We start from the raw sequence: 57,181 nt of genomic DNA, 5'->3' as shown, positions 1-57,181 counted from the left end.
GCAGATCCACCCACCCGGGCACCAGCGACAAAATCCCGGCCCTTGAGCCGAAGCACACGGCGCAGCCCCGGCGCAGCGGACCCCCCGGACACCACCACCAAACCCCGGCCCTTGATCCGAAGCACACGGCGCAGCGGACCACCCGAGCACCACCAAACCCCGGCTCTTGAGCCGAAGCACGGAGCGATCCCGAAGCGGACCCCACCCGAGCATCAACAAACCCCCGGGCTCGAACCACCGCTCAGCGCAGCACCTTTCGATGCTCATGCGTGTAAGCCACGATCTCGTCACTCCGCCCACCCAGCAGCTTGACCACCCACTCCGGGTCTGCCAGCAACGCCCGCCCCACAGCCACCAGGTCGAACTCCCCGGCCTCGAACTGCTCCACCAACCGCTCCACCCCGGCGAAGGACGCCGCACCGTCCCCCTTGCTCAGGAACGCCGTGTCCAGCCCCACCGAGCCGACCGTGATCACCGGCAGCCCGGTGACCTTCTTGGTCCACCCCGCGAGCCCGAGTTCCCCGTCCCGCCCCGGCAGGTCCGGGAAGGCGGGCAGGTAGTGCCGCCGGGTCGACGGGTGCAATGCGTCCACGCCCGCGGCGACCAGCGGCGTGAGGACTTCCTCCAGTTCGGCCGGTGACCCGGCGATGCGGGCGTCGAAGTCGCTGTCCTTCCACTGCGAGTAGCGGAAGACGATGGGGAAGTCGGGGCCGACCTCGGCGCGCACGGCGGCGACCACCTCGGCGGGGAAGCGGGCGCGGGCGGCGCGGGAGCCGCCGTGGGCGTCGGTGCGGTGGTTGGTGCGGTCCCAGAGGAAGCCGTCGAGCAGGTAGCCGTGGGCGCCGTGCAGTTCCAGGCCGTCGAAGCCGACGGACTTGGCGTTGCGGGCCGCTTCGGCGTAGGCGCGCAGGGCCGTGTCCAGGTCCGCCGTGGTCATCGCGCGGCCGACCTGGTCGCCGTTGGTGGCGATGCCGGAGGCGCTGACCGTTTCTGCATCGGGGTGGTACGCCGGTTCGGCGCCGCGCTGCGAGCCCAGGTGCCACAGTTGCGGGATGATCCGGCCGCCTTCGGCGTGCACGCGCCGCACCACGTGCGCCCACCCGGTCAGGCTCTCCTCGCCGTACAGGTGCGGCACGTCCGGGTCGGGGCCGGTGGCCGGGTCGGGGATGTAGGTGCCCTCGGTGATGATGAGGCCCACCCCACCCGCCGCCCGGCGCGCGTAGTACTCGGCCACGTCGGTGCCCGGGACGCCGCCGGGGGAGTGCCTGCGGGTCATCGGCGCCATGGCGAACCGGTTGGCGGTGCGCAGCGAGCCGAGGGAGAACGGGGTGTCCAGTTCCTTGCCGACCACCGGATCGCGAGATCCGTCCGCACTCGACGATGTCGTGCTCCGCAGGGGTTCGCTCATGATTCGCACTGTAATCGCCGTCGGGCGAGGCGTTCCGTGAGCATTCTGACAGCTCAGGTGGGAATGCGGGACGTGTCCCGCAGCGGTGCCGCACCACCCGGCCCGCGGACCAGGCCGTTCACCCATTCCGCGCGAGGTCTCACCGATTTCGTCGGTACTCGACGATGGCATCGCGAGTGCGATCCGGCCGTCATCGCACCCGGGCCGCGACTTTCCGGGCCACCGGGTGTGTGGCAGGCGGTCGCGGCGTCGAACGGTCCGGTCGATGGGACTGATCGAAACTCCTCGTTGGACTCCCCGCCCGGGCGCGGGCACCGTGGGGGCATGCCCCGGACAGCCCTGCCGCAGACCGACCGCCGCCGCCACGCCGTCGGGTTCCACCTGGTCGCGGTCGTGTTCGCCATCGCGCTGGTGTTCTCCACGCTGCCCACCCCCCTCTACGGGCTCTACCAGTTGCGCGACCACTTCGCCGCCCCGGTCATCACCGTGGTCTTCGCCGCGTACGCCGTCGGGGTCATGGCGGGGCTGTACTTCGCGGGCCACATCAGCGACTGGGTCGGCAGGCGGCGGGTGGTGCTGGCCGGGACGGTCACCGAACTGGTGTCCGCGGTGGTCTTCCTGGTGTGGCCGGAGGTGCCGGGGCTGATCGTGGCCCGGCTGCTCTGCGGGGCGGGCATCGGGGTGCTCACCGCCACCGTCACCGCGCACATGGGCGAACTGCGCGCCGTCGCCCGCCCGGCCGAGCACCCGTCCCGGGCGGCGCTGGCGGCCACGGCGGTGACCATGGGCGGGCTGGCGCTCGGACCGGTCGTCGGCGGGGTGCTCGCCGAGGTCCTCGACGCGCCGCTGACCGGGGCGTTCGTGCCGTTCGTGGTGCTGTTCGCGCTGTCATTGCCGCTGCTGCCGCTCATCCCGGAGACCGTGGACCGGCCCGCGCGGCCGCCCGCCTACCGGCCGCAGCGGGTGTCGGTGCCCGCGCGGTCGCGGGCGGCGTTCCTCTCGGCGGCGGCCGGGGTGTTCGTGGCGTTCGCGGTGCTGGGGCTGTTCACCTCGCTGGCACCGACGCTGATGGCGGGGGTGTTCGACGAGCCGTCGCGGGTCGTCGGGGGGTTGGTGGCGTTCGCCGTGCTCGGGGCCGGGGCGGTCGCGCAGGTGGGGTTGGCCGGGCTGGACGCTGCGGTGCGGTCGCGGTGGGGGGTCGCGGCGATGCTGGCGGGGCTGGTGCTGACGCCGGTGTCGGCGCTGCTGGGGGTGGAGTTGCTGTTCTGGGTCGGTGGGGTGCTGGGTGGGGCCGGGTCGGGGTTGCTGTTCCGGTCCTCGGTTGAGACCGTGAGCGGGCTCGCGGCGCCGGGGGCGAAGGCTGAGGTGTTGGCGGCGCTGTTCCTGGCGGCTTATGTGGGGATCGCGCTGCCGGTGTTGGGTGTGGGGTTGGTGTTGGTGTGGTTGCCCGCGGCGGTGGCGTTGGTGGTGTTCGCTGTGCCGATGTCGGGGTTGGTGGTGTGGGCGGCTCGTGCCGGGCGTCGTTCCTGAGCCGTGTCCTGCGAAGCCCGGTCTTTCGGGTGGGGGTGCCCGGCTGGGTGGTTGGCCGTCAGGTCAGCGGTGTCGTGGGTGGGGCTGGTCTGTTGGTGGGTGGGGTGAAGAGCTCCAAGAGGGCGCGGGTGGCGCGGCTGGGGGTGGTCGCGGCGGCTGTGGCGACGGAGAACTGCCAGGTCAGGTCGCTGTTGCGGAGGGGGAGGACGGTCAGGCCGGGGGAGCGGGGCAGGGCAACGTCTGGGACGACGGCCACGCCGAGGTCGGCGCGGACGTAGTCGGGCACCGTGGTCAGGTCGGCGACCTCGATCGCCACCCGGCGGGGGGTGCCCAGGGTGGCGTAGGCGCGGTCGACCGCCAGGCGGTTGCCGAAGCCGGGGAGCGTGTCGATGAACGCCTCGCCCGCCAGTTCCGCCAGGCCGATCGCCGACGCGGTGGCCAGGGGGTGGTCGGTGGGCAGGAGGGCCACGTAGGGTCTGCTCGCCAGTTCGCGCGCCGACAGGCCGACCAGGTCGGTTCGGGGGAGGCCCAGCACGGCGATGTCCAACCTGCCCTGGCGGACGTCGTCGGCCAGGCCGGTCGAGCCGGTGGGGGAGGCGGTGACGTGCAGGTCGACCAGGGGGTAGCGGGCGCGGAAGGCGCGGAAGAGGGCGGGCAGGTCGACGACCGGGATGCGGGTGAGGGTGCCGATCCGCACGCTGCCGCGCAGCCCGCCCTCGGCCTCCCGCACCGATTCCCTGGCCCGTTGCAGTGCGGCGAGGGCGGCGCGCGCCTCGGGCAGGAACGCCCGGCCCGCCGCCGTCAGCGAGACCTGCCGGGTGGAGCGGTCGAACAGGGTCGCCTTCAACTCGGTCTCCAGGGAGCGGATGCCCGAGGACACAGTGGACTGCACCGCGTACAGGCGCTCGGCGGCCCGGGTGAAGTTCAGTTCCTCGGCGACCGCCACGAAGTACTCAAGCTGCTTGAGGTCCACGGGGGCGATCCTGCCACCCGCTATGCTCGTCGGGAAGTCGAGGAGGGGTCGATGAGTCCACAGTGGTCGGTTGAGCGGGTGGTGCTGCGGGTCGGGGGGCGGGATCGCTCGCTCACCGTGGTCCGCCCGGCGGTGGCCGGTGGCGGTCTGCTGATCGCCTTCCACGGTTCCGACCAGAGCGGCGAGCGGTTCCGCGAGTTCTCCGGCGGGGTGTTCGACGCCTTCGCCGCCGACGGGGTGACCGTGGCCTACCCCGACGGGCACCAGGGCCACTTCAACGACGCCCGGCTCGGCGTCGACTTCCCCGCCCGCCGCGACGACGTGGACGACGTGGGCTTCACCGAGGCGGTCATCGACCACGTCGGGGCCACGCGGGTGCACGTGGTGGGCTACTCCAACGGTGGGTCCATGGTCATCCGCCTGGTCCACCAGCTCGGCTCCCGCCTCGCGGGCGCGACCACCATCGCCGCGACCCAGCCCGCGCCGGAGAACCTGCTGCCGATGGACAGCCCGGTCGTGCCGGTGCCGGTGCTGCTGTTCCACGGCACCGAGGACCGGTTGGTGCCGTACGCGGGCGGCGTGAACAGCCTGTGGGGCTCCGAGTCGCGCGGTCTCGGGCGGTCGGCGCGGGAGACCGCCGCCTACTTCGCCGAGCGCAACGGCATCACCGCCGAGCCCACGACCACGCTGGTGGCGGAGGTGGGCGCGGACCGGACCGGTGTCGAGCGGCTGGACCACCGCCAACCCGGCCACGAGCCGGTCACCCTGTTCACCGTGCACGGCGGCGGTCACGTGATCCCGGGCCCGGTGAAGGCCCCCCTCTTCCTCGGCCGCACGACGCGGCGGGTGTCGGTGGTCGAGGAGATGCGAGACTTCTTCCGGCTCGGGTAGTGCGCGTCCACCGCCGAACGGACCCGTGCGGCTCCGGGTGGTGATCGAACGAGAGCCGCGCTGACGATTCCCGAGCGGACCCCGGCCGGTTGCTCCCCGCCGATGCCGGAACACCCCGCCCGCTGCGCGGGCGACCGTCGTCATCGGCGGTCGGGGAGGTGCGGGACTTCTTCGGGTCAGGTGGTCGGTGGCCATCCTCACCTGCGCACTCGGGGTGCGAGGGTCCGCAGGTCTTGACAAGAAAGAGCGGTATCTTCCCGACATCCGGGCATCGCCTGGACGGGCCGCGCCCGGTGCGGGAGGGTGTGGGCGTCGACCACCGTCCACGTCCACAGTGGACCAGGAAGGAACGGGTGCCCACGTTGGCTGTTCTCCCCTCTCGCGGTGCGGCGCGGGCCGGTGTCCTGGCGGCGGCCACGGCGCTGTTCGCGGTCGCCCCGGCCGTGCCCGCCTCGGCCCACGTCACCGTGTCGCCCACGGCGGTCAGCAAGGAGGGGGTGTCCCGGCTCACCTTCCAGGTGCCGAACGAGTCCCCGACGGCGGGGACGGTCTCGGTTCGGCTGACCCTGCCGCTGGACACCCCGGTCACCTTCGCCATGCCCGCGGCCAAGCCCGGCTGGACCACGGCCATCGGGGAGGAGGACCTGGACAAGCCGTTGGACATCGACGGGTACGAGGTCACCAAGACCGTGCACACGGTGACCTGGACCGCCACCCCCGGCACCCGGCTGGAACCGTCGACCTTCACCCTCTTCGAGGTCCTGCTCGGCGAGCTGCCGCAGAACACCGACAAGATCCTGCTCCCGGTCACCCAGACCTACGACGACGGCAAGGTCGTCGACTGGGCCGACCCGCCCCTGCCCAATGGCGATGAGCCCAACTCCCCGGCCCCCGTGCTCACCCTGACCGACGGTGGCGCGGAGCACGACGCGCACGCCGCTCCGGCCGCTCAGCAGACCACGGCCGGGACACCGTGGCTGGCGGTCTCCGCGCTGGTCGTGGGGGCGCTCGCGCTCGGCCTGTCGATCGGCAACCTGCTGGCCCGCAGGCGCAAGTCCGCTTGAGCGTTCGGCCGGGGCCGTGTGGCCCCGGCCGGACGGGCCGTCAGCCGCCGGGCCACCAGCGCGACAGCGGCGAGGTGCCGTCCTCGCGCCTGCGCGACGTGGCGGCCAGGACACCACCGCCGACCAGGAGCAGGGCCACGCCGATGCCCAGGGGCAGGGCGATGTCCGCACCGGTACTGGCCAAGCCGCCGTCGGACTTACGCCCCGCCGCGTCCGAGGTGGAGCCGCCCGTCGAGCCGCCCCCGGCGGTCCCCGGGGTCGGGCCGCCCGCCGTGCCGCCGCTGATCCCGTCGCCGCCCACCGGGTCGGGGCCGGGGGTGGGCGGTGGGGGCGCGTCACCCGCCAGCAGGGTGATCGTGGCGTCGTCGGCGCCGGTCAGGGGTTCGCCGGTGTCGCCGACGGCGGGGGTGGGGCTCGCGGTGTAGGTGGCGGTGTTCTTCAGTTCCGTCGTGGCGTCGTCGGTCGGGGTGGTCGTCGTGCAGCGGATGCCGTTGGCCGCCCCGGCGCGCAGGCCCTCGCCGGTCAGGGTGAAGTCGCAGTCGGGTGCGCGGTCGTTGTCGACCTCGACCACCACGGGCACGTCGCCGATGTTGCGGACGGTGACGGTGAAGTCGACGTCCTCGCCGTGCTTGGCCTGCTCGCGGTCGGCCGTGGTGCTGATGGTCAGCGCCGGGTTGATCACCGTGACCCGCAGCGGGGTCGCCTGGGTGCGCATCAGCCGGTTCCCGCCGTCCACCGCTGAGGCCAGCGCCTGGTTGTCGAAGCTGCGGTCCGGGACCGCGGTGCAGGTCCTGGTCGCGGTCTCACCGGGGGCCAGGGTCGGGATCGGCTCGGGCAGGCAGTCGGGGGGCAGGGTCGGGCTGGTGATCCGCACGTCGGTCACCGGGCCCTCGGCCGCGGTGGCGGTGCTCGTCACCGCGAAGGTCAGGGTGACCCCCTCGGTCACCCGCACCGGGGTGCGGTCGACCTGCTGGGTCAGGGTGATCAGCGGGTCCAGGACGGTGACGGCGACCGGTTCGGCGGTGGCGGTCACCCCGGCCCCGCCCACGTCCACCGCGGTGAGCGCGGCGACCACCTCCAGGGACTCGCTCGGGGTGGTGGTGCAGGTGGTCTCGGCGGTGGCGCCGGGGGCCAGCGACGGGATCGGGTCGGGGGCGCAGTCAGGCAGGTCGGCGACGGCCACCCGCAGGTCGCTCAGGGCCTCGTCGGCCTCGTCGCCGGTGTTGGTCACGGTGAAGGTCAGCTCGACGGAGTCGCCCCGGTAGACGGTGTCCTCGTCGACCGCGGTCACGATGGTCGCCGCCGGGGCGATGACGGTCACCAGGACCTGCTGGCTGGTGATGGTCACCGTGGCGCCGGTGGCGTCCAGGCCGGTCAGCCTGCCCGCGCTCTCGAAGCTCTCGGCGGGCGCGGTCGCGGTGCAGGTGAACCTGGTCGAGGTGCCCGCCGCCAGGGTGGTGCCCGTCGGGCCCGCGCAGTCCGGGGCCGCGCCGTCGGCGTAGGCGATGCCGGTCAGCGGGGCGGTGGTGTTGTTCGTCAGGGTCACCGCGAACACCACCGGGTCGCCCTCGCGCACCACCAGCCGGTCCGGGACGCGGGTGACGGCGTAGTCGGGCAGCTCGACCTGGACCTCGGCGCTCGCCGACGCGCTCACCGTGCGCCGCTCGCCGCCGGGGCCGACCAGGTAGGTGCCGGTGGCCGTGGCGGTGTTGGTGAACCGCGGGCCCGCGCCCGCCGGTTGCAGGCAGGTGACCCGGGTCGTCGCCCCGGGCGCCAGCGGCGGCAGGGCGGTCGGGGTGCAGCGGATCTCCTCGGACGCCGGATCGCTGGTGTCGGTGAGGGTGACCCCGGTGAGCGGGAGGGCGCCGTCGTTGCGGACGTCCACGGTGAAGGTGGCCAGCTCGCCCTGGGTGACCGGCTCGGTCGGGCCGGTGTTGACCACCGAGATCGACGGGGCCACGGTCTCGGCCAGCACGACGTTGTGCACCATCACGAAGTCGCCGATGCCCGCCACGCCGATCTCGACCTCGCCGGAGTCGTTGTCGGCGAGGGTGGGGCGGATCGTCTTGGCGTCGACGCTGAGGTTGTTCACCGGCCGCTTCGCCGGGTCGACCGGGTCGACGGCCCCGACCGCGCAGGAGCGGAAGAAGTCCTCGGTCTTGCGCCCGCCGCAGGGTTCGACCGCGGCGGCGCCGTCCACTGTGAACGTCTCCCCGCCCTGGCGCCAGTCGCCGTCGTAGGCGGTGAGGCCGATGGCCACGTCGGCGGTGGAGCGGTTGCGGGCGACCCCGGGGAGGACGACGCTCGTGCCGGTCAGGCCGGGGACCAGACCGGGCAGCAGGCCGTCGACCAGCGTGGGGAAGCCGGGCACCAGGGGCTCGATCAGACCGGGCAGCAGGGCGCCGCTCTTGGGCAGGTCGTCGGTGTAGAGGTCGATCACCCTGGGCTGGGTGTAGGGGGCCCGGGGCTCGTCGTAGCCGAACACCACGACGACCGACCAGCCGCCGGAGCAGCCGGGGCCGGTGGGCGCCCAGACGTTGCTGACCGACAGCGGGATCGGCGTCCCGGTGGGTGCGCCCGCGAACGCCCGCGTGACGTCGGCCCAGTCGCTGTAGAGCTGGCTGGGCTCGGTCAGCCCGTCGGTGGTGCGGAAGTGGGCGGGGTCGCGCCGCACCGGCACCGGGGTGCCGCCCGCCACCGCGATCCGCACCTGCTGCTGCGCCGGGGACGCGGCGGCCGGGGGCGGCGGCGGCTCGCCCTGCAACAGCAGCGGGCGCACGCAGTTGACCCCGGAGAAGCCGATGAACGTGCCGGTGTGCCCGCCCCAGTTGAGCTGCGCGTGCCGCACGGTCGCCCCGGCCGGGATGGTGATCTCCGCCCGGCTGGAGGTGAACGAGTCCGGGCGGCCGTCGTCGTCGGCCAGGTGCATGTAGTACCCGTTGTTGTTGCCGCTGTTGTCCAGCAGCGCGCTGTCGGACGGCCCGGCGGCCGCCGTGGCCGCGGCGCACTCGGCGGGGGAGTGGTCCCCGGACACCTCCTCGCCCACCGGGCAGCGCAGCACGCTGTTGCCCGCCTGGAGGAAGTCCCCGTACACCGCGTCCCGGTACCCGGGCGCCACGGTCGGGCCCGGCGGCGCGGGCAGCAGACCCGGCTGCGCCACGTCCGTCGACGGCGCCACCCCGCCGGGCGCGGCCACCTCGGAACCGGGCACGACGGCGAAGACGAGCAGCAGCAGGCCGATGGCGGCCCAGATGCGGTACACGGGGACTCCCTCAGGGCCAGCGGATCAGGGGGCGGGCGGGTTCGTCGGCGATCGGTGCTCGGTGATGGTGGTGCGCTCCCAGCGCCGCCGCGGCGCCTGGGACGGGCTCGCCCCGGCATCGGAGCGGGTGGTGTCGTGCACGTCCAGCTCGATCGTCCGCACCGGCGGCGCCGCCTGGCGCAACCGCGACGGCAGCGCCGGGGCGGTCACGGTCAGCTCCAGCGCGGTGCGCATCGGCACCCCCAGCGCACCCCACAGGTCCGGCCCCCGCGCCACCGGCGACCAGCCCAGCCGCAGCGGCAGCGCCGTGGTCAGGGCGTGCAGCGACCCGCGCAGGTGGTCCACGCCCAGCGCGTCCTGCTCGGCGTGCGCGCCGATGACCGCGCCGAGCAGCTCGTTCTCCTCGACCGTGTCCGCCGCCCAGGCCGTGACCAGGTACGACAGGTGGTAGCTGCGCAGCGGGGCGACCGTGCCGGTGACCCGGCCGTCGGCGTTGCGCACGCGCACCCGCGCCGCGGGCACCCCGTCGAGGTCCTCCGCCACCCCGAACAGGAAGACGTTGAGGATGCCCGCGCGCCGGGGTCTGCGCTGGATGCCCGCGAGCAGTCCGGGCGGGTCGAAGCCGATCTCCGTGCCGGGCGCCAGCTCGGAGTCGAGCCACGCCCGGATCGAGGAAGCCATGTCTGCCAGCACGCTGAGCAGTCTCCGGCGCCGCGGGTCCCCCGGGCAGCCGTGCGGCGGCCCGCCCCGCGGCCACCGCCGGTTGCCCTCGAGGGCAACCGCGGGTGGCCGTGCCGTTGCGCGCGCGACGGGCCGGACGGGGGCCGCGCGGTGCCAGCCTGGTCGTCGTCCGATCCGGTTGACAACGGGGAGAGTCGATGCCCAACTATCTGGCTCCAGGTGTGTACGTCGAAGAGGTGTCGTCCGGCTCCAAACCCATCGAGGGCGTCGGCACGGCGGTCGCGGGATTCGTCGGCTTCGCCGAGAAGGGCCCCGTCTCCGAGCCCACCCTGGTCACCAACTGGACCCACTTCACCCGCACCTTCGGCGGTTTCGTCGAGGGCGCCTACCTGCCGCAGTCCATCTACGGCTACTTCCTCAACGGCGGCGGCGCCGCGTACGTGATCCGGCTGCCCCAGCCCGCCGTGGACAGCGAGCAGCCCGCGGCCAACCACGCGGTCGTGCCCGCCGCGTCGGGCGACGACCAGCCCGCGTTCACCGTGCGGGCGCTGACCAAGGGCGACGACCTGAGCGTGTCGGTCGGCGAGGCCGGCCAGCCCGGCGAGGACACCTTCAAGCTCGACGTGCTGCGCGCGGGCAAGGTGGTGGAGTCCTTCGACAACGTCACCGCCAAGCGCGGCCCGCACCACGTGGCCACCGTCGTGGCCAAGCAGTCCAAGCTGATCGCCCTGGACGACAGCAAGTCCACCGCGGTCGCGCTGCCGAAGAAGGACGCCGCCGTCGCGCTGGTGCCCAGCTCGCCGCCGCCCGCCAAGGTCAGCGCCGCCTCCTACGTCGGCGACCCGATCGACCGCACCGGCCTGGGCGGGTTCGAGGCCATCGACGAGATCACCATGGTCCTCGCCCCGGACCTGATGTCGGCCTACCAGCACGGCCTGATCGACGCCGAAGGCGTCAAGGCGGTGCAGTTGGCCATGGTCGCGCACTGCGAGCTGATGTCGGACCGGGTGGCCGTCCTGGACCCGCCGCCCGGGCTCAACTCCCAGCAGGTCAAGGAGTGGCGCACCGAGTTCGCCGGGTACGACACCAAGTACGGCGCCCTCTACTGGCCGTGGGTGCAGGTCATGGACCAGAGCAGCGGCAACCGGATCTCCGTGCCGCCCAGCGGCCACGTCGCCGGGGTCTGGGCCCGCAGCGACGAGACCCGCGGCGTGCACAAGGCCCCCGCCAACGAGGTGCTGCGCGGCGTGGTCTCCCTGCACACGGTCATCAGCCGCGCCGAGCAGGAGCAGCTCAACCCGCTCGGCATCAACTGCATGCGCGCCTTCCCCGGCCAGGGCATCCGCGTCTGGGGCGCCCGCACCCTCTCCAGCGACCCGGAGTGGCGCTACGTCAACGTGCGGCGGCTGTTCAACTTCATCGAGGAGTCCATCCTCAACGGGACCAACTGGGTCGTGTTCGAACCAAACGACGCCTACCTGTGGGAATCCGTGCGCCGGGTCGTCGGCGCGTTCCTCCAGCGCATCTGGCGCAGCGGCGCCCTGGTCGGCCGATCCGCCTCCGAGGCCTACTACGTCAAGTGCGACGAGGAGAACAACCCCCCGGAGAGCCGCGACGCGGGCAACCTGTTCATCGAGATCGGCGTCGCGCCGGTCAAGCCCGCGGAGTTCGTGGTGTTCCGCATCTCGCAGATGCCGCAGGGCGCCGCGCTCGAAGAGTGACCTGTCCACCCCCGTTCCTCAAGGAGTGACCCATGACCATGCCCCGCGTGTCCATGGCCAGCAGCAACACCTCCACGCTGGTCAGCGCCGCCCGCTTCGTCGTCCAGTTCGACGGCGGTTCCGAGATCACCTTCTCCGAGATGTCCGGCATCACCTCCGAGGTCGAGGTCACCGAGTACCTGGCCAGCGGCAAGGTCGGCGTGTCGATGTCCAAGCAGTTCGGCAAGACCAAGCCCGCCACCGTCGTCCTCAAGCGCGGTGTCGACCAGGACTACGCGCTGTGGACCTGGCACCAGGAAGTCCTCGCCGGGCAGTCCACCGCCCGCCGCACCTGCTCGCTGATCCTGCTCGACATGGCCAACGTGCCCAAGCAGACCTACCAGCTCCTCAACGCCTGGCCGTCCAAGCTGGAGATCGGCGGCCTCAAAGCGGGCGGCAGCGAGGCCGTCATCGCCACCGTCACCCTCACCTGCGAGCAGATCGACCTCACGAAGGGCTGATGATGACCGCCACCGCCGAAGCCGCGGGGCCCGGCCTGCGCACCGAGTACCCGTTCGTCCTGCCCCGCGGCTTCGCCGACGAACACGGCACCGTCCACCGCGACGGCGTGCTGCGGCTGGCCACCGCCAAGGACGAACTGACCGCCCACGCCGAACCCCTGGTGCGGCAGAACCCGGCGTACCTGTCGATCTACCTGCTGATGCGCACGGTGGGCAGGCTGGGCACCCTCCCGGTGGTCGACCGGTTCGTGGTGGAGCACCTGTTCGCCTCGGACCTGGCGTTCCTGCAGGACCTCTACCGCCGGGTCAACCAACAGGGCCACACCGAGGCCGAGGTCGCCTGCCCCGAGTGCGCCCACCGCTTCCTGGTGGACGTGGCCGGTGAGGTCACCGGGTGAGCGCCCCACCCGACCGGCTGTGGGAGGAGATCGTCTACATCGCCTACTACCTGCACTGGTCGTTCGACTCGATCCTGGAACTCGACCACCGCACCCGGGCCAGGGTCATCCAGGAAATCGGCAACATCAACGCCCGCATCGACGGCGCTGACCAGGACGAGTACTGACGGGAGGACCGACCCATGCCACTGTGGCCCCTGCGCCGCCCCCGCCGCACCACCGCCCCCGGCGCGACCACCGCCCCGACGGCTGCCCCGAGCCCTGCTGACCCGACCGCCGCCACCGACCCGACCGCCGCGGAACTGACCACCGCCACTGAGCCGATCACCGCCGGCGACTTGACCGCCGCAGAGCTGGCCACCGCCACTGAGCCGATCACCGCCACCGACTCGACCGCCGTCGAGCCGATCACCGCCACTGAGCCGATCACTGCCGTCGAGCCGATCACTGCCGTCGAGCCGATCACCGCCGCCGAGCCGATCACCGTCACCGGGGCCACAGCGCCCGCCAGTGGGTCCGGTGTGGACTCGCGGCCGCCGTTGCCGGGTGCGCGGTCTGCGGCGGGAGCAGCGCCGTCGCCCCTCGTCGGGGGCGACGGTGGTGCGGGTGCCGCTCGGGTCGCGGCGGAGCAGGCAGCGGAACGAGTCGCGGCGCCCCGGGTGGCGGAACAGGTGCCGGGGCGGCGGCGGGCGGCGTGGCGGTCGCTGCCCGCGATGCCCGGCACGGTGCCGGTCGACCCGCCGCTGACGGTGGTCACCGAGGCGTTCGGGGTGCTGTCGGGGTTCGCGGTGGCACCCGCGGTCGAGCGGTCCGCCGGGCTGCCCGGCCGGGTGGCCGGGATCGTGACGCCGGTTCCCGTCGCCGAACCCGTGGACGCGGCGGGGGAGTACGCGCCGCCGGTGGTGGTCGCGGCGCGGCCCCGGGCGCTGCCGGTGCGAGTGCGGGCGGGAGCGGCCCCGGTGCCGCTCACGGTGGCCGACGACCGGTGGGTGTCGGAGCCGGTGGTGCCGCAGAAGCCGGTGCGGCCGTCGGCGTTCATGCACAAGGCCTACCAGGAGAAGGACCGGGTGCTGGCGGAGCTGTACCTGGAGGCGGAAGGGGAGCGCTCGCCCGCGCCGGTCCGGCTGCCGCCCCCGCCGGTGGCCGAACCACCGCGCCCGGAGACCCCGCGCCCGGAACTCCCGACCTCGGTGGAGGCGCGACCGACCGCCGCGCAGGCACCGGTGGTGCGCCCGCCCGGCAGGCGCGCGTCGCTGGCCGAGAGCCGCAGACTCGGCCTGGGCCGCACCCCGACCACGGCGACCCCGCCCCCCGCCGCCGCAGAACCCACCGAGGCGCAGCCGCCGGACGAGCCCGCCAGAACCGCACCGGAGCAGGCTGCCACCACCGGGTCAGCTTCCAGCCCCGAGCCGGGGCAGGCTGCCACCGCTGCGTTGGCTTCCGGTGTTGAGTCGGGGCAGGTGGCTGCCGCTGGGATGGTTTCCGGTGCCGGGTTGGGGCAGGCTGCCACCGCCGGGTCGGCTTCCGGTGTTGAGTCGGGGCAGGTGGCCACCGCTGCGTTGGTTTCCGGTGTTGAGTTGGGGCAGGTGGCTGCCGCCGGGGCGGCTTCCGGCTCTGAGCTGGGGCAGGCTGCCACCGCTGCGTTGGTTTCCGGTGTTGAGTCGGGGCAGGTGGCTGCCGCTGGGTTGGTTTTCGGTGTCGAGCGGGAGCAGGCTGCCTCCGCCGCGTCGACCTCCGGCACCGAGTCGGGATCGACCCCGCCCACCTCGTTCCCCGCCGTGGCCGGGAGCTTGCACGCGCCGTCGGGCACACCCGCGCACCTCGCCGGGGAACTGAACCTGATATCCGAAGTGGACAATGCGTTTCCTGGTCCCGCGCCGGAATCCCCGCTCATCCACGCCACGCGCCCGCCCTCAGCCGCCGCAGGCACCACGGCCGAGTGGGACGACGCCACCGCCGAACCGCAGTGGACCCACGCTGCGAACCGGCCGGTCGAACCCGACCACGCTGCCACCGAGCACGACGAACAGCCCCCGACCGGCATCCCACTGCCCGAGTCCCAGACACCGCCGGGCCCCCCAGCGCCATCCGATCCCGCTGCGCTGTCCGAGTCTCCCGCACCTGCCACTCCGTTGCCGGAGGTCGATCCGGTCGACCCTCGCGCGGCCAACACCGAGGGATCTCTCGAGGTTTCCCTCCCGTTAGCCGACCCATCAGTGAAAACCGGGGGCGGCGCGGCCTCCCCGCTGATCGGCACCGCCCCTCAGCGCACGGACGCGGCACCGCTCGGGACAGTGTTCCCGGTGGCGTCCCGGACACCCGCCACCGCGACTGGGGAAGCCGCGTTGCCGGTTGTCCACCGGGATGCGAGCGCACTGCCCGGATGCCCCGGGCCGCACATCACCCCGGAGACCGGGCCCAGCACGCCCACTTCGCCGGATGCGCCCGCCACCCCGCCCATGACACCGGCTCGCAACGACCCGCCCTCCACCCAGCGAGCAGACAGGCGAGGGGATACGGGCGTCCCAGCGACCCCACTCACCGGAACCGCCGTGCCTGCCGACTCGCGGGACGGCGCTCCCGCACGCGTCGTTCCCGTCGAAGCCCCCGCACCGACCACACCCGGAACCCCGCTGCCCGTGCTCCGGCGCGACGAAGCCACGGCGTGGGACACCCCGCCGACCAGGCCCGCCGACCCCCTCTCCGGGAGTGCTGCGTCCGACGGTGGACTGATCGGGAGCCCCGTCCCCGGTGATCCGCTTGCCACGGGCGCGGTCCCCCTCAACGCACCGGCCAATGCCACCGCCCCGCAGCCTGGCAGCATCCCATTGACCCCGGGTTCGGCACCGGCTACCCGCGACGCGGCGCCCGCCTCCCCACAGGACGAGGACCCTCCGCAGGCCAAAGACGCCCTGCCTGTCATCCGCCGGGTCCGAGGTGCGGCCACCGAGAGTACGGCGGCTGGTGAGCATGGTGCGGTAGCCCCGGTGACCGGTGGTTTCCACCCCGCCGCCATGGCTGCCGAAGCCGCTGCCCCGCCGAGCGGGAACAGCTCCACCACGCCGGGGTTGGCCGCCGACCTGGGTTCCGCCATACCGGGTTCGACCACCGGACTGGGGTCCGTCACACCCGGTTCGACTGCCGAACCGGCCTCCACCACGCCGGGTTCCACCGCCGAACTGGGGTCCGCCGCACCTGGTTCCGCCACTGAGTGGGGTTCTGCCGCCGAACCGGGTTCGCTGTTCGCCGGAACCGGCCGCACGGCTGTGCCCGTGACTCCGCCGTCCGGCGGTCTCCCGCCGGACGGCCCGCAGCCCACCAGGTCGCCGGAAGGGAACCCGTCGGTCGGCGCGCTCCGGGCCGAGTCCGTCCCTCAGGCCCCAGGAGCCAGCGGCCTCCCGGCCGGAACCGCTCCCGCCACCCGGCCGTCGCGGAACCCCCACCTCGGCCACCCGCGCCCCCGCCCGGCCGACCCCGTCACCCGGACGCCTGAGCCCGCAGCCCGGTCTGGGGAATCCGCCGCCACGCCGGGGTCGTTCAGCGCCTCGTCCGTCCCCCTCACCGGCCCGGTCTCATCAGTCCCCTCGGCTCCCGCGACCCCGCTCGCCACCGCGAGCCCGGCGGCGACCCCCGTGCCGGAACCCGCTCCGTTGATCGACGCGCCCCGCCCGGCACCCCTGCCGCCGAGCACCGACACCCCTGCCGTTGCGGTGGTCGACGCAACCCCCTCGGCGACTCCGCCGCCGGGCCCCACTGCTTTCGTGGTTTCCCCCATCGAAACAGAAACCGCACTGACGAACCCCGCCGAGTCGCCCCCGCAGGCCACCCCGGCGCCGGACGTCAGCACGGGCGCACCTGCCGGAGTGGACCAAACGCCGCCGGACTCCGCCGTATTGTCCGGCCCGGTCTCGATGGACCCCTCGGCTCCCGGCTCCACCGCCCCGGCACCGCTGACCGGTGCGGCATACGCGCACACCGACCAAGCGCCCCTGGTTCCCGGCCCGCACACCCCACCCAGCGGTCCCGAAGGCATTGTGGTTCCCGCCGCCCCGCCCCTGCGGTACCTCGAAACCCGAGCCCACCCCGCCGACGCACGCCATCCCGCCGAGGTGGTCCACCCGACCGGGGCGGTGTACGCCGACGTCCAGCGGGCTCCGGGGGTGGCGGCCGTGAGCACCATCGTCCAGTCCGCCGTGGAGAGCTTCGTCCCCGCCGTCCTGGTGGCACCGCTGCGGCGGGTGCTGGCGGTCGACCTGGCCGACGTGGCCGTGCGGCGCGGGGACGACGTGTCCCGGGTGGCGTACCGGATGGGGGCGCGCGGGTTTGCCAGGGACGGTGTGGCGCACGTGCCGGAATCGGCCGGTGACCTCGCCGGTGCCGCCGCCCCGCTGCTGGCCCACGAGCTGACCCACGTCGCCCAGCAGCGGCGGTTCGGGGCGGCGCTGCCGGGGCCGGACACCGTCGTGGGCAGGCAGTTGGAGGACGAGGCCGTGGCCGTGGAGCACTGGGTGGCCGGTGGGGTGCAGGCGGCTCCGCCCCTGGTGCACGGGCACCTGCCGCAGGTGTCGCGGCCCGGGAGTTCCGACGAGGACGGGTCCGAGGAGGACGAGGAGCGCAAGCGGGAGTTCCTGGCCCGGCTCCGCGCCGCCGTCGCGGCGAAGGGTGCGACCGACCTGGGTGTGGGCCCGCAGGCCCTGCCGTCCGGGATCACCCCCGAGGACATCCGCGCCATCCCGTCGGCCACCGAACTCCCCGGGGGTGACCAGCAGTGGTCCCTGGACCAGTTCTTCCGGGACGACGCGGGTTCCACCACAGACGACGGCCCGCCCCGGGTGGGCTCCAGCCCGCCAGGGGACGGCGACGACAGCGACGGGTCCGACCCCGGGTTGTCCCTCGACGACATCGACGACCACCTGGTCGAGGACCCGCCGCTGCGGTGGATGGACCTCGACGACCAGGACCACTTCGAGGAGTTGGCCGATCGGCTCTACACCACGCTGATCGGGCGGTTGCGCTTCGACGTCCTGGTCGAGCGCGAGCGGACCGGCACGCTACTGGACTTCGGCTGAGGAGCAGCAGATGGTGAATCCACCCACCCTGGCGCACGGGATGGCGCACCGGTTCGTGGTGTCCGCGGGGTCGCGGGACCTCGGTGCCTGGTCCAAGGTGGCCGGTCTGTCGGTCAAGTGGGACCTGGCCGAGTACCGGGTTGGGCACTCCGACCAGTACTTCAAGTTCGCCGGGGTGCCCAAGTTCGCCACGCTCAAGCTCAGCCGGGCCGCCGACACCACCGGCACCAAGGCGGTGCAGGCCTGGCTGGGCGAGGTGCAGGCCGGTGGCGGCACCCCGGAGGAGGGGGCCGTCGAGATGCTGACCTCGGCGGGTGACTCGGTGATCGTGTGGACGCTGCGGGAGATGTTCCCGATCGCCTGGCAGATCAGCGAGTTCGACGCGACCGCGGGGAAGGTGGCCGTGGAGACGCTGGAGATCGTCTACTCCGGGTTCCTGCTCTCCGCGCAGCAGAACGGCGCGTGAGCGGCGTGCCGGGGAGGGGAGAACGGTGAGCGGGACCAATCTCGCGCTCGGGATGGCGATGCGGTTCAACGTCGTCATCGACGGGGTGAACCTGGGGAACTGGACCTCGTGCAAGGGCCTGGACCTCAAGTGCAAGATCCACAAGTTCTACGACAACGGGGAGTTCGGGTACCAGAAGATCCTCTTCGCCGACGTCGAGTACCCGACCGTCAAGCTGGAGCGGGCGATGGAGAAGGCGTCCTCGCAGGTGCTGCGCGAGTGGCTGGCCGACAAGCTCAGCGCCTGGAAGCAGCCGGGGTTCATGCCCGACGTCCTCAACGCGGTCCTCGGTGGCAGCACCGCGCGGATCACCCTGCTCGACTCCGCCTGGGAGGAGGTGTCGTCCTGGGAGCTGCGCAACGTCTACCCCTCCGGCTGGTACGGCCCCTCCCTCGTCGCCAAGGACAGCGCGGTCGCCATCGAGCGGCTGGAGCTGGATCACGAAGGGTTCCTGTGACATGTTCATCCCCAAGGTCATGCCGCTGAGCGGTGGCAACAAGCTCAGCCAGGCCCTCAACCTCGGCCTCGCGCTCACCGGCAACGCCAAGGCGATGCTGGTGCCCGCGGAGGGCGGGATGCCGCTGGTGTTCACGCTGAACCCGAAGTCGGTCTCGCTGGAGAAGACCAACAAGGGCGAGAGCGAGCGCGGTGTGATCACCAGCTCGTTCAAGGACGCGATCAAGGCCACCGGCAACATCCGGCTCAAGCTCAAGGAAGCCCACCTGACCGGCGCCCTGGTCACCCAGGCGGCGATCGACATGCTCACCGCCTGGGCCACCCCGGTCCCGATGACCGGGGCCGACGCCAGCCTGGTCAACGCCGCCTTCGACCTGGCCAGGAACACCCTGACCGAGCGGATGAGCCTCAAGCCCAACAGCACCACCCCCGGCGGCGACTCCTCGCCGCTGACCAAGGACCCGGACCCGTCCTCGGTCGCCCCCAGCCCACCGGTCTACTTCAGACTGCCGGTGTTGCAGTTCATGTGGGGCGTCGGCGGTCCCGCGGGCGGCGGCATGATGGTCAACCTGGAGAAGTTCGAGATCGAGTACCAGCGCTTCGACGGGAGCGGGGTGCCGGTGTGGGCCAAGGTCGGCCTGACCCTGGTCAAGTTCACCGAGTACCTGCCGGGCACCAACCCCACCTCCGGCGGCCTCCCCGGCCGCACCAGGCACGTGGTGACCCAGGGGGAGGGCGTGGTGCAGATCGCCACCCGCGCCTACGGCTCCCCGCAGGCGTGGCGCGCGGTGGCCGAGGCCAACGACCTCGACGACCCGCTGCGCGTCAAACCCGGCCGCGCGCTGCGGCTGCCCGCACCCGGGGAGCGGTCGTGAGCCAGCCGGTCGAGCGCATCGCCGACAGCGAGGCCACCGGCCGGGCCGGGGTGGCGGTGGGCGGTGTGCCGCTCAGCCCGGTCGTCAACTCGCGGCTGCTGCGGGTGGTGGTGGACAACGACGTCGCCCTGCCCGGCATGTTCGAGCTCACGTTCCTGGACCTCGACGGCTCCACGCTGCCGCTGGCGGGGCTGTCCATCGGGTCGGAGGTGACGGTGAGCGGCCCCGGCGCCCTGGGCACGAGCGTGCCGCTGATCGTCGGGGAGGTGACCGCGATCGAGGGCCTGTTGCAGGGCCTGACCGCCCGCACGGTCGTGCGCGGCTACACCGGGGCGCACCGGCTCCAGCGGGCCAAGCGCAGCCGCAGCTTCCTCAACGTCACCGACGCCGACGTGGCCCGCCGGGTGGCCTCGGAGGCGGGCCTGGGCGTGGGGCAGGTGGTGGCGACCAGCACCACGCACGCCTACCTGGCGCAGGTCAACCAGACCGACTGGGACTTCCTGCGCGCCAGGGCCACCGAGATCGGGTTCGAGATGGGGGTGGCGGGCGGGCTGTTCCACTTCCGCCCGGCGGGCGACAGCCTCTCCTCGGCGGGCCGTGGCCTGGCCGGGTTCGGCCGCAGCGTGCTGGCCGGTCTGGCGGGCATCGGGTCGACGGTCGAGGTGGCGTTCCCGGACAACCTGATCAGCTTCCGGCCGCGGGTCACCGCGGGCAACCTGACCCCGGACGTCGAGGTCCGGGTGTGGGACCCGATGCTGCGCCAGACCCTGGCCCAGGCGACCTCCACCCCGGTCGGGGCGGACCCGTCGCCCAACGCCCTGGGCAGGCAGTTCACCGGGGGCGCGTTCGGCGCGGTCACCGGTTCGCTGGAGTCCGCCGCCGACTCGCTGACCTCGTTCAGCCTGACCGGCGCGGTCAACGGCGTCGACGGCGCCCTCGACGCCGCGGGCGACGAGGTGGCCCAGGCGACCGGCGGGCTGGTCGGCTCCCCGGTGGGCTTCCTCGGCCCGCCGCCGAGCAACACCGCGCACGTGGTGGTCGACCGCCCGTTCGCCGACGGCACCACCATGGCCACCTCCGGCCCGATGGTCGCCGGTGCGCTCGGCAGCGACGTCGGCAGCACCTTCGCCGAGGCGGAGGGCGAGGCCAAGGGCAACGCGGGCATCCAGCCGGGCGGGAAGGTCTCGGTGTCCGGTGTGCCGTCGGTCTTCGCGGGCACCTGGCACGTCTCCCGCGCCCGGCACGTCTTCGACGACTCCGAGTTCGGCTACCGGGTGGTGTTCTCCGCGCACGGCAGGCAGGACCGCACCATGCTCGGCCTGACCTCCAAGGGCGCCAAGCGCTCCTCGGGCAACCCGGTGCTCGACGGGGTGGTGTGCGGGGTGGTCAGCAACTGCGGCGACCCGCTGGGCAAGGGCAGGGTGAAGGTGACCCTGCCGTGGCTGTCCCCGGACTTCGAGACCGACTGGGCGCCGAACGTGCAGTTCTGCTCCGGGCAGCGCAGCGGCGCGATGTTCATGCCGGAGATCGGCGACGAGGTGCTGGTGGCCTTCGAGTTCGGCGACGCCCGCAGGCCCTACGTGCTCGGCGCGATGATGAACAACCTGACCGAGTGGAGCATCGCCTCGGGTGGGCCGATCTTCGCGGGCGGGCTGCTCGGCCTGGGCAGCGCCGTGGCGGGCATGGCCGGGCAGGCGGCGGGCGCCGCCCTGGCCGGGCCCATGGCCGGGCCGCTGGGCGGCGCGGTGGGCGGGGCGATCGGCAACCAGGTCGCGGGGGAGATCGCCAACGAGGCCACCGAGTCCATCGCCGGGTCGGCGCTGACCCCGGGCATGATCACCGAGATCCACCACCGCGGGTTCGTCTCCAGCACCGGCAACGCCCTGCTGTTCTACGACGTCCCGGCCCCGCTCGACGCGCCGTCGGCGGCCGAGGCCGGGCAGGCGGTGGGGGTGGACCTGGACGCGGGCGGCGGCACCGGCGGCGGCGCGGGCCCGATCGTCCCACCCGGGGCGGGCGCGCTCGGCTCCGCGGTGCGGGTGGGTTCGCAGAACGGGGAGATCGGGGTGACCGTCGACCAGGTCAACGGCGGGGTCAACATCACCGCCGCCCCGGTGCCCGGGGTGACCACCACACCGCTGACCAACATCAACATCAGCACCGCGAACGGTTTCGTCAACATCGGCGCCGGACCCACCGGGACCATGCTCATCGACGGCGGCGCCAACCTGGTCATCAAGTCCTCCACCGCGATCACGCTCAACGCGCCGACGGTCAACATCGTCGGCCTGCCGCTGGTCAACGGTGTCCCCATCCCGATCTAGGAGCCCCCGGTGACAGAAGACGAGTTCATCGGCCGCGGCTGGGCGTTCCCCTTCGACGTCACCAGCAACGGCACCATCGCCACCGTCGGCGGCGTCCGCAAGGTCGAACAGGCCATGACGCTGGTGCTTTCGACCTACCCGGGGGAGCGGCCGTTCCGCCCGGCCTTCGGCGCCAAGCTGCGCGACTTCGTCTTCGAGGGCGCCACCCCGGTGGTGTTCGCCCAGATCCAGCGCGAGGTGCACGACTCGCTGGCCATGTGGGAGCCGCGGGTCACCGTGCGCGACGTCTTCGTCCACCCGGACGAGCACCAGGAGAACCTGCTCAACATCGACATCACCTACCTGGTCAAGGGTGAGAACGATCCGCGCAACCTGGTCCACCCCTTCTACACCATTCCCGACGAGGGGGACTACTGATGGTGCTTCCCGCCCCCAGCCTGGACGACCGGCGGTTCCAGGACCTGGTCGACGACGCCAAGCGGTACGTGATGCGGCGCTGTCCTGAGTGGACGGACCACAACGTCTCCGACCCCGGCGTCACGCTGATCGAGGCGTTCGCCTTCATGACCGAGCAGCTCTGCTACCGGCTCGACCGGGTGCCCGACCGGCTGTACGTGAAGTTCCTGGAACTGCTGGGGCTGCGGATGCTGCCGCCCACCCCGGCCGAGGTGCCGGTCACGTTCTGGCTGTCCACCCCGGCCAGGTCCCCGCTGGTGATCCGGGCGGGCACGGCCGTGTCCACCACCCGCACCGAGAGCGAGGAGTCGGTGGTGTTCTCCACGATCACCGACCTGCCGGTGCTGCCCACCTCGATCGCCGCGGTGCGCCGGGTCTCCGGGAGCGGGGTGGCCAGCGAGAACCAGACCACCGCCCACGAGATCGGCCAGGAGTTCGCCGCGTTCGGCGAACCGCCGCAGCTCGACGACGCGCTGCTGATCGGCCTGCGCGACCCCGCGCCCGCCTGCGCCATGCGGCTGGACTTCCGCGGTGAGACCACCGGTGTCGGCGTCAACCCGCTGCACCCGCCGCTGGTGTGGGAGGCGTGGACGGGCACCGGGTGGACCGGGTGCGACGTGACCACCGACGAGACCGGCGGGCTCAACCGGTCCGGCCGGATCGTGGTGCACCTGCCGCGCGGGCACGAGGCCAGCGTCATCGAGGACCAGCGGGCGGGCTGGCTGCGGGTGCGGGTGGTCGAACCGCTGCCGGGACAACCGTCCTACAGCTCCTCGCCGGTGGTCCGGTCGCTGGCCGCGGGCACCGTCGGCGCCACCGCCGCGGCGGTGCACGGGCGGATCGTGGAGTTCGAGGAACTCGGCGAGTCCGAGGGCGTGCCGGGGCAGCGGTTCCGGCTCAACCACGCCCCGGTCCTGGCCGGGGCGCACGCCGCGGTGATCGAGGTGGCGGGGGAGACCGGGTGGCAGGAGTGGACGCAGGTCGACGGCTTCGCCACCAGCGGCCCGCACGACCGGCACTTCGTGCTCGACGGGGTCGCGGGCGAGGTCGAGTTCGGCCCGGCCGTGCGGTTGCCCGACCGCGGGCTGCACCAGTACGGCGCGGTCCCGCCGCCGGGCGCGCGGGTCCGGGCGCGCCGCTACTACAGCGGCGGCGGCCTGCGCGGCAACGTCGCCCGCCACGCCGTGGACACCCTCAAGGGCTCCATCCCGTTCGTGGCCGGGGTGACCAACCTGCACCCGGCCTCCGGTGGCGTCGACGGGGAGACCCTGGAGGAGGCCAAGACCCGCGGGCCGATCATGCTGCGCACCCGCAGCCGCGCGGTCACCGCCGAGGACTACGAGGCCATCTCCCGCGAGGCCGCCCCGGAGGTCGCCCGCATCCACTGCCTCACCGCGGGCGAGGACGACGTGGCGCACGGCGCGGTGAAGGTGCTCGTGGTGCCCGCCGCCGCGCACCGCGACGGCCAGTTGCTCTTCGCCGACCTGGTGCCCGCCGCCGACACCCTGGAGCGCATCGCCCGCAGGCTCGACGACGTGCGGCTGGTCGGCACCCGGGTCCTGGTGGAACCGCCCCGCTACCGCGGCGTCACGGTCGTGGCCCGGCTGGTGGCGCGCACCCGGCTCGACCCGGACGAGGTCCGCACCAGGGCGCTGACCGCGCTGTACTCCTTCATCAACCCGCTGACCGGCGGCGAGGACGGCACCGGCTGGGCGTTCGGCAGGCGGGTCTCGCACGGCGAGGTGTTCGCGCTGCTGCAATCGGTGCGCGGGGTGGACGTGGTGGAGGACGTGCGGCTCTACGGCGCGAACCCGGTGACCGGGGAGCGCGGCGCCGAGGTGACCCGGCTGCCGGTGGGCGCGGGCGGGCTCGCCTTCTCCTACGACCACCAGGTCCGGGTGGAGCGGTCGTGAGCACCCCCACCGGCCGGGCCGTGGTGCCCGGTTCCCCCGCCCCGCTGCCCTCGCCGTACCCGCTGATCGACCACCTGCCCGCGGTGTTCGCCGAGGACCGGTTCGCGGCGCGCTTCACCGCGGCCTTCGACGACGTGCTCGCCCCGATCATCAACACCATCGACTGCGTGCACGGCTACGTCGACCCGCTGCTGGCCCCCGAGGGGTTCGTCCGCTGGCTGTCGAGCTGGTTCGGCGTGCTGCTGGACGAGAGCTGGCCGCTGTCGGCGCAGCGCGCGGTGGTCGCCGAGGCGGTGGACCTGTTCCGGATGCGCGGCACCATGGCCGGGCTGCGCAGGCACCTGGAGGTCGTGGTGGACGGGGAGGTGGAGATCACCGAGAGCGGCGGCACGTCGTCCTCGGTGCGCCCCCGGCCCGACCCGCCGACCGACGTGGAGCACTGGGTCCGGGTCACCGTCCGCCCCCGGGTGCCCGACTCGCTGTCCGAGGCCGCCGTGGCCGCGGTGATCCGCGCGGCCAAACCGGTCCACATCGCGCACTCGCTGGAGGTGCTGCCGTGATCGTCTGCACGATGTGCGGCAACCACAACGACGAGGCCGCCGCGTTCTGCGGCGACTGCGGCAAGTTCCTGGAGTGGAACGGCGAGAAGGTCGCCCCGCCGCCGGAGGTGGTAGTGGTGGTGGAGGAACCGCCCCCGCCGCCGCAGCCGGAGAAGCTGACGCTGTGGCAGCGGGTGCGCGACAAGGTCGCGTCCTGGCTGCCCGAGCGGGTCTACGTGGAGAGGCGCGAACCCGCGCCCGCCGCCGCGGCCCTGGCCACCTGGACCTCGGAGGCCGAACCGCCGCCACCCCCGCCACCCCCGCCGCCAGCGGGTGCGCCCCCGCCGCCTCCGCCCCCACCGGGCGCGAAGCCGCCGCCGCCCCCACCTCCCGGCGCCAAGCCGCCGCCTCCGCCGCCAGGAGCGAAGGCGCCGCCACCCCCGCCGCCCGGTGCGAAGGCACCGGCGCCGCCCGGGGCCAAGCCGCCGCCTCCGCCGGGTGCCGCACCGCCGCCCCCGCCCCCGGGGGCGAAACCGCCCGTGCCGCCCGGCGGCAGCACGGCGGCTGGTGGTGTGGCTGGTGGCGCCGCCAGCGGTGGTAGCGCGGCAGCCGGTGGTGCGGCTGGTGGTAGTGCGGCAGCCGGTGGTGGTGCGGCGGGTGCTCCGCCCCTGCCGCCCGGGGCCAAGCCGCCGCCCCCCGGGGCGAAGCCCCCACCCCCGCCGGGCGCCACATCGCCGCCGCCCCCGCCCCCGGGGGCGAAGCCGCCCGCGCCGCTCGGTGGTGCGGCCGGTGGTAGCGCGGCGGCCAGTGGTGCCGCCGCCGGTGGTGGCGCGGCAGCCGGTGGTGGTGCGGCCGGTGGCAGTGCGGCGGCTGGTGGTGGTGGCGCGGCTGGCGGCAGCGCGGCGGCCGGTGGTGGTGCGGCGGGCGCTCCGCTCTCGCCGCCCGGGGCCAAGTTTCCACCTCCGCCGGGTGCTGCATCGCCGCCCCTGCCTCCGGGGGCGAGACCGCCCGCGCCGCCTGGTGGTGCGGCCGGTGGCAGTGCGGCGGCCGGTGGTGCCGCCAGCGGTGGTGGCGCGGCTGGTGGTGGTGCGGCCGGTGGTGGCGCAGCGGGTGCTCCGCCCCTGCCGCCCGGGGCCAAGCCGCCGCCCTCCGGGGCCACGGCCCCGCCTCTGCCGGGTGCCGCACCGCCGCCCCCGGGGGCGAAATCGCCTGCGCCGCCCGGGGCGGGTGCTGCGGGTGCTGCGGGTGCGCCGCCTGCACCCCCGGGGGCCAAGCCGCCCGGCGGGGGCGGTGCGGGTACGCCGCCCCCGCCGCCTGTGGCGAAGATGCCGCCTGCGGCGAAGGTGCCGCCCCCCGGGGCGAAGCCGTCCGCGGCTGAGTCGGGACCCGCGCGGCCCGCGGCCGACCCGGAGTTGGTGGCCGCGTTGGCGCTGTCGGTCATCGGGGTGGCCGAGGCGCGGCCGGAGGAGCCGCCCGAGTTGGCGCCCGCGCCCGCGGTCAAGAAGACCCGGGCGATCGTGCGCACCAAGCCGACCCGCAGGCTCGAACCCGACGACCTGGTGTGCGCGGTCTGCGGTGAGGGCAACGCCCCCACCCGCAACTTCTGCAGCCGCTGCGGGGAGTCGCTGGCCGACGCCGGGGTGGTGCGGCTCGCCTGGTGGCGCAGGCTGTTCCGGCGCAAGCCCAAGCGGCACCCCGCGGGCACCCGCCCGGGCGCCAAGGGCACCCGCCAGCACCGCAACTGGTTGGCGACGCTGTCGCTGCGCAGGCTGCGCACGGTGCTGGTGGTCGTCGCGGTGGTGCTGGGGCTCGTCTACGCGGTGTACCCGCCGTTCCGGGCCACCGTCGTCGACAACGTGCGCGCCCTGTACCGCAAGGTCGCGCCCACCCTGGACCCGATCCGGCCCACCACCGTGTCCTCGCCGACGGCCATCCCCGACCACCCGCCCGGGATGCTCGTGGACACCTACGACAACACCTTCTGGGCCGCGCAGCTCGGCGGTGCCCGGCCCAAGGTGGTCTTCACGTTCGGGGAGAGCTACCTGCTGCGCAGCATCATCCTCCACTCGGGAGCGCTCGAGTCGTTCACCGAGGACGGTCGGCCGTCGATCCTGCGGCTGACCTACAACACCGGCAAGAGCGAGAACGTGTTGCCGCAGGACAGTTCCCGGGGGCAGACGATCGACCTCAAGAACACCACCCTGGTGTCCTCGGTGACCGTCGAGGTGGTCGACACCTACAGCGGCACCAAGCGGCAGACGGTGGCGATCAGCGAACTGGAGTTCTTCGCCCTCAAGTGATCCGGTGCCCCCCGGTCGGCCGCACCGGCCGGGGGGCACCCGTCAGCCCTCCGCGAGCAGGGTGCGGTACGCCTGCTGGCCGCGCCGGGCCGCCGCGACGTTCCCGGCGCGGCTGCGGGCCTCGGCCAGCAGCGACCACAGCCGGTGGTCCAGTTCGTCGATGCGCAGCGCCCGCTCGCACACCTCGATCGCGGCGGTCAGGTCACCGCGCCGCATCTCCAGCCCGGCCAGCGCGACGGCGACCCCGGCGGCCTCGCCGCGCAGGCTCTCCCGCTTGGCCAGCACCCACTCCGTCGCGCCCTCCTCGCTGAGCAGTTCGCCGCGGTAGAGGTCGAGCACCCGGTGGCCGCGCTCGACCATCGCAGGCAGGTCGCGGGTGCGCCTGCTCTCGCGCCAGTCGCGCACCGCCCCGGCGAAGTCGGCCACGTCCACCGCGCTGCCCGGGGGCAGCGCCAGCAGGTAGGTGCTGCCGTGGCGCAGGACGCCGAACCCGTCCACCGCGTACCCGCGCAGCAGGGCGCGCAGGCTGGAGATCGCCACCTGGAGCCGGTGCTTGGCCTGCTTGAGCGGCGCGTCCGGCCACAGCGCCGCCACCAGCCGCTCCTCGTGCAGCGGTTGCCCGTAGTGCATCGACAGCACCCGCAGCACCCGGCGGGCCTGCGCGCGCAGCACGTCGAGGTCGACCGGGGTGCCCGCGACGACCAGCGAGTAGGAACCCAGGCAGCGCACCGCGACCGGCGGCACCGGCGCGACCGGCTCGGGGACGACCGCGAGCGCGGGGCCCGCCGGGGCGGCCGGGGTGCGCATCGCCCGCGCGGCGGCGGCGCCCTGCCGCGCGGCCCGCTGCACCGCCGTCGCGGCGACCAGCGCCTCGGTCCGCTCCCGCTCCGCGGCCGCGGCCGGGTCGCCCCGGCGGCCCAGTTCGTCGGCCAGCAGCACCCGCAGCCACGTCTCCGGCACCCGCGCCCCCAGCCGGGCGGCCCTGGCCGCGGTGGCGGTGAGGACGTCCACCGCCTCGTCGTGCCCGGCGCGGACCAGGCCCACCGCCAGCACGTAGCCGGTCAGCAGGGCGCCCCACTCGTCGCCGACCTCGCGGCACTCGTCGAGGACCGCGGCGGCGTCGGCGCACGCGTCCGGGTCGAGCAGGGCCGCGCCCGCCCTGGCCACCCTGGCCAGCCAGAGCCACCCGGCGCCCTGGGCGTCGGTGCTCAGCGCGGCGAACTCGGTGGGGGTGACCCGGCCCGCGGTCGAGGCCGCCAGCACCGCCACCAGCAGCCGGGCGGCCAGCGCGACGAACCCGCGGCCGGTGCCCAGCGGTTCGGCCAGTTCCGCGGCCAGCCGCGGCCTGCCGTCGAGCATCGCCGCCACCGCCCGGCTCAGGTCCCACTCCGGGCTCGTCGCGGGCACCGCCCTGGCCAGAAGCTGCACCGGTCTGCCGCGCACCGCCGCCGCCACGTGCCCGGACACGTCGTCCACCAGTGGGTCCCCGTCGCGCTCACCCTCCCCGCCGGGAATCCACCTGGCCACCCCGGAGCGCTCCAGCGAGCACTGCCAGCGCAGCCCGGGGTCGGACAGCCGGTCCTCGGCGTGCAGGTAGCGGTCGTAGGACTCGGCGAGCCTGCCCTCCCCGCGCAGGCGCCGCGCCTCGGCCAGCGCCACCCACGGGTCGTCGTCGAGCAGGGTGTGCGGCACCGAGGCCGCCGCGCGCAGGCCGCCGACCCCGGCCCTGGCCCGGTGCCGCACCTCCGCCGCGGCCACCCAGTCCTCGGCGCGGGCGTAGCCGCGGTGGGCCTCGGCCCAGTGGCCCGCGGTGACCAGGTGGCCCGCGGCGCTGTGGTGGTCCTGCCGGGCCAGGTGCCTGCCCCGGCGCTCGACCAGTTCGCCCTCCAGGTGCTGCTGGAGCAGGGTGTGGAACCGGTAGGCCCGCACGCCCCCGGGCACCGGCAGGGTCAGCGCCTGCCCGGCGGCCAGATCGGCGAGCACCGCGCCGCTGTCGCGCCGGTCCAGCAGGGCGTCGCACAGCGGGCCGTCGAGCACGCCGAGCGGGCTGACGCCCACCATGAACTCCTGGACCTCCGGCGGCAGCGGCCCGAGCACCTCCCTGCTCAGCCAGCCCGCGAGCTGCCGCGACCCCGCCAGCGGCTCGGCGAACGCCGCCGCCCGCTCCCGCGCCCCCGACAGCACGGTGTCGACGTGCAGCAGCCTGGCCGCCACCGGCAGCCCCTCGATCCGCGCGCACAGCGCCGCCGCCTCCTCCGGGCCCAGCGCGACGCCGTAGACCGAGGAGAACAGCTCCTCCACGTCCCAGGTGCGCAACCGCAGGTCGGCGTAGCCGAACCAGTGCACGGCGCCGGGCACGTCCGTCGCCCACACCGCCCGCTCGTCCCGCGTGGCCACCACGAACCGCACGCAGGCGGGCGCCTCGCGCACCAGCCGGGTCAGCGCGGCGGTGCCCGGGTGCGCGTCGTCGACCAGCACGGTCACCTCGCGCCCGAGCCGGTCGAACGCGGTCAGCACCGCGTCCACCTCGGGCGCGCAGCCCAGCGCCGAACCCAGGCCCGCCAGCAGACCGCCGTCCCCGGCCGCGGCGCGCACCGGCAGCGGCTCGGGCGCGGTGGCGGCGAGTTGGCGCAGCAGCACCGACTTGCCCGACCCGGCCGGGCCGAGGAGCACCCGCAACCGGGCGTCGGCCACCGCGGCCAGCCGGGTGAGCAGGCGCTCCCGGCGCAGCGTCCCCGCCTCGGTGGGCCGGGGCGGGACACGCGCTGGGGTGCTCTGCTGTGCGGACACGCGGGAAGTGTGGACGCCGCCGCGGCGGGTGTCAGCGGGCAAAGCGCCCACCGGGTGGTGCCCGACAGGGCAACCCGCACAGGCCCGTGCCGCCATTCGGCGCAGCCGGTTGCCCGTGCGGCCACCGTTCACCGCCCGCGCGGACGGTTCCCGCGCCGCTGCGCGGCCCCGGCCGCGCCCGCCACGATTGCCGCATGGCCGTCAGCGCGGTGCTCCGCACCACCCAGGTCACCGTGGCCCCCGGCGGGGCCGCGCGGTGCCACGTGCTCATCCGCAACAACTCCGCGGTGGTCGACCAGTTCGCCTTCACCGTGCGCGGCGACGTCGTCGACTGGACCGAGGTCAAGCCCGCCAGGGTCAACCTGATGCCGCAGCAGGAGGTCGGCGTCGAGCTGACCTTCACCCCGCCGCGCTCGCCGGGGGTGCTCGCCGGGGAGCACGCCTTCGCGCTGGTGGTCGCCTCGCGGGAGGACCCGGCCGGGTCGGTGGTGCAGGAGGGGCTGCTCACCCTCGATCAGTTCACCGAGGTCGAGGCCGCGGTGGTGCCGGTGACCTCCACCAGCAGGCGCACCGGCAAGCACACCCTCGCGGTGGACAACCTGGGCAACCACAGCCACGGCGTCGAGGTGAGCGCCACCGACGCCGACAGCAGGCTCACCTTCAAGGTCAAGCCGCGCGCGCCCCTGGTCGAACCCGGCACCGCCACCTTCGTCCGGGTGGTGGCCAAGCCGAAGAGGTACTTCTGGCGCGGGGAGAACCGGCTGCTGCCGTTCACCATCCGCGTCCTGGGCCCGGACGGGGCGCCGATCGAGGTGGAGGCCGCCCTCGACCAGGCGGCGCTGCTGCCGCGCCGGTTCGTCCGGCTGTTCGCGGTCCTGCTGGCGCTGATGCTGCTCCTGGTCATCCTGATCACCACCATCCTGCGCCAGCGACCGCTGTCGCTGGTGGGGCACGCGCCCGTTCCGTCGTCCACCCCGGCGCCGCCGAGCACGACGCCCACCCCGAGCAGCACCGCCCCGACGTCGTCCGCCCCGGTTCCCACGCCCACCGCCCCCGCGCCGCCCGCCCGGGTCGGCGGTGCCGGGTCGGCGGCCACGACCGGCCGGACGACCTCCGCCCCCGCCCCGGTGACCACGACGTTCACCATCGCCGCGCAGGCCTACCCCGGTGTCGGCGGCGGCCCGCAGCTTTTCTCCTACGTGGTCCCCGACGGTCCGCGCCACCGGGTGACCTCGGTGCTGCTGCGCAACCCGGCTGCGGACGTCGGGCAGGTCCAGATCCGGCACGACCGCACCGTGGTGGGCACCGTCGACCTGGCCGCGGTCGACCGCGACGGCGGCGACGGGTTGCTATTCCGCCCGGACGACCCGCCGCTGGTGGCCCCCGGCGAATCGCTCGTGCTGGCCGTGTCCTGCGGCAACGCGCGCGACCCGTGCACACCGCAGGGGGTGTTCACCGCCGCGCTGGTGCGGTAGCCGCACCGGGTCCGACGGCCGCGTTGAGCGGCCGTTGCGCTGTGTTGAGCCGGTGTTGAGCCCGCCGCGCACAGTGGTGGTCGGCACAGCGCAGCACCGACCAGAGGGGCGACGAGATGAACCGCATCCCTGTCCACGTCACCGCCATCGACCCGATCCTGCGGACCGGGGTGGACTCGCAACTGCGGTCGCGGCCGGAACTGCTCCTCGTCGCCCACCCGGCCCAGGAGCCCGGGGTGGTCAGCGTGGTGGTCAGCGACGTCGTGGACGACGCCGCGCTGGCCCTGGTGCGGGAGCTGCGCGGCCAGGGGGTGCGCCAGGTGGTGATGGTGCTCGCGCTGATCGACGACAGCGCGCTGTTGGCCGCGATCGAGGCGGGCGCCTGCGGCATCGTCCCGCGCGCGGAGGCCACCCCGGAGCGGCTGGTGGCCGCGATCGGGCACGCTGCGGGCATGGGCGGGGTGCTCTCGCCCAAGCTGCTGGGCAGGCTGCTCGACCAGGTCAACCGGTTGCAGAACCAGGTGCTCGCGCCCAGGGGCCTGCGGTTGACCGGGCTGTCGGACCGGGAGGCGTCGGTGTTGCGGCTGATCGCCCAGGGCATGGAGGTGCGCGAGATCGCCCACGAACTGTCCTATTCGGAGCGGACCATCAAGAACACGCTGCACGACGTGGTGAACCGCTTCCAGTTGCGCAACCGCGCGCACGCGGTCGCCTTCGCCCTGCGCGAGGGGATGATCTGAGCCGGGGGTCCGCACCACCGACCCCCCGACGGGGGCTGTCACCGACAGTGGAGTTGATCACAACGTGGTCCGGGCGGTACCGGACGCCACCCGGGGAGCCCGCATCCGGATCGACCAGCGCGAACAGGACGAATCCGAGCGGGCCTCGCGCCGTCGCGACCACAGTGGAAGGCGTGCCGGGCCGAAATGCTTGCCCTCTTTGGTGAATCGTCCGATCGGGTGACGCCTGAACGGACCGTACCACCGGACCGGTGATCGTCGTTGTCCTGGTGAACAGAAGACGGAGACCGCCCGGCAGCGTCGCCCGCGGACTCCGAACGGGGTCGGGGGATCGCGTCCCAACCGGGCGCGCGGTCGGTGAAAAGGTGACGCGCCGGTGGGTGCGCCGCCCGCGTCGTGCGGAACTGAGGAGACCCAGTCAATGTCCGTTGCGCTCAGTCGCCTGCTGTCCGTCGGATTCTTCAGCGACCAGACCGTCTTCGCCTCCGAGCGCTCGCTCGAGACGCCCGTCGACTCGGTCACCGCGGCACCGGCCGCGGCCGCGGTGGCCGAGGTGACCCCCGCCTCCCTCGTCGTGTTCGGCCGCACCCAACTGCGCGCCGAGGACGTCGACACCGACCTGGCGATCCGGCTCGCCGCCGAACGGGGGGCCACCGGTCTGCTGTTGCAACGGCCACCGCAGCCGCTGCCCCAGGCCACCCGGTCGCTGGCCGAGCGGTCCGGGGTGGCGCTGGTCCTGGTCGAGGACGCCGAACCCAACCGGCTGGTGCCCGCCATGGACCGCTACGTGCGCGCCCCGGAATCCGCCGACAGCGGGCTCGTCGGCCTCGTCGCGCACCGGCTGCGCGCGGCCCCACCGGACCCGGCGGAGATGGTCCGGCTGCTGGGGACGGCGCTGCGCCACCCGGTCGGCCTGGTCGACCCGACGGGCCGGGTGGTGGCCGGGGACCTGCGCCCGGCGCTGCTGCCGCTCACCGCGCCCACCACCGCCCGGCTCGCCGCGGCCCGCCCGCTGTCCCGGGTGTGCTCGGCCGGGCCGGACGCGCTGCTGCTCCTGCACCCGGTCCACCCCACCCCGGGCGGACCGGCGAACCTGTGGTTGGCGGCCGAGGTCCCGGTGTCGCCCGCGGCGCACGTGCGCGTGGTCACCCAGGCCCTCGGTGTGGCCGCGTGGGCGTTCGTCGCGCACTTCGCCACCGCCGCGGTCGACCTGGAGCGCCGGGGCAGGCGGCTGGAGGCGCTGCTGACCCGGCTGCTGGAGGAGGCGGGCGCGCCGAGGCTGCCGGTGCTGGAGCAGGCCACCGCGGCGGGCTGGCGGCTCGGCGGCTGGCACAGCGGCGTGCACGTGCGCTTCCGCGCCGGGCAGACCCCGACCGCGGTCGTCCGCGACCGGCTGCGCGAGCACCTGGCCACCCGGGGCGTCCGCGCCGAACCCGTCCCGTACGCCGACGGGTGGTCACTGTGGACCACCTCCCCCGTCGCACCCGGCCCGCAGGCGCAGGTCGACCTGATCGACGCGGTCCGCCGCGCCCTGCTCGCCGCCGAGCACGACTGCCCCGACCTGCGGCTGTGCGCGGGCGTCGGGTCCGCGGCGGAGGGCACCGCCGGGCTGCGCGACTCGCTGCGCGAGGCCCGGCGGGCGAGCGTGCTCGCCGGTGCCCGCGACGTCGCGGGCGCGGTGGAGCACATCGGCGCGAACGACGTGAAGCGCCTGCTGTCCAACAGGTACACCACGGGTGTCCAGCAGGACCTCGCGCACCAGTTGCTCGGCCCGCTCGCCGCGGACGCCTCGGGGCAGCTCCTGCACACCCTGTCCTGCTACCTGGACAACAAGTCCTCCGCCACCGCGACCGCCGCGGTGCTCGGGGTGCACCGCAACACCGTGCTGCAACGGCTCGACCGCATCCGGACCCTGCTCACCGTGGACTTCACCGACCCGGACGAGCGGCTGGCGCTGCACCTGGCCACCCGGCTGGTGCGGACCGGGACGCCGCACCGGGCGGGCGAGGACGTCGCCGCTTCCTGAGCCCGCCACGGCGGTGCCGGGGCGATGACCGCCACGCGGTCACGGGGCGGGGGTGCAGGTGGGTGTGGGGGAGGGCAGGCCGAGGAGGCCGCCGAGCAGGCCGGTCACCGGGACGAGCACGCACGTCAGGCCGGTCACCGGGTCCACCAGCACCTGCCCCACGGTGCCGACCGCGCCCTGCACCACACCACCGACCACCTGGGGCAACTCGGGCACCGGCGGCACCGGCGGCGGCGGGGGTGGCACCGGGGCGGGCGGTTGCGGGCGGGGCGTTCCGGGCTGGGAGGTTCCGGGGGGTGTCGGTGCCGGTGTGCCGGGCGGGGGCGGTGTCGGGCCGGTGGTGGGCGGTGTGGTGGGTGGTGTGGTGCCGGGCTGGTGCGGGGGAGCGGGGACCGCCTGCGGTGCGGCGGGCAGGGCGACCGCACCGCCGCCGCCCTCGGTCGCCGGGGTTCCTCCCGGGGCCGTCGGTGCCACGGCGGTGACACCGCCCGCGTAGGCGGCCATCCACGACCGGACCAGGCGAAGGTAGGCCGTGGAGTGGTTGTAGCTGAGCACCGCCGAGTCCAGGCCCGCCTCGGTGCGCAGGTCCCGGCCGCCCGCGCACAGGTAGCGGGCCGCGGCGGTGGCCGCGTCGTGGACGTTGTGCGGGCTGGCGACCCCGTCCCCGTTGCCGTCGGTGGACCACCTGGCCCAGGTGCCGGGGATGAACTGCATCGGGCCGACCGCCCGGTCCCAGCGCGCGTCGCCGTCCAGCCTGCCCAGGTCGGTGTCGCCGATGGCGGCGACGCCGGGGGCGCCGTCGAGCCGCGGTCCCAGGATCGCCTGGACGGTGGTGCCGCCCGCGTCGACCCGGCCGCCGCGGGCGTGGCCGGATTCCACCTTCCCGATGGCGGCCAGCAGGGGCACCGGCACCCCGCACCCCGGCTGCGAACCGGCCAGCGCGAGCGCGGCCCGCCGGTAGGCGGCCAGCACGGGGGCCGGGATGCCCGAGACCGACGCGGGCCGGTCCACGACGGTCCCGCCGCCGGGCGAGGTACGCTCGACCACCGGCACGACCGGGGGTGCCGCGGTCGGCGGGGTGCCGCCGTCCGCCCCGGGGACCGGGGCGGGCACACCCTCCACGACGCGCGGCCGGACCGGGGCCGGGTCGCCGTGCGCCCCCTGCCGCGCCCGCGCACCGGGCGACCCGGCCGCCCCGATCGCCGACGTGGTGAGCAGCGCCGCGATCACGGCGGCCGTGCGCGGCACCGCGCGCTGCCCTCGGGTGGGTGGGGTCGTTCGGGTCATGCCCCCGAGTAGAGCACCGCGGGCCCCGTTCCCGGGGCCCGCCAACGCTTTCCTGCCCTCGGGGGCAACCCTTCCCGCCCGCGCGGGCTCCTCAGGGGGTCAGGCTGCTCAGGGTGAGGTCCGCGAAGTGGCGCGCCACCTCTTCCGCGCTGAGCGGACCGTCCGGGTGATACCACAGGCCGAGCCGGTGGACCGCGCCGAAGTGGTAGCTGACCGCCAGTGTCGCCGGGACGTCGGACCGGAACGTCCCCTCCCGCTGCCCCTCTTCGATCAGGGCCTTGACCCGGTCGTGGTAGCCGCGGCGCTCACCGCGGACCATCTCGCGCACCCGGGGGGACAGCAGGTGGAAGGACTGGAAGAAGACCACCGCCTCGTCCAGGTCCGCGATCGTCGACTCCACCACGTCGCTGATGATGGCGTGCAGCTTCTCCCGCAGCGGCAGGTCGGAGTCGGCGATGGCCTCCATGCGCAGCCGCTGCCCGCCCTGCATCTGCCGGTAGACCTCGACGAGCAGGTCTTCCTTGGTGGCGAAGTAGTGGTAGAGGGCTCCCGTCGTCACCCCCGCCGCGTCGGCGATCTCGCGGACGGGGGTGGCGTCGAAGCCCTTGCGCGCGAACAGGGTGATGGCCGCGCGCACAACTCGGTCACGTACAGGCACCGCGTCAGCCAACCAGAGCCACTTCGGCCGGGGTGCGGCGGGCGGTCGGCGCGGCGGTGATCGGGCCGGTGCCGCGGTCGGTGACCATCGGCTCCTGGACGACCTTCGGGGTCAGGTCCGGGGAGACGGTGAACACGAACGCCCCGGTGTAACCGGCGTGGGAGTCCTTCGAGAACGCGAACGGGGTCATCCCCGGCCCGGACAGCGAGCCCGACGACATGGCCTCCAGCAGCTTCGAGCGGGTCAGGTCGCGGCCCGCCAGCTTGACCGCCTGGGCGAACGTGTACGCCTGCGCCATGCCGGAGACCAGCGTGTTGGTGAGCGGCACGTCCGGGATGTAGCGCTGGTGGATCTCCTTGAACAGGGTGATCCACGGGTCGTCGGTGTCCACACCGGGCAGGTAGCCCGCGCCGATCATGCCGGTGAGCAGGGCGGACGGCGACACCTCCGCCCCGGCCTGCTTGCTGAACGCCGACAGCAGGCCGCTGAGCGTGCGCGTGTCGGCGCCGATGCTGTTCACCACGAACTGCGGCTTGTAGCCCAGCCGGGCGGAGGTGAGGACGGCCAGGGCGGTGAACGCGGGCACGCACTCGCACACCACGACCTCGGCGCCCGCGCCCTTGAGCGCGGTCAACTGCGGGAGCACGTCGGTGTTGGCCGAGTCGTAGGGCTGGCGGGACACCACGGCGTCCTTGACGAACTGGTCCAGCCCGGCCTGCGCGTCGCGGCCCACGTCGTCGTTCTGGTAGAGCACGCCGACCTTCTTGCCCGCCAGGTTCTTCTTGACGTACTTGCCCAGGATCTTCGACTCGCGGGTGTAGTCCACCTGGAAGCCGTAGGTCATCGGCCGCGCGGCCGGGTCGTCCCACGCCAGCGCCCCGGAGGACACCAGGACGTCCGGCACGCCCTCGGCGGTGAGGAAGTCGAGCACCTTGGAGTGCGTCGGCGTGCCGAGGCCGCCGACCACGGCGAACACCTGGTCCTGGAGCACGAGCTTCTTGACGACCTCGACGGTCTTCGTCGGGTTGTAGCCGTCGTCCTCCACCCGGTAGTCGATCTTGCGGCCGTTGATGCCGCCCGCGTCGTTGACGTAGGAGTAGACGGCCCTGGAGCCCGCCGAGATGGAGGCGTAGCCGGAGGCGGCCGGGCCGGTGAGCGGTTGGTGGGTGCCGATCACGATGGAGGTGTCGGTGATCCCGGCGGTCTCGTTCTTCACCCCGCTCGCGGCGCCGCCGCCACCGGGGTCGGTCTCGCCCGCGCCCCCGCAGGCACTGAGCAGCAACAGGGCCGAGAGCCCGATGATCCTAGCCTTCAACATGGCTGTCCTTCCGACGCCGGAGCGGGATCTTCCTGAGCAGGCCGTGGATTCCCTGGGGGAGGACCAGCACCACCACGATGAGCACGACACCGAAGATCGCCAGCGGCAGGAAGTTGGCGACGTCGGTGCGCAGGGACAGGCCGTGGGCGAGTTCTTCCGCGCCCGCCTGGAGGGCGACCAGGGCCAGCGCGCCCCACAGCGCGCCCCAGAGGCTGCCGACGCCGCCGAGCACGACCGCGGCGAGCAGCGTCAGCGACAGGGCGGGGGTGAACGAGCCGGGGGCGGCGGTGCCCAGCAGGAACGCCTGCAACCCGCCCGCGAGCCCACCGCAGACGGCGCTGACCAGGAACGCCAGCACCTTCGTCCGCCCGACCCGGATGCCGGCCAGCGCCGCGGACACCTCGTCGTCGCGGACCGCGCGCATCTCCCGGCCGACCCGGCCGGAGGTGATGTTGGCCAGCACGACCATTCCCAGCAGGACGGTCGCCCACACCACCCACGCCTGCCAGCGGGTGGTGGGCACGTCCAGGCCCGCGGGCATGCTGTTGACGGTGAAGCCCAACCCGTTGCTGCCGCCCAGGAAGTCCGGGAAGCGCTGGGTGATCGCGGGCAGGCCGACCGCCAGCGCCAGCGTGGCCCCGGCCAGGTACGGGCCGTGCAGCCGGGCCGCGGCGGCCCCGGTGAGCACCCCGGCGACCCCGCTGACGGCGGCGGCGATGAGCAGGTCGGCCCAGAACGGCAGGCTCGGCACGTGGGTGACCAGCAGCGCCACGGTGTACGCGCCGACGAACAGGAACGCGCCGTGGCCCAGCGACACCTGCCCGGTGAGCCCGGTCAGGACGGTCAGCCCGGCGGCGGCCAGCAGCAGGTACCCGACGGTTGCGACCCGGACGTTGGTGAACGGGTCGACCACCGAGGACACCGCGACCACCACGGCGAAGGCGAGCAGCGCCCAGAGCAGGTGGCGCACCAGCGGCGGCAGCGCCGCCCGCCTCGGCGCTCGCCCGGACCGGATTCCCCCGGCTCGGCTCTCCGCTGCCTGGATCTCCTCCTGGGACACCATCACACCCTCCTGGCCACGCCGCGCCCGAACAGGCCGTGCGGGCGGAAGGTCAGCACCAGCACCAGGATCGCCAGCGACGCCAGGGTCACCAGTTCCGGCCCGACGTACCCGGACACGTACGACAGCACCACGCCCAGGCCGAACCCGCCGATGATCGTGCCCACCGGGTTCTCCAACCCGCCCAGCACGGCCGCGGTCAGCGCGTAGACGAACACCGCGTCGAGCACCGTGGGCGACAGGAACGGCGGCGCCGCGAGCACCCCGGCGAGCGCGCCCACCACCGCGGCCAGCGTCCACCCGATGGTCAGCATCAGGCCCACCTTCACCCCGACCAGGCTCGCCACCTCGGGTTTGAACGCCGCGGCCCGCATCCGCAGGCCCAGCGTCGTCGCCCCGAACAGGGCCAGCACCGCCCCGGCGGTCACCAGCACGACCACCACCACGAACACGGCGGCGGGGGAGAAGGCGCCGCGGAAGTCGAAGGCGTACGGGAACGACTTCGGCTCCGCCGACCAGATCATCCCGCTGACTGCCTGCAACAGCATCAGCAGGCCCAGGGTGGCGATCACCGGGGCCAGCTCCCCGGACCGGCGCAGCGGTCGCATCAGCACCCGCTCGGTGAGCGCGCCGAGGACGCCGCCCGCCACGAGCGCCACCAGCAGCCCGAGCCAGTAGCCGCCGGTCGCGCGGTTGACGCTGTAGGCGAGGTAGGCGCACAGCAGCGCCAGGGCGGGTTGCGCGAAGTTCACCACCCGGGTCGCCCGGTAGATGATGACCAGTGCGAGCCCCAGCGCGGCGTAGATGGCGCCGTTGGTGAGCCCGCCCAGGGTGAGCGTGAGGAAGTCGGGCATCAGAACCCCAGGTAGGCGTGTCGGAGTCGGTCGTTGTCGAGCAGGTCCGCGGCGGGGGCGTCGGCGACGACCCGGCCCAGGGACAGCACGTAGCCGTGGGTGGCCACCGACAGGGCGCCGCGGGCGTTCTGCTCCACCAGCAGCACGGTCAGCGCCAGTTCGCGCAGCACGCGCAGGATGCGCGCGGTGACCATCGGCGCCAGCCCGAGGGACGGCTCGTCGAGGATCACCGCCCGCGGCCCGCTCATCAGCGCCCGGCCGATCGCCAGCATCTGCCGCTCCCCGCCGGAGAGCGTGCCCGCCTGCCGGTCGAGCCGCTCGGCCAGCGGCGGGAACAGCTCCAGCACCTCCCGGCGGGTGCGCTCGCGGTCGGCCCGCGCCCGCCACAGGCCGCCGAGCCGGAGGTTGTCCGCCACCGTCAGCTCGGTGATCACGCCGCCGTTCTCCGGCACGTGCGCCAGCCCGCGGCGCACGATCCGGTCGGGCGCCCAGCCGGTGATGTCCTCGCCGTCGAAGGTGACCGTGCCGGCGTTCGGCGCGGCCAGGCCGCTGACGGTGCGCAGCAGCGTCGTCTTGCCCGCCCCGTTCGCCCCCAGCACGGCGGTGATCACGCCCGCCTCGGCGGCGAGGTCCACCCCGTCGAGGGCGCGCACCGGTCCGTACGCGGTGGCCAGGTCCTGTACTCGCAGCACGGTCAGCCCGCCGTTCCGAGGTAGGCCTCGGTGACCCGCTCGTCGGCGCGCACCTGTTCCGGTGGCCCGTCGGCGATCACCCGGCCGAAGTCGAGGACGGTGATGTGGTCGCACACCCGCATCACCATGTCCACGTGGTGTTCGACCAGCAGCACCGCCGTGCGGTCGGTGAGCCCGCGCAGCAGCACCACCAGCTCCTCCACCTCCACTTCGGACAGACCGGAGGCGGGTTCGTCGAGCAGCAGCAGCTCCGGTTCGGCGACCAGTGCCCTGGCCAGCGCCACCCGCTTGCGCACGCCGTAGGGCAGCGCCCCGGGCAGCGCGTCGCGCCACCGGGCGATGTCGAGTTCGTCCAGCACGCCCAGGGCGCGCTCGGTCAGCCGCCGCTCGTCCCGCACCGCTCCGCGCAGGCCCAGCAGGGTGCCCAGGGCCGAGGACCCGCGGTGCCGGTGCGCGCCGACGAGCACGTTGTCCAGCACGGTCGCGCCCGCGAACAGCCCCAGCCCCTGCACGGTCCGGGTGATCCCGAGCCGGGCCAGGTCGTGGGTCCGGTGGTGGCGCAGGGACTCCCCGCGCCACAGCACCTCCCCGCGCACCGGCCGCACGAAGCCGCAGATGACGTTGAACAACGTCGTCTTGCCCGCCCCGTTGGGGCCGATGACGCCGTGCACGGTGCCGGGGCGCACGGCCAGGGAGACGTCGTCGAGCGCGGTCAGCCCGCCGAAGCGGACGGTGGTTGCGGACACGGTGAGCGCGGGATCGCTCTGCATCGGGGCCAACTCCTTCGGACGCCTCTGTCCTCACGGAATGTCCCACTATCTGGGACCGACCATACCGAGCGTTCGGTATGTCGGGCAATGATGCGACCGCGACCCCCGTCCGTCAAGGGGCCTTTCGGTCCAGTCGGGGTTTTCGGGCGTTTCAGCCCCGGCGCTCGGCGTGCACCGGGCAGTAGTGGCGGGGATCGGTGCGGTCGCGCGGCAGGTACCGCTCCGGGGTGTGCACCAGCGGTGTCGAGGCGGGCAGCCTGCCGGACGCGCGGTCCAGGCCGTCCCTGGCCCGGGGGTGCTTGCGCAGCCGGGGCGGCACCAGCCGGAACGCCAGCCCGACCGCCGCGCCGAACACCCGGTGCGCCCGTTCGTCCCACGTGGACCACCGGTAGCCCAGCAGGTCCCGCACCGGCTGGTCGTACATGCCCACGGTCACCCACACGAACCCGCGCGCCACCACCGCGCGGGTCGGCCGCCACAGCCAGTCCGGCAACCACGGCGCGAACGGCGGCGCGGGCATCGTGGTCAGGTCCAGCACGTCCCGCGTGGCCCTGTTGTCCTCCAGCACCTCGCGGCACATGTGGTCCCAGTAGCGCTGGAAGTCCTCCCAGGTGTCCGGCACCGGGCGCGTGCTGACGCCGTACCGGGCGTACCAGGTCTTGTGCTCCTCGAACAGCTCCCGCTTCTCCCGCTCACCGATCCCGCCGCAGAAGTGTTGCGCGGTGAGCAGGGTGCCGTAGAAGAACGTCGCGTGCGCCCAGTAGAAGACATCCGGGTCGAGCGCGTGGTACCGCCTGCCCCGGGCGTCGACGCCCCTGATGTCGCGGTGGTAGTCCCGCACCTCCCGCCCGGTCTCCTCGGCCCGCTCCCCGTCGAACACCACACCGCCGATGGGGTAGAGCGAGCGGAACAACCGCTCCCACCGCTCCTCGAAGAACTCCGAGTGCTCCTCCACGGCGGCGCCGAGCTTGGGGTGCATGTTCTGCATCGACCCGGCCCAGAGGCCCTGGAGCATCCCCCGCCAGTCGCCGAAGTACTCCCAGGTGACCGACCCCGGTCCGAGCCCCTTCGCCATGACGTTCCCTCCGGCAGGAATCGACCACCCCGCCGCCGAGCTGACAACGGGTGTTGTCAGGCTAGAAGCCGACAACGCCCGTTGTCAACGCGAGGCGGCGATCCCGTTCGGCCCGACCTGTCGGTGTTCGGACCTGTGGACCCCCACCCCGGGGTTCCGAGGCAGGCGAGGCGCTGGGCCACCATGGCGTCCATGGCGTTCCTGCAACTCACCGCGATCCTCGTCGAGGACTACGACGACGCGATCGACTTCTTCACCGAGGCACTGGGATTCGAGTTGGCCGAGGACTCGTCTGCCCGCACCGACGACGGTCGTCCCAAGCGCCGGGTGGTCGTCCGCCCGCCGGGCGCGGAGACCGGCATCCTCCTCGCCCGCGCCGACGGCGAACACCAGATCGCCGCGATCGGCGAGCAGCACGCCGGTCGGGTCGGGTTCTTCCTCCGCGTCGACGACTTCGACGCGAGCTACCGACGCATGCGCACCGCAGGTGTCGAGTTCCTCACCCAACCCCGAACCGAGCCCTACGGCCGGGTTGTCGTCTTCCGCGACATCGCAGGCAACCGTTGGGACCTCCTCGGTCCCGTCGGCTCTCCACCCCGACACCCTCGCCACCCGCCGCAACCTGGACTACTGGCGGGGCAGGGTGGACGAGTGAGTCTCGATCATCTTCGCGGGCACTCCCCGGACTTCTCGGGTGACCTGGGTCGGATGGTGTCGTGGTGGCTCGGCGATGGGAACCCCAGTTCAGCGCGGCGAACGGCTGATCGAGGGTGGTCGGGGCAGGATGCGGGGCGGTCACCTGGTGGGTTGTGGGGCCGGATTCGCCGTGAACTCGTGGGAGGCGTTTTCCAGCCAGGTCTTGGCCAGGTCGACCTTCTGCCCGGAGGCGACGGTGTCGGCCGCGCCCTGGTTGTCGGCGTCGAAGTGGACGGTGACCGTGTGGGTGGTGGAGCGGTTCCACGCCGACGTGGCGTTGTTCTTGACGCAGGCGCCCAGGCCCGGGCCCGGTCCGGTGAAGGTCTGGCAGTCCGGGGCGGTGTCGCCGTAGTCGGCGACCGTGGCGGTGAAGTCGGCGAGCGCGCCGGACTGGTCCTGGCCCCAGTACAGGCAGAACTCGCCTTCGTCGCACACCCCGTCGCCGGGGGTGGCGGCGGTGGCCGTGCCCGCCAGCGACACGATGAGCGCGATGGTCCCGGCGAGGGCCGCCGCGGTCCGCACAAGACGTTTCCCCATGGTGTTCCTCCCGGTTGGGGCCGTGGCGCCGCCTTGCCGGGCGCCCCACGTGGACGAGCCTGCTGCACTTTCCGGTCCGGTACCGGCGCGACCACCCCATCGGGTGCCCAGCACCCCTCGATCGGCACCTTCCGACCCGCCCCGCGCCGCCCCGACCCGACCGCCCCGCGCCCGTCCGCCACGACCGGGTGGTCAGGGGTGAGAATGGTCCGCAATGGCCTCCTCACTCGCCGACCGCCGCGCCGCCCGCCGCGCCGCCCTGCTCGCCGCCGGGGTGGCGCTGCTGGGTGACCCCGGCCGCCCCGGGGTGTCCGTCCGGGCGGTCTGCCGGGCCACCGGGCTGACCGAGCGCTACTTCTACGAGAGCTTCCCCGACCGCGACGAGTTCGTCCGCGCCGTCTACGACGACGTCGGCGCCCGCGCGCACGACGCCCTGGTGACGGCCACCGGGGGCGCCGACCGGGAGGACCTACCGCGGGCCGCCGTGGCCGCGTTCGTCGACCTCATCGTGGGTGACCCCGCGGTGGGGCGGGTGCTGCTGCTCGGGCCGCTGACCGAGGCCACCCTCGGGTCGCGCGGGCAGGAACTCGCCCCCGCGTTCGTGGCGCTGGTCCACGACCACCTCACCGCCGCCGACCCCGCCGAGCGGCAGATGATCGCCCTCGGCGTGGTCGGGGCGCTCACCACCCTGTTCATCGCCTTCCTCGACGGCACGCTGACCGTCCCCCGCGCCCGGTTGGTCGACCACTGCACCGCCCTGGTCGCCTCGGCGGGGCGGGCGTAGCACCTTCCACAGCACGCTCGGGGCGAGCAGCACCGCCGGGCCGCGCACCAGGTGCGCGGCGAGGAAGAAGCGGCGGAACACGTCCGGGTCGCCGGGGATGACGTGGTCCAGGCGGGCGAGGTACCACCGGGCGAGGCGGGCGCGGGCCGGGGTGGGGTGCGGGTCCCAGGTGAGGTCGGCGGCGGTGGCCATGGCCCAGGGCAGCGCCAGGGCGCGGGCGACCCGCTTCTGGAACACCCGCGGCAGGTCCGCCGCGCCCCGGTCGAGGAGGCCGCCGAGGATCTGCGCCTGCACGGCGGTCACGGTCATGCCCTGGGCGTGGACGGGGTTGAGCGTGCACACCGCGTCGCCCAGGCAGAGCAGGCCCCCGGGCCAGCGGGGCATCCGGTGGTAGTGAACCCAGCGGCTGTCGAGGTGGGCCATGCGGTGCGCGCGGCCGAGGGGTTCGCCGCCGGTGATCGTCTCGGCGAACTCCGGGCTGCTCAGGGTGCGCGCGTAGTCGAGGAACCCGGCCGGGTCGGTCGGGGCCGCCTGGCCGTCGGCGCCCATCAGGGTGAGCAGGCGGTGCCCGTCCTCGGTGGTGACGAGAACACCGCCGCGGCGGCGGTCCGGGGCGCGCGGGAACTCGGCCACCGTCGTCCAGTCCGCTGTGGACGGTGCGCGGAACAGGCGGGTGGTGTAGACGCCCTCACCGGTCACCGACACCTCCTCCGGCCTGCCGAACCCCGCCGCGCGCAACCAGGTGGGCAGCTTCGTCAGGCGGCCGCTCGCGTCCACGACCAGGTCGGCGCCGATCTCCTCGTGCGCGTCCGGGAGGGCGGACCCGGTGACCCCGGTGACGCGGGTGCCCTCGGCGTCCCAGCACAGGCCGTCCACGGTGAAGCCGGGTCGGGTGGTGACGCGCGGGTCGTCGAGGACCCGGCGGCGCAGGCAGCGCTCCAGGGTGACCCGGGTGGCGGTCTGGATCGGCAGGCCGATCCGACCGCGCGGGGCCCAGCCGGTGGGGAGGCGGTAGCGGGCGCTCTCGCCGAAGTCCGCCCGGGTGGCGCCGCGCGCGGCGAGTTCGTCGCCGAGGCCGGGGAAGAGGTGTTCGAGGACGGCCGACCCCCTGGCCAGCAGGGCGTGCGGGTGGTGGGCCTGCGGGATACCGCGCCGGTGCGCGGATTCCGCGGTCACCGGGTCCTGCTCCAGCACGACGACCTCGGCGAAGTGCCCGCTGAGCACCCGGGCCGCGCACAGGCCGCCGAAGCCGCCGCCGATCACCACCGCGCGCTGTGCTGCCATGCCGCGAGGGTGGCACCCGAACCGGAACGGCAGTGACCTGGGCCACGAAGCTCACCCGATCGTCGCAGCTCGAATACTCCTCGGTTTGTCGGGCCGGGTTCAGGCGGGGCGCCGCACCGACCCGGCGGTGGCCGGGCTCGGCGGGTCGCCCGGCCAGGCCCACGCCACCGCCGCGGGCTGCGGCAGCGGCTCGGCACCGGGCAGCGCGCACAGCGCGACGACCCGGTCCAGCGACAGGCCCAGCGCCGCGGCGATCGCGGCCACGGTGAAGAACGACGGCCCGGCGATCCGCCCGGCCTCGATCTTGCGCAGCGTCTCGCTCGGCAGCCCGGCCCGCTCCGCGATCGCCGCCAGGGTCAGGTTTCCCCGCGCGGCCCGCAGCAGCGAGCCGAGTCGCCTGCCGCGTTCGCGCTCCTCGGACGTCAGGGGGTGTCGGACCATGATCCGGACGCTAGCGGCCCGGCCAGGGCCGCCGCACCGGTCGAGAGACCCGGAAGTCGTCCGCGATCAGCGGTACCGCGGTGGGCCGAACGGCCTTCCGGCGGGGTGGACCGGGCGCCGAACCCCGATCGCGCCTCGACCTGGTCGTCTATCGTGCTCGGGTGCTCGGCCGGTCCGGGGGCGCGGCGACAACGCCCCCGGCGCGGCACCGGCGAGGGACGAGGAGTGGCGGTATGACGGAGTCGAACCCGGAACTGGCGAGGTTCCCGCTGGCGGGCGGCGGGGCCGTGCTCGTCGAGGTGGACGGGCGGGCGGGGGTGGAGCGGGCGGGCAGGCTGCCCCGGGTGCTGCTGGAGGCCAAGACCGGCTTCGACGGCGCCCTCGCCGAGGTGCGCGACGCCGCGGTGGCGGCGCTGGCCCAGTTCACCACCATGACCCGGCCCCCGGAGGAGATCGAGCTGAAGTTCGGCATCAAGCTCGACGCCGAGGTCGGGGCGGTGATCGCGCGGACCGGGGTGCAGGGCCAGTTCGAGGTGAAGCTCAAGTGGCGCAAGGACCCCGCCCCGCTGGAGGAGGAGTCGGTCGAGGAGGCCTGACCCGGTCGGGGGGAGCGGCGTACCGCTCCCCCCGACCGGCGGTTCAGCCCGCCATGTCGACCAGCAGGGCCGTGGGCGCGGCGAGGGCGGCCAGTGCCTTGTCCACGGTCTCGGTGCTGACCACGTTCTCGTCGTGGCTGGCGGTCAGCTCCATGTGGTCGCGGGTGCGGATGGCGAAGACCGTGATGCCGTCCGGGCCGTAGGAGGGGCTGAAGCCGAAGAAGCGCTTGGTCCCCGTGTCCAGCCACGGCATGTCCGCCAGGCCGGGCAGGGTGGGCATGGAGTTGAACGTCAGGGTGACCCTGTCCGGGCGCGGGGCCAGGGCGGGCGCGGGTTTCGGGGTGGCCGAGACCGCGCCGATGAGCGAGCCGAGGGCGAGCGCGGGCAGGGCGCGGCCGGTGTCGCGCGCCTGCTTCATCGCGGCCTCCACGGCGGCCGGGTCGCCCAGGTCGGTGCGCAGGTAGAGGCTCTTGGACAGGTTGCCCCACCGCGGGTCGTCCGAGGGGCCGAGCATCCCGCGGACGTCGATCAGCGCCCACAGCCCGTCCCCGTTGAGCGGGACGCCGTGGGAGACCAGCGCGCGGTGGGTCATGCTGGTGAGGACGCTGGTGATGGAGATGCCCTTGGCGTGGGTGTTGCGCCAGCGGGTGATCTCGCGCAGCGCCGGGTTCGGGATGACCGCCCCGGTGAAGTCGGGGCGGGTGCGCTCGGGGGCCGTGGTGGCCGCGGCGACCGGGGGAGCGGTGCGGTGGCGCACGTAGTCGACCCAGTCCCGGCGGTGGGTGCGCAGCCCGGCGCGCAGCGCGTGCAGCACGGTGCGGGTGGGGGTGCGGGCGGCCAGCTCGTCCAGGCCGGTGCCGCGGGTGGCCGCCATCAGCAGCCGGGTGAAGGTGGACGCGTCGCCGACGGCGTGGCTGATGTCGCCGAGCACCGCGGTCGGGCTGACCACCAGGCGGACCGGGAGGTCGCGCGGCGGCGCCAGGTGGGCCTTGATGTACCCGGTGAGGTCCTCGGGGTCCGGGTCGGGGGCGGTCACCACCATCCGGGCCACGTGCTCGGCGCGGTCGCCCGCGCGCACCGGCAGCCAGCGGCCGGTGGCCTCGTCCAGGCGGGAGGAGATGGGCGAGTCCGGGTGCAGGTGCGTGAAGCGCAGCAGCGCCGCCCGGATGGCCTCGACGTCGGTGGCCACCGGGGTGACCAGCAGGACCGAGCGCTGGTGCAGCCAGGGGCGGTCGAGCGGGCCGACGCGGCGCGGGCGCGGTCTGTCGGTCATGGTCAGTCCTCTCCACGGAGCGCGGACCGGTAGATCGCCAGGGTCTCCTCGGCGATCCGCCCCCAGTCCGGCACGTCGGCCTCGTCCCGCCGGGTCTCGGCGAGCGCCTGGGTGACCGCCGCGGCGACCGCGGCGGGCTCGGGTCCGACCAGCCGCGCCGCCCCGCCCAGGTGCTCGGCGGCGATCTCGCGGTGGGCGGGGATGTCGCTGAGCACGACCCCGGCGCCCGCCGCGGCGGCCTCCACCGGGGCCATGCCGAACGCCTCGTGCTCCGACAGCGACACCAGCACCGCGGCGGTGCGCAGCCAGCGGTGCACCTGGTGGTCGTCGACGCCGCCGGTGAACCGCACCCGCCCGGCGACGCCGAGGTCGGCGGCCAGCCCGCGCAGCTCGTCGGACTGCGAACCGGTGCCCACGACCACGACCTGGACGTCCGGCGGCAGCAGCGGCAGGGCGCGCAGCAGCGCCGCGACCCGCTTGTAGGGCTCCAGCCTGCCCAGGCTCAGAACCGTGCGCGGCTGGTCCGGGAACGGTTCCGCCGCCCGGATCGCCGCCACGTCGACGCCGTTGGGCACCACGTGCGCGCGGTCCGCGGCTCCCGGGAAGTCGCCCACGAGCTGGTCGCGTTCGGCCCGGGACACGCACACCACCGCCCGCGCCGCCCGGAACAGCAGCCGACCGACGAACCGGTAGACCACGTGCAGCGCCGAGGCCTGCCTGCTGTGCCCGCCGCCGTGGTAGTGCGGGGTGAACACCACGGGGCGGGCGAACCCGCCGAGCGCGGCGAACCCGCAGGCGGCGTGGTAGCTGTGCACGTGCACGACGTCGCTGCCCCGACCGGCGCGCAACCCGGCCAGCAGCAGCCGCGGCGAGATCGACATGACCGTGGTGCGCCAGGCCGGGAACACCCGCACCGGCACGCCGCCGGGGCGCTCCAGCACCGGCCGCGGCACGCCGCGGCGCGCGGTGAGCACCCGCACGTCGACCCCGCGCGCGCTCAGCTCGCGCGCCAGGTGCCCGGTGTGCGCCTCGACCCCGCCGCGCTCGGGCGGGAAGCCGGGGGTGACCAGGGTGACCCGCAGCGGCGCGGTCATGCGATGTGGGCCGCGCGCACGACGTGCTCCGCGATGAGCCGGTGCCCGTCGGCGGTGGGGTGCACGTCGCCGTACTGGCAGAAGTAGGTGTAGAGGCAGGCGGCGGCGACGGCGGTGGGGACGGTGCCGTAACCGGGGACCGAGGTGGTCTGGGTGAGCGGCACGTAGCCCTGGGCGGCCTCGGTCACGTCCACGAACTCGGCGCCGACCTTCGCGTACTCCGCCCGCAGCACCGGGTTCACCAGGTCGCGGAAGACCCCGACGGAGGCCGCGGCGACGTCCCGGCCCGGGGCGCCCGCGGTCACCCAGTAGCCGAGCAGCATGTCGGGGTAGCTCACCCCGACGATCGGCACGTCCGGTCCGGCCGCGGCGCGCAGTTCGGCGAGCACCGCGGCCAGGTCGGTCCGCAGCCGCTCGACCGAGGCGGTGACGCAGTCGATGGCGTCCGGCCGGGGGGCCGCGCCGATCGGCAGGCAGGGGCGCACGTCGTTGCCGCCGACCACGACGGTGACCAGGCCCACGCGCCCGCGGTTCTCGGACACGAACTCCACCGCCGCCCGCGCCTGCGACAGGCCGCCGTAGTCCGGGGCGCCGGGGGCGAGCGCGGTGGGCGCGCAGCCGGGCTCGGTGCGCAACTGCGCGGTGCTGACGCCGGAGCAGCCGAAGTTGGCCAGCCGCATCGGCAGGCCGTGCGCGACGGTCTGCTCCGCGACCCGGTAGGCGAACCCGTCGGTGGAGGTGCCGCCGCCGTCGGCGCCGGTCGGCTTGTAGCCCGCGGCGTAGGAGTCGCCGACGGAGACGTAGTAGCGCTCGCCGGGGGCGGCGGCGGTCGAGGTCGCCGCGCACCCCGACAGCGCGAACAGGGCGGCGGATGCCGCCGCGAACAGGCGAACCGACACGGAGCGCGTTCCTTCCGACCGGGGGTGGAGTTCACGACAAAGCGGGGGACCGCGGGGGCGCAAGGTGAAGCAGGCGGAAACCCGACATCTCGTACTTGCGAACGCGCGGGAGCCAGGCGCGATTCATGTTCTCCGGGCGAAGGGTACTACAAATGCCCTCGACCGCACTCCGGAAAGTTGTTCATGATTTGTCCAGTGCTGTGTGGACAGTGGATCAGCGCTCTTCGTGGCGTTGTCAGGTCGGGTGCACTGGGTGATGTTACTTGGCAACAGTTACCCGGACAGGTTGTGTCACTCGGGCACAGAAACTGTTCTCAGCGGGGAGTTGGTGAACGGTGTGTAGTTAGATGTCCCTCAAGTTACGCTGTGTTACACCTTCGGGTGGTGACGCGTGGTGAGGCCAAAAGAGTGAAACCGCGCACGTTTGGCCCATTTGAGTAACAGCGGACAAGATGATTGCGAAATCCTGTCCGTAGCTCGTCCCCACCTGTCAGAAGACTTGGGAGAACTGATGGTGCGCCTCTCCATCGTCATGCCGGTCTACAACGAGAGCGCCACTATCAGATCGGCCATCGAGCGCGTGTTGTCGGTCGATTACCCCTGCCCGGTGGAGCTGATCGTCGTCGACGACGGCAGCTCCGACGACACGCCGGAGATCCTGCGCGAACTGACCCCCCGGGGCCTGCGGCTCGTCGAGCACCCGCGCAACCTCGGCAAGGGCGCCGCCGTGCGCTCCGGCGTGCGCGAGGCCGAGGGCACCCACATGATCATCCTCGACGCGGACCTGGAGTACTCGCCCGGGGACATCCCGGCGATGCTGGAACCGGTCCTGCGCGGTCGCGCCGACCACGTCTTCGGCGCTCGGGTCTTCGGCCTCAACACCCGCTACCAGTCGTTCCGGTTCGCCGTCGGCGGCCGGGCGCTCACCCTCGCGGCGAACCTGATGTACGACTCCTGCCTGACCGACATGCACACCTGCCTCAAGCTGCTGCCGGTCGCCGACTTCCGCGCGCTCGACCTCACCGAGGACGGCTTCGGCCTCGACACCGAGCTGACCGCCCGGCTGATCCGCGGCGGCGTGCGCCCGTTCGAGGTGCCGGTCAGCTACGTCGGCCGCTCGGTGGCCGACGGCAAGAAGATCAACTGGAAGGACGGGGTGCGCTGCCTGTCCATCCTGGCCAAGGTCCGCACCGAGCGGCACCCGCAGGGGCTGTCCTACGCCACCGCCACCAACACCCCGCACGTCCCCGCGCCGGTCGTCCCGCACGCGGTCGACCTGGACGCGCCGCGGGCGGTCACGGCCACCAGCGAAGAGACCCCGCTCGCCATCTGAGCGGGCGCAGCACCGAAAGGCAACGGAGAAGTGGGAGAGCGGCGCAGGGTGTGGCTGGTCGGGCCGGGTTTCGAGTTCCTCAGCGGCCTGTCGGTCTACACCTGCCGGCTGGCCAACGCGCTCGCCGAGGAACACGACGTGTCGGTCGTGCTGCTGCGCAAGCTGATCCCGGCCCGGCTCTACCCCGGCGGCAAGCGCACCGGGGACGACCTGACCAGCCTCAGCTACGACGAGCGGGTCCGCGTCGCCGGTGAGGTCGACTGGTACTGGGGCGCGGAGCTGGGCGCCGTCGTGCGGCGGCTCAAGCGCGAGCGCCCGGATGTGCTGGTGCTCCAGTGGTGGACCGCGGCGACGCTGCACACCTACCTGGTGCTGGCCAGGGCCGCCCGGCAGGCCGGGGTGCCGGTCGTGCTGGAGTTCCACGAGACCCAGGACACCGGCGAGGCGTCGGTGCCGCTGGTGGCGGGCTACTGCCGCCGGGTGATGCCGCGGCTGCTGGCCAAGGCCTCCGGCGCGCTGGTGCACAACCGGCACGACCTGGAGCTGCTGCGCGGCACCTACGGCGCGGCGCTGGACCACCTCACCGTCGAGATCGCCCCGCACGGCCCGTACGACCACCTGCCCCCGGCCCCCGCCACCGACGCCGACGCCGACGTGACCCGGCTGCTGTTCTTCGGGCTGATCCGCCCTTACAAGGGCGTCGAGGACCTGGTGTCGGCGTTCAACGCCCTGTCCGCCGAGGACGCCGCCCGGTTCACCCTGACCGTGGTCGGGGAGACCTGGGAGGGCTGGACCAAGCCCGCCGAGCTGATCGCCGCGAGCCCGCACGCCGACCGGATCACCTTCGTCAACCGCTACGTCAGCGACGAGGAGGCGGGCCGGTTCTTCGCCGACGCCGACGCCCTCGTGCTGCCCTACCGGCGCGGCTCGGCCAGCGGCCCGCTGCAGATCGCCATGAGCGGCGGCATCCACGTGCTGCTCTACGCCGTCGGCGGCCTGGTCGAGGCGGTCGCCGACTACCCCGGCGCGGTCCTGCTGCCCCCCGACGACGTGACCGCGCTGCGCGCCGCCCTGCTGGACCTGCCGGACCGGCGCGCGGAGCGCTTCGCCGACCCGCACTCGTGGGCCGCGACCACCGCCGCGGTCGACCGGCTCACCACCGCGCTCACCGCCGCGGCCCGGACCACCCCGGCGGCGGTGTGACCACCTCGACCCACCCGCCGACGCAGGCCCCCGCGGACACCCCGGGCACTGCGGCGTCCACACAGGACACCCGCCCCCCGGCCCGCTGGACGTCGTGGCCCGCCGTGGTCGGCGCCGCCGCGGTGGGCATCCTCGTCGTGGGGCTGTCCTACCGGCTCGCCGCCGAGGGCGGGAACCCGAACATCCGCTACGGCGTGTTCTGGCTCGGGATGCTGCTGGCCGCCGTCCCGGTCACCGCGCGGATCGCCACCGGCGACCGGGTGGCCGCCGGTTGGGGCGTCGCCCTGCTCGGCGTGCTCACCTACGTGCCGAAGTTCCTGCGCAACCCGGGCGCCCCCGCCTACCACGACGAGTACGCGCACTGGCGCGAAGCCGTGGACGTGCTCTCGACCGGCACCCTGTTCCAGCCCAACTCGATCATCCCGATCGTGCAGTACTACCCGGGCACCTCCGGGCTGACCGCCGCCGTGCAGCGGCTCACCGGGCTGTCGGTGTGGTCCTCCGGGCAGCTCGTGCTGTTCACCGCGCACATGCTGGTCCTGTTCGCCGTCGTCGTGCTGGCGCGCGTGCACCTCAGGTCCGCCGCGGCCGGTGCGCTCGCCGCCGTGGTCTACGCGCTGAACCCGTCGGAGATGTACTTCGACACCCAGTACGCCTACGAGGGCATCGCGGTCGCGTTCTTCATGTGGATTCTCGCCCTGGGCAGCATCGCCGCCCGGTCGAGCGGACGGCGGCGGACCGCCGCGCTGGCGCTGGCCCTGCTGTGCGTGGGCGGCTGCGTGGCCACCCACCACCTGACCACCCTGTTCCTGGTGCTGCTGCTGGGCGGGGTGGCGGCGATCGTGGCGTTCCGGCGGTGGCGGTCCAAGACCGCCGAGGGCACCGGGGTGTGGCTGGTCCTCTTCGGCGGCACCGTGCTGGTGGCCGTCGCCTGGGTCCTGTTCGTCGCAACGCCCACGCTGACCTACCTGTCGCCGTACTTCGGCGGGTCGGTGGAGCAGCTCAGCGGCATGGCGTCCCAGGAGGACACCGGGCGGGTCGTGCTGGCCCCGTCGCCGCAACCGCTCTGGGAGCGCGGGCTCACCGCGCTGTCGCCGGTCATCGTCGGGCTGGTGTGCCTGGCCGCGCTGCTGGCGCTGCGCAAGGTCCTCAAGGACTGGCGCGCGGACACGCTGGCGCTGATGGCGTTCGGGCTCGTGTACTTCCCGTCGGTGCTGTTCCTGCTGGCGCCCTCCGGCGCCGAGGGCGCCCGGCGGTCGTGGGCGTTCAGCTACCTGGGCATCGCGCTCATCGCCGCCTTCATGGTCCTGCGCTGGCGGGAACGCCGACCGGTGCGGTGGTGGGGGCGCGGGTGGGTGTTGATGGCGCTGTTCGTCGTCGTGCTCGTGGGCAATGTCGGCGCGGGCCTCAACGACCCGTACCGCTTCCCCGGGCCGTTCCGCTGGGGCACAGACACCAACTCCGCCAGCGCCGAGGCGCGCACGGTGGGGGAGGAGCTGTCCGCGCGGGCGGGCCGGGTCCGGGTCATCACCGACCGGTACACCGCGCTGCAACTGGTCGCCTACGGCGGCCTGGACGTGGCCGCGCCCTCGGTCGGCTTCCCGGCCTGGCAGCTCACCCAGACCCCGGACGGGCCGACCACGCAGCTCGCCGCCGAGATGCGCGCCGCGGGCTACGACTACCTGGTCGTCGACACGCGCATGGCCGAGGAACCGTCCTTCATCGGCGACAACTACGGCCCCACCGACCCGCTGATCGGCCAGGCGACCCCCAAGGAGAACCTGGCCCGCCTCGACCGGGTGCCCTGGGCCACCCGGGTGATCACCACCGAGCACCTGCGGGTCTACCACCTGGACTTCTTCCTGATGAACGCGCCGATGGGGGGCGGGTCGTGAACCGGACGTTGATCCTGGCCTCCTCGGTCGTCGCCGCGGTGGTCCTGTCGCTGCTGCCCGTGCCGGTGGTGCTGCGCACCCTGGTCCTGTTCCCGGTGCTGGTCCTCGTCGCGGGCTGGAGCGCCGCCCGGCTCGTGCTGGGCACCCGCACTCCCGGGAATGACACTGCCGACGACGACCTCCGGTTCACGCTGCCGGTGCTGGTGGCGCTGCTCGTGCCGCTGGCCGTGGTGCTGCTGCTGGCGGTCTTCGGCATCCCGGTCGACACCCCGGGCATCGCGATCGGGACCGGGGCCGTGGCGCTGCTGCTGGTGGGCGCCGCGCACGTCGCGGCCGGTCCGCCGACCTGGCCCACCGGCCCGCGCCGGACTGTCGGGCCGCTGGTCGCCGTCCTGGTGCTGGGCGGTGCCGTCGCCGGTGCCGCCGCCATGCGGCCCCCGGTGGTCGAGTCGTACGCGCAGCTCTCGCTGAGCACGGCGGTCCCCCGGGCGGTGGCGGGCAGCACCGTGACGGTGCCGTGGACGCTGACCGGGTACGGCTCGCCGCTGCCCGGGGGCGCCCCCGAGGTCCGGGTGGCCGTCGCCGGGCAGACGGTCACGCCGGTCGAGGTCACCGGCGGCGCGGTCGGCCCGAGCACGGCGGCGGGCGCGGTCGACGAGCGGCGCGGGTCGGTCAGCTTCGCCGCCCCCACCGCGCCCGGCCTGCACGACGTGCGGGTCTCCGTCGGCCGCGACCCCTGGGCGACGCTCGTCCTGCGCCTGGAGGTCATCTCGTGACGGTGCCGGAGACCAGCGAGACCCCGGGGAACACCGGGACGACCGACAACGGCGGGGCCACCGAGACCACCGGGGCCGCCCAGAACCCCGGGTTCGCGGGGGGTGCCGGGGTCGCGGCCGACCCGGGCGGGCCGGTCGAGGCGGCGCCGGTCTCCTTGCGGGAGCGGCTCGCCACCGACGCCATGCTGCGCAACTCGATCGCGATCATGGCCACCACCGTGGTCACCTCCGTGTTCGGGTACGTGTTCTGGCTCGTGGTGGCCCGCACCTCCACCCCGGCGGTCAGCGGTGCCGGTGCCGCCGCCACCAGCGCCCTGCAGGCCGCCGCGCTGTTCGCCGCGGTCGGCGCCGCCGCCGCGATGGTGGAGTGGCTGCCGCGCAGCACCTCCACCGCGCAGTGGCGCTCCCGGCTGACCGTGGGCGTGACCGTCGCGGCCGTGGGCGGCCTGCTCGGCGGGGTGTTCGTCGTGGCGCTGCTCGGGTACGCGCTCAACACCCTGCCCGCGCTGCGCGGACCCGTCGGCGGGGTGCTGTTCTGCCTGGGCACGGTGTTCTTCGCCGTCGGCACGGTCTACGACTACGCCGCGGTGGCCGAGCGCAGCGGGACCATGATGCTCGCCCGCAACGCCCTGTTCACCGCCCTGCGCGTCCCGCTGGTCGTGCTGCCGTGGCTGCTGCCCGGGACCGGCGACCAGATCCTCACCGCGTGGACCGCCGCGGCCGGGTTGTCGCTGCTGCTGGCCGTGGTCGGCTTCCGCCGCAGCGCGCACGGCCGGTCGTTGCGCCCCGCCCTGCCCGGGTTCGGCTTGGCGCTGCGCGAGATGCGCGCGTCGCTGCTGGGCCAGCACCTGATCACCGTCGCCGCCATGATGGGCACCTACCTGCTGCCGATCATCGTGGTGGCCAGGGTCTCGCCGGAGGCCAACGCCTACTTCTACGCCACCTGGATGCTCGGCGCGGTGTTCTTCATGGTCAGCCCGGCCGTGTCCACCTCGCTGTTCGCCGCCGCCGCCGAGGACCCCGCCGCGGTCGCGGGCGCCGCCCGGCGCGGACTGCGGATCATCGGCGCGCTGCTGGTCGCCCCGATCCTGGTGTACCTGCTCGGCGGCGGCCTGCTGCTGTCGCTGTTCGGCCCGGAGTACCCCGGGCAGGGGCGCCTGCTGCTGGTCCTGCTGACGCTCTCGGCGATCCCGGACGCCCTGACCAACGTCGCCGTCGCCGTCCTGCGGGCCACCACCCGGCTGCGCGCCGCCCTCTGGCTCAACCTGTCGATGCTGCTGGCCAGCCTGGTGGCGTCCTGGTTCCTGCTGCCGAGCCTGGGGATCGCCGCGGTCGGCTGGTCGTGGCTCGGCGCGCAGACCGTCGGCGCGCTGTGGGTCGTCGTGTCCTGGCGCCGGATCACCACGCCGTGAGGGTCCTCCAGGTCACCGACAACTACGCCCCCGCGACCGGGGGCCTGGAACGGGTCGTGCAGCTCCTCTCGCACGAACTGTCCGCCCGCGGCCACGAGGTGCACGTCGCGACGCTGAGCCGAACCGACGCCCCCGACCTGGAGGCGGAAGGCCCGGTCACGATCCACCGGCTCTCCGGCCTGACCCGGCACCTGCGCCGCTTCTCCGCAGACCCCAACCACCTGTTCCACCCCACCGTCGCCGACCCGGTCCTGGTGCGCCGGTTGCGGGAACTGGTCGACGAACTGCGCCCGGACGTCGTGCACGTGCATAGCTGGATGCTGCACTCGTGCCTGTCCCTGCGCCTGCCGCCGTCGTCGTCGCTGGTGGTGTCACTGCACGACTACGGCATCGCCTGCGCCAAGAAGACGTTGACATACAAGGACTCCCTCGACACCGCCTGCTCGGGTCCCGAGCTGCGCAAGTGCCTGGGGTGCGCGAAGGACTTCTACGGCGCGGTCAAGGGGACCGCGCTGACGCTGGGGCTCTCCCGCACGCGGCTGGACGGGGTGGACCTGTTCCTGCCGATCAGCGACGCGGTGGCGCGGGCGTGCCTGCCCGGGGTGGCCGCCGAGCGAATCCGGGTCGTGCCGTCGTTCGTGGCGGACTCGGTCGCGCAGGTGGGTCCACGGCCGGACTTCCTGCCCGACGGGGACTTCGTGCTGTTCGTGGGCGCGCTGGGCGAGCACAAGGGGTTGGGGCCGCTGGTCGAGGCGCACCGCCGGATGGCGGCGGCCGTGCCGCTGGTGGTCATCGGACCCCGCCGGGCCGACACACCGGAGCTGGTGGGGAGTCCTGGTCGGCCGGTGATCGTGCACGGATCGGTGCCGCACCCGCAGATCATGGCCGCGTTCGCCGCCGCCGCCGTGGTGGCGGTGCCGTCGCGGTGGGCCGAGCCACAGGGGCTGGTGGCGATCGAAGCCCTGGCGGTGGGTACGCCGGTGGTCGCTTCGCGGGTGGGTGGCTTGCCCGGACTGGTCACCGATGGGGTGACCGGGCTGCTGGTACCCCCGGGGGATGCCTCGGCGTTGGCGGGTGCTCTGGACTCGTTGCTCGCTGACCCCGGGGTTCGGGGCAGGATGGGGGCGGCGGGGCGGGTGGATGCGCGGCGGTACTTCGCCGGGGCTGTGGTGCCGCAGGTGGTTGCGGCTTACGAGTCGCTTGTGGATCGACGGTCTGCGGTGTCCTAGGAACTGCTGGGAGTCCGGTCTCGTGGCTGGTGCCCGGGTGTGCTCAGCTTTCGAGCCCGGGGTTGTGGTGGGTGTGCCCGGCTGGGTGGATGTGTTTGGCCGGGGCCCCTATGGCGATC

At 74.0% G+C, this 57,181-nt stretch carries 45 protein-coding genes and 2 pseudogenes; 28 read left to right on the top strand and 19 right to left on the bottom strand.

Going from position 1 to position 57,181, the window contains the following annotated elements:
* Positions 1–241: 241 nt before the first annotated feature.
* Positions 242–1,408, bottom strand: coding sequence for an NADH:flavin oxidoreductase (locus UO65_RS21175; protein WP_084176023.1), 1,167 nt, complete (start codon positions 1,406–1,408; stop codon positions 242–244).
* A 324-nt stretch (positions 1,409–1,732) separates the two neighbouring features.
* Here UO65_RS21175 and UO65_RS21170 point away from each other — a divergent pair, with 324 nt between their 5' ends.
* Positions 1,733–2,938 (top strand): MFS transporter, encoded by a 1,206-nt coding sequence (locus tag UO65_RS21170; protein WP_035285370.1) that lies wholly within the window; start codon positions 1,733–1,735, stop codon positions 2,936–2,938.
* 58 nt (positions 2,939–2,996) lie between these two features.
* Here the strand turns inward: UO65_RS21170 and UO65_RS21165 are convergent, their stop codons facing one another.
* The gene (locus UO65_RS21165) at positions 2,997–3,911 is read right to left on the bottom strand and encodes a LysR family transcriptional regulator (RefSeq protein ID WP_052021462.1); all 915 of its coding nucleotides are present in this window, start codon (positions 3,909–3,911) and stop codon (positions 2,997–2,999) included.
* Positions 3,912–3,962: 51 nt separating this feature from the next.
* Between UO65_RS21165 and UO65_RS21160 the strand changes: the two genes are divergently transcribed.
* On the top strand, positions 3,963–4,802 hold the full coding sequence (locus UO65_RS21160) for a CE1 family esterase (RefSeq protein WP_063935986.1): 840 nt from the start codon (positions 3,963–3,965) through the stop codon (positions 4,800–4,802).
* Positions 4,803–5,155: 353 nt separating this feature from the next.
* Positions 5,156–5,866: a YcnI family copper-binding membrane protein gene (locus UO65_RS21155; RefSeq protein ID WP_052021460.1), complete on the top strand. Its 711-nt coding sequence runs from the start codon at positions 5,156–5,158 to the stop codon at positions 5,864–5,866.
* Between the two features lie 40 nt (positions 5,867–5,906).
* On the opposite strand, the gene UO65_RS21150 is transcribed toward UO65_RS21155, so the two are convergent.
* Entirely contained in the window at positions 5,907–9,128 is a 3,222-nt protein-coding gene (locus UO65_RS21150; RefSeq protein ID WP_035285367.1) for a DUF7507 domain-containing protein, read from the bottom strand.
* A gap of 24 nt (positions 9,129–9,152) precedes the next feature.
* The gene (locus tag UO65_RS21145; protein WP_152552197.1) at positions 9,153–9,821 is read right to left on the bottom strand and encodes a Pvc16 family protein; all 669 of its coding nucleotides are present in this window, start codon (positions 9,819–9,821) and stop codon (positions 9,153–9,155) included.
* A gap of 185 nt (positions 9,822–10,006) precedes the next feature.
* Here UO65_RS21145 and UO65_RS21140 point away from each other — a divergent pair, with 185 nt between their 5' ends.
* The 13 genes from UO65_RS21140 to UO65_RS21075 all read left to right on the top strand — a co-directional run bounded on the left by UO65_RS21140 (position 10,007) and on the right by UO65_RS21075 (position 26,865).
* Positions 10,007–11,530 (top strand): phage tail sheath family protein, encoded by a 1,524-nt coding sequence (locus tag UO65_RS21140; protein WP_035285365.1) that lies wholly within the window; start codon positions 10,007–10,009, stop codon positions 11,528–11,530.
* Positions 11,531–11,562: 32 nt separating this feature from the next.
* A complete protein-coding gene (locus UO65_RS21135) occupies positions 11,563–12,030 on the top strand; it encodes a phage tail protein (RefSeq protein WP_035285362.1) in 468 nt (155 codons plus the stop codon).
* Positions 12,030–12,428, top strand: a complete 399-nt coding sequence (locus tag UO65_RS21130) for a hypothetical protein (RefSeq protein ID WP_052021459.1) — start codon at positions 12,030–12,032, stop codon at positions 12,426–12,428. Before UO65_RS21135 ends, UO65_RS21130 begins: the two co-directional genes overlap by 1 nt.
* Positions 12,425–12,595: a DUF6760 family protein gene (locus tag UO65_RS37510; protein ID WP_181399772.1), complete on the top strand. Its 171-nt coding sequence runs from the start codon at positions 12,425–12,427 to the stop codon at positions 12,593–12,595. Before UO65_RS21130 ends, UO65_RS37510 begins: the two co-directional genes overlap by 4 nt.
* Before the next feature lie 4,002 nt (positions 12,596–16,597).
* Entirely contained in the window at positions 16,598–17,497 is a 900-nt protein-coding gene (locus UO65_RS33505) for an eCIS core domain-containing protein (RefSeq protein ID WP_161784491.1), read from the top strand.
* A gap of 10 nt (positions 17,498–17,507) precedes the next feature.
* Positions 17,508–17,963 carry a phage tail protein gene (locus UO65_RS21110; RefSeq protein ID WP_035285353.1) on the top strand — a complete coding sequence of 152 codons (456 nt, stop codon included), beginning with the start codon at positions 17,508–17,510 and terminating at the stop codon, positions 17,961–17,963.
* A gap of 25 nt (positions 17,964–17,988) precedes the next feature.
* Positions 17,989–18,459, top strand: a complete 471-nt coding sequence (locus tag UO65_RS21105) for a phage tail protein (protein WP_146240976.1) — start codon at positions 17,989–17,991, stop codon at positions 18,457–18,459.
* A 1-nt stretch (position 18,460) separates the two neighbouring features.
* Complete coding sequence (locus UO65_RS33500) at positions 18,461–19,333, top strand: LysM peptidoglycan-binding domain-containing protein (protein WP_052021453.1); 873 nt, start codon at positions 18,461–18,463, stop codon at positions 19,331–19,333.
* Complete coding sequence (locus UO65_RS21095) at positions 19,330–21,657, top strand: phage baseplate assembly protein V (RefSeq protein WP_035285350.1); 2,328 nt, start codon at positions 19,330–19,332, stop codon at positions 21,655–21,657. Before UO65_RS33500 ends, UO65_RS21095 begins: the two co-directional genes overlap by 4 nt.
* Positions 21,658–21,666: 9 nt before the next feature.
* A complete protein-coding gene (locus UO65_RS21090; protein WP_035285347.1) occupies positions 21,667–22,074 on the top strand; it encodes a GPW/gp25 family protein in 408 nt (135 codons plus the stop codon).
* Positions 22,074–24,026, top strand: a complete 1,953-nt coding sequence (locus UO65_RS21085; protein WP_035285346.1) for a putative baseplate assembly protein — start codon at positions 22,074–22,076, stop codon at positions 24,024–24,026. The genes UO65_RS21090 and UO65_RS21085 overlap by 1 nt, the downstream gene beginning before the upstream one ends.
* Positions 24,023–24,586 carry a phage tail protein gene (locus tag UO65_RS21080; protein WP_035285344.1) on the top strand — a complete coding sequence of 188 codons (564 nt, stop codon included), beginning with the start codon at positions 24,023–24,025 and terminating at the stop codon, positions 24,584–24,586. Before UO65_RS21085 ends, UO65_RS21080 begins: the two co-directional genes overlap by 4 nt.
* Before the next feature lie 1,304 nt (positions 24,587–25,890).
* Positions 25,891–26,865, top strand: coding sequence for an NADase-type glycan-binding domain-containing protein (locus UO65_RS21075; RefSeq protein ID WP_411431366.1), 975 nt, complete (start codon positions 25,891–25,893; stop codon positions 26,863–26,865).
* Between the two features lie 42 nt (positions 26,866–26,907).
* On the opposite strand, the gene UO65_RS21070 is transcribed toward UO65_RS21075, so the two are convergent.
* A complete protein-coding gene (locus tag UO65_RS21070) occupies positions 26,908–29,655 on the bottom strand; it encodes a BTAD domain-containing putative transcriptional regulator (RefSeq protein WP_035285343.1) in 2,748 nt (915 codons plus the stop codon).
* 194 nt (positions 29,656–29,849) lie between these two features.
* Here UO65_RS21070 and UO65_RS21065 point away from each other — a divergent pair, with 194 nt between their 5' ends.
* The 3 genes from UO65_RS21065 to UO65_RS21055 all read left to right on the top strand — a co-directional run bounded on the left by UO65_RS21065 (position 29,850) and on the right by UO65_RS21055 (position 33,896).
* Entirely contained in the window at positions 29,850–31,130 is a 1,281-nt protein-coding gene (locus UO65_RS21065; RefSeq protein WP_035285341.1) for a COG1470 family protein, read from the top strand.
* A 116-nt stretch (positions 31,131–31,246) separates the two neighbouring features.
* The gene (locus tag UO65_RS21060) at positions 31,247–31,870 is read left to right on the top strand and encodes a response regulator transcription factor (RefSeq protein WP_035285339.1); all 624 of its coding nucleotides are present in this window, start codon (positions 31,247–31,249) and stop codon (positions 31,868–31,870) included.
* A 421-nt stretch (positions 31,871–32,291) separates the two neighbouring features.
* A complete protein-coding gene (locus UO65_RS21055; RefSeq protein ID WP_052021449.1) occupies positions 32,292–33,896 on the top strand; it encodes a helix-turn-helix domain-containing protein in 1,605 nt (534 codons plus the stop codon).
* A 39-nt stretch (positions 33,897–33,935) separates the two neighbouring features.
* Here UO65_RS21055 and UO65_RS38250 read toward each other — a convergent pair whose 3' ends face one another.
* The 8 genes from UO65_RS38250 to UO65_RS21015 all read right to left on the bottom strand — a co-directional run bounded on the left by UO65_RS38250 (position 33,936) and on the right by UO65_RS21015 (position 41,610).
* Complete coding sequence (locus tag UO65_RS38250; protein WP_152552194.1) at positions 33,936–35,183, bottom strand: lytic transglycosylase domain-containing protein; 1,248 nt, start codon at positions 35,181–35,183, stop codon at positions 33,936–33,938.
* A gap of 91 nt (positions 35,184–35,274) precedes the next feature.
* On the bottom strand, positions 35,275–35,841 hold the full coding sequence (locus tag UO65_RS21045; protein WP_052021444.1) for a TetR/AcrR family transcriptional regulator: 567 nt from the start codon (positions 35,839–35,841) through the stop codon (positions 35,275–35,277).
* A 4-nt stretch (positions 35,842–35,845) separates the two neighbouring features.
* Complete coding sequence (locus UO65_RS21040) at positions 35,846–37,159, bottom strand: ABC transporter substrate-binding protein (protein WP_035285335.1); 1,314 nt, start codon at positions 37,157–37,159, stop codon at positions 35,846–35,848.
* A complete protein-coding gene (locus tag UO65_RS21035) occupies positions 37,146–38,222 on the bottom strand; it encodes a branched-chain amino acid ABC transporter permease (protein ID WP_035285410.1) in 1,077 nt (358 codons plus the stop codon). Before UO65_RS21035 ends, UO65_RS21040 begins: the two co-directional genes overlap by 14 nt.
* A complete protein-coding gene (locus UO65_RS21030; RefSeq protein WP_035285332.1) occupies positions 38,222–39,073 on the bottom strand; it encodes a branched-chain amino acid ABC transporter permease in 852 nt (283 codons plus the stop codon). The genes UO65_RS21035 and UO65_RS21030 overlap by 1 nt, the downstream gene beginning before the upstream one ends.
* Positions 39,073–39,765: an ABC transporter ATP-binding protein gene (locus tag UO65_RS21025; protein WP_084176012.1), complete on the bottom strand. Its 693-nt coding sequence runs from the start codon at positions 39,763–39,765 to the stop codon at positions 39,073–39,075. The genes UO65_RS21030 and UO65_RS21025 overlap by 1 nt, the downstream gene beginning before the upstream one ends.
* A 2-nt stretch (positions 39,766–39,767) precedes the next feature.
* Positions 39,768–40,535: an ABC transporter ATP-binding protein gene (locus UO65_RS21020; protein ID WP_035285330.1), complete on the bottom strand. Its 768-nt coding sequence runs from the start codon at positions 40,533–40,535 to the stop codon at positions 39,768–39,770.
* 151 nt (positions 40,536–40,686) lie between these two features.
* Positions 40,687–41,610, bottom strand: a complete 924-nt coding sequence (locus tag UO65_RS21015) for an oxygenase MpaB family protein (RefSeq protein WP_052021443.1) — start codon at positions 41,608–41,610, stop codon at positions 40,687–40,689.
* A 183-nt stretch (positions 41,611–41,793) separates the two neighbouring features.
* Here UO65_RS21015 and UO65_RS34785 point away from each other — a divergent pair.
* Positions 41,794–42,123 (top strand): annotated as a pseudogene (locus UO65_RS34785) (VOC family protein); the annotation flags it as partial.
* A 282-nt stretch (positions 42,124–42,405) separates the two neighbouring features.
* On the opposite strand, the gene UO65_RS21005 reads toward UO65_RS34785, so the two are convergent.
* Positions 42,406–42,843 carry a peptidase inhibitor family I36 protein gene (locus UO65_RS21005; protein WP_035285325.1) on the bottom strand — a complete coding sequence of 146 codons (438 nt, stop codon included), beginning with the start codon at positions 42,841–42,843 and terminating at the stop codon, positions 42,406–42,408.
* Positions 42,844–43,057: 214 nt separating this feature from the next.
* Between UO65_RS21005 and UO65_RS39025 the strand changes: the two are divergent.
* Positions 43,058–43,183: pseudogene (locus UO65_RS39025) on the top strand (hypothetical protein); the annotation flags it as partial.
* A gap of 129 nt (positions 43,184–43,312) precedes the next feature.
* Here the strand turns inward: UO65_RS39025 and UO65_RS39020 are convergent.
* Together UO65_RS39020 and UO65_RS20990 are read right to left on the bottom strand one after the other, a co-directional pair.
* Complete coding sequence (locus UO65_RS39020; protein WP_152552193.1) at positions 43,313–44,911, bottom strand: FAD-dependent oxidoreductase; 1,599 nt, start codon at positions 44,909–44,911, stop codon at positions 43,313–43,315.
* Between the two features lie 99 nt (positions 44,912–45,010).
* On the bottom strand, positions 45,011–45,352 hold the full coding sequence (locus UO65_RS20990; RefSeq protein ID WP_063935985.1) for a helix-turn-helix domain-containing protein: 342 nt from the start codon (positions 45,350–45,352) through the stop codon (positions 45,011–45,013).
* Between the two features lie 233 nt (positions 45,353–45,585).
* Between UO65_RS20990 and UO65_RS20985 the strand changes: the two genes are divergently transcribed.
* Positions 45,586–45,948 (top strand): CU044_2847 family protein, encoded by a 363-nt coding sequence (locus UO65_RS20985; protein WP_035285322.1) that lies wholly within the window; start codon positions 45,586–45,588, stop codon positions 45,946–45,948.
* A gap of 43 nt (positions 45,949–45,991) precedes the next feature.
* Here UO65_RS20985 and UO65_RS20980 read toward each other — a convergent pair whose 3' ends face one another.
* From UO65_RS20980 to UO65_RS20970, 3 genes are read right to left on the bottom strand one after another with little or no spacing between them, the layout of a single operon-like run.
* On the bottom strand, positions 45,992–47,221 hold the full coding sequence (locus tag UO65_RS20980; protein ID WP_035285320.1) for a hypothetical protein: 1,230 nt from the start codon (positions 47,219–47,221) through the stop codon (positions 45,992–45,994).
* Between the two features lie 2 nt (positions 47,222–47,223).
* Entirely contained in the window at positions 47,224–48,315 is a 1,092-nt protein-coding gene (locus UO65_RS20975; protein ID WP_052021437.1) for a glycosyltransferase family 4 protein, read from the bottom strand.
* The gene (locus UO65_RS20970) at positions 48,312–49,214 is read right to left on the bottom strand and encodes a GDSL-type esterase/lipase family protein (RefSeq protein ID WP_035285318.1); all 903 of its coding nucleotides are present in this window, start codon (positions 49,212–49,214) and stop codon (positions 48,312–48,314) included. Before UO65_RS20970 ends, UO65_RS20975 begins: the two co-directional genes overlap by 4 nt.
* A gap of 511 nt (positions 49,215–49,725) precedes the next feature.
* On the opposite strand from UO65_RS20970, the gene UO65_RS20965 reads away from it, so the two are divergent.
* The 6 genes from UO65_RS20965 to UO65_RS20940 are packed head-to-tail and all read left to right on the top strand — an operon-like array spanning position 49,726 to position 57,062.
* Positions 49,726–50,547 carry a glycosyltransferase family 2 protein gene (locus tag UO65_RS20965; RefSeq protein ID WP_063935984.1) on the top strand — a complete coding sequence of 274 codons (822 nt, stop codon included), beginning with the start codon at positions 49,726–49,728 and terminating at the stop codon, positions 50,545–50,547.
* A 30-nt stretch (positions 50,548–50,577) separates the two neighbouring features.
* A complete protein-coding gene (locus UO65_RS20960) occupies positions 50,578–51,750 on the top strand; it encodes a glycosyltransferase (RefSeq protein WP_084176004.1) in 1,173 nt (390 codons plus the stop codon).
* Complete coding sequence (locus tag UO65_RS20955) at positions 51,747–53,645, top strand: hypothetical protein (RefSeq protein ID WP_152552192.1); 1,899 nt, start codon at positions 51,747–51,749, stop codon at positions 53,643–53,645. Before UO65_RS20960 ends, UO65_RS20955 begins: the two co-directional genes overlap by 4 nt.
* Positions 53,642–54,421: a hypothetical protein gene (locus UO65_RS20950; protein WP_035285315.1), complete on the top strand. Its 780-nt coding sequence runs from the start codon at positions 53,642–53,644 to the stop codon at positions 54,419–54,421. The genes UO65_RS20955 and UO65_RS20950 overlap by 4 nt, the downstream gene beginning before the upstream one ends.
* Entirely contained in the window at positions 54,418–55,833 is a 1,416-nt protein-coding gene (locus UO65_RS36890; protein WP_035285313.1) for a polysaccharide biosynthesis protein, read from the top strand. The genes UO65_RS20950 and UO65_RS36890 overlap by 4 nt, the downstream gene beginning before the upstream one ends.
* Positions 55,830–57,062 carry a glycosyltransferase family 4 protein gene (locus tag UO65_RS20940; RefSeq protein WP_052021435.1) on the top strand — a complete coding sequence of 411 codons (1,233 nt, stop codon included), beginning with the start codon at positions 55,830–55,832 and terminating at the stop codon, positions 57,060–57,062. The genes UO65_RS36890 and UO65_RS20940 overlap by 4 nt, the downstream gene beginning before the upstream one ends.
* Positions 57,063–57,181: the final 119 nt, after the last annotated feature.

This window comes from Actinokineospora spheciospongiae (genome assembly GCF_000564855.1).
Classification (GTDB): domain Bacteria; phylum Actinomycetota; class Actinomycetes; order Mycobacteriales; family Pseudonocardiaceae; genus Actinokineospora; species Actinokineospora spheciospongiae.
Note: the sequence above shows the minus strand (reverse complement) of the source record. Positions and strands in the feature narration are given on the sequence as shown.

Coding starts and splice junctions, on each gene's coding strand:
- UO65_RS21135 (WP_035285362.1), top strand. CDS start 11,563: ATGACCATGCCCCGCGTGTCCATGGCCAGCAGCAACACCTCCACGCTG.
- UO65_RS21035 (WP_035285410.1), bottom strand. CDS start 38,222: ATGGTGTCCCAGGAGGAGATCCAGGCAGCGGAGAGCCGAGCCGGGGGA.
- UO65_RS33500 (WP_052021453.1), top strand. CDS start 18,461: ATGTTCATCCCCAAGGTCATGCCGCTGAGCGGTGGCAACAAGCTCAGC.
- UO65_RS38250 (WP_152552194.1), bottom strand. CDS start 35,183: ATGACCCGAACGACCCCACCCACCCGAGGGCAGCGCGCGGTGCCGCGC.
- UO65_RS20975 (WP_052021437.1), bottom strand. CDS start 48,315: ATGACCGCGCCGCTGCGGGTCACCCTGGTCACCCCCGGCTTCCCGCCC.
- UO65_RS21055 (WP_052021449.1), top strand. CDS start 32,292: ATGTCCGTTGCGCTCAGTCGCCTGCTGTCCGTCGGATTCTTCAGCGAC.
- UO65_RS39020 (WP_152552193.1), bottom strand. CDS start 44,911: ATGGCAGCACAGCGCGCGGTGGTGATCGGCGGCGGCTTCGGCGGCCTG.
- UO65_RS21005 (WP_035285325.1), bottom strand. CDS start 42,843: ATGGGGAAACGTCTTGTGCGGACCGCGGCGGCCCTCGCCGGGACCATC.
- UO65_RS20985 (WP_035285322.1), top strand. CDS start 45,586: ATGACGGAGTCGAACCCGGAACTGGCGAGGTTCCCGCTGGCGGGCGGC.
- UO65_RS21015 (WP_052021443.1), bottom strand. CDS start 41,610: ATGGCGAAGGGGCTCGGACCGGGGTCGGTCACCTGGGAGTACTTCGGC.
- UO65_RS21020 (WP_035285330.1), bottom strand. CDS start 40,535: ATGCAGAGCGATCCCGCGCTCACCGTGTCCGCAACCACCGTCCGCTTC.
- UO65_RS20990 (WP_063935985.1), bottom strand. CDS start 45,352: ATGGTCCGACACCCCCTGACGTCCGAGGAGCGCGAACGCGGCAGGCGA.
- UO65_RS20980 (WP_035285320.1), bottom strand. CDS start 47,221: ATGACCGACAGACCGCGCCCGCGCCGCGTCGGCCCGCTCGACCGCCCC.
- UO65_RS21030 (WP_035285332.1), bottom strand. CDS start 39,073: ATGCCCGACTTCCTCACGCTCACCCTGGGCGGGCTCACCAACGGCGCC.
- UO65_RS21110 (WP_035285353.1), top strand. CDS start 17,508: ATGGTGAATCCACCCACCCTGGCGCACGGGATGGCGCACCGGTTCGTG.
- UO65_RS21130 (WP_052021459.1), top strand. CDS start 12,030: ATGATGACCGCCACCGCCGAAGCCGCGGGGCCCGGCCTGCGCACCGAG.
- UO65_RS21170 (WP_035285370.1), top strand. CDS start 1,733: ATGCCCCGGACAGCCCTGCCGCAGACCGACCGCCGCCGCCACGCCGTC.
- UO65_RS21075 (WP_411431366.1), top strand. CDS start 25,891: ATGCCGCCTGCGGCGAAGGTGCCGCCCCCCGGGGCGAAGCCGTCCGCG.
- UO65_RS21175 (WP_084176023.1), bottom strand. CDS start 1,408: ATGAGCGAACCCCTGCGGAGCACGACATCGTCGAGTGCGGACGGATCT.
- UO65_RS21085 (WP_035285346.1), top strand. CDS start 22,074: ATGGTGCTTCCCGCCCCCAGCCTGGACGACCGGCGGTTCCAGGACCTG.
- UO65_RS21065 (WP_035285341.1), top strand. CDS start 29,850: ATGGCCGTCAGCGCGGTGCTCCGCACCACCCAGGTCACCGTGGCCCCC.
- UO65_RS21140 (WP_035285365.1), top strand. CDS start 10,007: ATGCCCAACTATCTGGCTCCAGGTGTGTACGTCGAAGAGGTGTCGTCC.
- UO65_RS21040 (WP_035285335.1), bottom strand. CDS start 37,159: ATGTTGAAGGCTAGGATCATCGGGCTCTCGGCCCTGTTGCTGCTCAGT.
- UO65_RS21060 (WP_035285339.1), top strand. CDS start 31,247: ATGAACCGCATCCCTGTCCACGTCACCGCCATCGACCCGATCCTGCGG.
- UO65_RS20965 (WP_063935984.1), top strand. CDS start 49,726: ATGGTGCGCCTCTCCATCGTCATGCCGGTCTACAACGAGAGCGCCACT.
- UO65_RS21160 (WP_063935986.1), top strand. CDS start 3,963: ATGAGTCCACAGTGGTCGGTTGAGCGGGTGGTGCTGCGGGTCGGGGGG.